This window comes from Flavobacterium sp., from assembly GCF_043778725.1.
In the GTDB taxonomy this organism is placed as follows: domain Bacteria; phylum Bacteroidota; class Bacteroidia; order Flavobacteriales; family Flavobacteriaceae; genus Flavobacterium.
The window spans coordinates 1-57,671 of the sequence record NZ_JAYWFT010000006.1 but is presented as its reverse complement, the minus strand read 5'-3'; the positions used below and the strand labels follow the sequence as shown (position 1 = coordinate 57,671).

The 57,671-nt window shown below is 32.6% G+C and carries 49 protein-coding genes and 1 pseudogene (1 of these 50 running past the window's edge); 22 read left to right on the top strand and 28 right to left on the bottom strand.

Annotated elements, in window-relative coordinates; translation table 11 throughout:
* The 10 genes from ACH2CG_RS01365 to queG form a co-directional block, all read left to right on the top strand.
* Positions 1 to 1,330: the 3' portion of a c-type cytochrome gene (locus ACH2CG_RS01365; protein WP_395061439.1), read on the top strand. 2 nt of this gene lie to the left of the window's left edge; the window shows 1,330 of its 1,332 coding nt (coding positions 3–1,332); its start codon straddles the left edge of the window (only 1 of its three bases is visible, at position 1); the stop codon is at positions 1,328 to 1,330.
* A 32-nt stretch (positions 1,331 to 1,362) separates the two neighbouring features.
* On the top strand, positions 1,363 to 4,449 hold the full coding sequence (locus tag ACH2CG_RS01360) for a TAT-variant-translocated molybdopterin oxidoreductase (protein ID WP_395061437.1): 3,087 nt from the start codon (positions 1,363 to 1,365) through the stop codon (positions 4,447 to 4,449).
* Between the two features lie 37 nt (positions 4,450 to 4,486).
* Positions 4,487 to 5,896 carry an NrfD/PsrC family molybdoenzyme membrane anchor subunit gene (nrfD, locus tag ACH2CG_RS01355; protein ID WP_395061435.1) on the top strand — a complete coding sequence of 470 codons (1,410 nt, stop codon included), beginning with the start codon at positions 4,487 to 4,489 and terminating at the stop codon, positions 5,894 to 5,896.
* 8 nt (positions 5,897 to 5,904) lie between these two features.
* A complete protein-coding gene (locus ACH2CG_RS01350) occupies positions 5,905 to 6,432 on the top strand; it encodes a DUF3341 domain-containing protein (RefSeq protein ID WP_395061433.1) in 528 nt (175 codons plus the stop codon).
* Positions 6,433 to 6,438: 6 nt separating this feature from the next.
* Positions 6,439 to 7,008, top strand: a complete 570-nt coding sequence (locus ACH2CG_RS01345) for a c-type cytochrome (RefSeq protein ID WP_395061431.1) — start codon at positions 6,439 to 6,441, stop codon at positions 7,006 to 7,008.
* A 27-nt stretch (positions 7,009 to 7,035) separates the two neighbouring features.
* Positions 7,036 to 8,538: a quinol:cytochrome C oxidoreductase gene (locus tag ACH2CG_RS01340; protein WP_395061429.1), complete on the top strand. Its 1,503-nt coding sequence runs from the start codon at positions 7,036 to 7,038 to the stop codon at positions 8,536 to 8,538.
* A 19-nt stretch (positions 8,539 to 8,557) separates the two neighbouring features.
* Positions 8,558 to 9,736 carry a cytochrome c oxidase subunit II gene (locus ACH2CG_RS01335; protein WP_395061427.1) on the top strand — a complete coding sequence of 393 codons (1,179 nt, stop codon included), beginning with the start codon at positions 8,558 to 8,560 and terminating at the stop codon, positions 9,734 to 9,736.
* 25 nt (positions 9,737 to 9,761) lie between these two features.
* Positions 9,762 to 11,567 (top strand): cbb3-type cytochrome c oxidase subunit I, encoded by a 1,806-nt coding sequence (locus ACH2CG_RS01330; protein WP_395061425.1) that lies wholly within the window; start codon positions 9,762 to 9,764, stop codon positions 11,565 to 11,567.
* A gap of 80 nt (positions 11,568 to 11,647) precedes the next feature.
* A complete protein-coding gene (gene ruvB / locus ACH2CG_RS01325) occupies positions 11,648 to 12,670 on the top strand; it encodes a Holliday junction branch migration DNA helicase RuvB (RefSeq protein ID WP_395061423.1) in 1,023 nt (340 codons plus the stop codon).
* Between the two features lie 2 nt (positions 12,671 to 12,672).
* Complete coding sequence (gene queG, locus ACH2CG_RS01320) at positions 12,673 to 13,599, top strand: tRNA epoxyqueuosine(34) reductase QueG (RefSeq protein WP_395061446.1); 927 nt, start codon at positions 12,673 to 12,675, stop codon at positions 13,597 to 13,599.
* 147 nt (positions 13,600 to 13,746) lie between these two features.
* Here the strand turns inward: queG and rpoN are convergent, their stop codons facing one another.
* The 3 genes from rpoN to ACH2CG_RS01305 all read right to left on the bottom strand — a co-directional run bounded on the left by rpoN (position 13,747) and on the right by ACH2CG_RS01305 (position 19,238).
* Positions 13,747 to 15,213: an RNA polymerase factor sigma-54 gene (rpoN, locus tag ACH2CG_RS01315; protein WP_395061421.1), complete on the bottom strand. Its 1,467-nt coding sequence runs from the start codon at positions 15,211 to 15,213 to the stop codon at positions 13,747 to 13,749.
* Between the two features lie 91 nt (positions 15,214 to 15,304).
* Entirely contained in the window at positions 15,305 to 16,741 is a 1,437-nt protein-coding gene (gene asnS, locus ACH2CG_RS01310) for an asparagine--tRNA ligase (protein ID WP_395061419.1), read from the bottom strand.
* 76 nt (positions 16,742 to 16,817) lie between these two features.
* Positions 16,818 to 19,238 carry an RND family transporter gene (locus ACH2CG_RS01305; protein ID WP_395061417.1) on the bottom strand — a complete coding sequence of 807 codons (2,421 nt, stop codon included), beginning with the start codon at positions 19,236 to 19,238 and terminating at the stop codon, positions 16,818 to 16,820.
* A 186-nt stretch (positions 19,239 to 19,424) separates the two neighbouring features.
* Between ACH2CG_RS01305 and ACH2CG_RS01300 the strand changes: the two genes are divergently transcribed.
* The gene (locus tag ACH2CG_RS01300; protein ID WP_395061415.1) at positions 19,425 to 21,689 is read left to right on the top strand and encodes a cation:proton antiporter; all 2,265 of its coding nucleotides are present in this window, start codon (positions 19,425 to 19,427) and stop codon (positions 21,687 to 21,689) included.
* Here ACH2CG_RS01300 and ACH2CG_RS01295 read toward each other — a convergent pair whose 3' ends face one another.
* From ACH2CG_RS01295 to ACH2CG_RS01280, 4 genes are all read right to left on the bottom strand, one after another.
* Positions 21,690 to 24,107: a DUF5686 family protein gene (locus tag ACH2CG_RS01295; protein ID WP_395061413.1), complete on the bottom strand. Its 2,418-nt coding sequence runs from the start codon at positions 24,105 to 24,107 to the stop codon at positions 21,690 to 21,692. It lies immediately after the preceding gene.
* A 178-nt stretch (positions 24,108 to 24,285) separates the two neighbouring features.
* Positions 24,286 to 24,846 carry a ribosome recycling factor gene (frr, locus tag ACH2CG_RS01290; RefSeq protein ID WP_395061412.1) on the bottom strand — a complete coding sequence of 187 codons (561 nt, stop codon included), beginning with the start codon at positions 24,844 to 24,846 and terminating at the stop codon, positions 24,286 to 24,288.
* A gap of 71 nt (positions 24,847 to 24,917) precedes the next feature.
* A complete protein-coding gene (gene pyrH, locus ACH2CG_RS01285; RefSeq protein ID WP_395061410.1) occupies positions 24,918 to 25,625 on the bottom strand; it encodes a UMP kinase in 708 nt (235 codons plus the stop codon).
* Between the two features lie 86 nt (positions 25,626 to 25,711).
* Positions 25,712 to 26,491, bottom strand: a complete 780-nt coding sequence (locus ACH2CG_RS01280) for a patatin-like phospholipase family protein (protein WP_395061408.1) — start codon at positions 26,489 to 26,491, stop codon at positions 25,712 to 25,714.
* A gap of 90 nt (positions 26,492 to 26,581) precedes the next feature.
* Here ACH2CG_RS01280 and ACH2CG_RS01275 point away from each other — a divergent pair, with 90 nt between their 5' ends.
* Positions 26,582 to 27,175, top strand: a complete 594-nt coding sequence (locus tag ACH2CG_RS01275; RefSeq protein WP_395061406.1) for a thioredoxin family protein — start codon at positions 26,582 to 26,584, stop codon at positions 27,173 to 27,175.
* A gap of 2 nt (positions 27,176 to 27,177) precedes the next feature.
* Here the strand turns inward: ACH2CG_RS01275 and ACH2CG_RS01270 are convergent, their stop codons facing one another.
* From ACH2CG_RS01270 to ACH2CG_RS01240, 7 genes are all read right to left on the bottom strand, one after another.
* Positions 27,178 to 27,510 carry a type II toxin-antitoxin system RelE/ParE family toxin gene (locus ACH2CG_RS01270; RefSeq protein ID WP_395061404.1) on the bottom strand — a complete coding sequence of 111 codons (333 nt, stop codon included), beginning with the start codon at positions 27,508 to 27,510 and terminating at the stop codon, positions 27,178 to 27,180.
* Complete coding sequence (locus ACH2CG_RS01265; RefSeq protein ID WP_395061402.1) at positions 27,486 to 27,650, bottom strand: hypothetical protein; 165 nt, start codon at positions 27,648 to 27,650, stop codon at positions 27,486 to 27,488. Before ACH2CG_RS01265 ends, ACH2CG_RS01270 begins: the two co-directional genes overlap by 25 nt.
* Before the next feature lie 122 nt (positions 27,651 to 27,772).
* Complete coding sequence (locus ACH2CG_RS01260) at positions 27,773 to 28,330, bottom strand: hypothetical protein (RefSeq protein ID WP_395061400.1); 558 nt, start codon at positions 28,328 to 28,330, stop codon at positions 27,773 to 27,775.
* Positions 28,327 to 29,025, bottom strand: coding sequence for a tRNA pseudouridine(55) synthase TruB (gene truB / locus ACH2CG_RS01255; protein WP_395061398.1), 699 nt, complete (start codon positions 29,023 to 29,025; stop codon positions 28,327 to 28,329). Before truB ends, ACH2CG_RS01260 begins: the two co-directional genes overlap by 4 nt.
* Positions 29,025 to 29,822, bottom strand: a complete 798-nt coding sequence (locus ACH2CG_RS01250; RefSeq protein WP_395061396.1) for an undecaprenyl-diphosphate phosphatase — start codon at positions 29,820 to 29,822, stop codon at positions 29,025 to 29,027. Before ACH2CG_RS01250 ends, truB begins: the two co-directional genes overlap by 1 nt.
* The gene (locus ACH2CG_RS01245; protein ID WP_395061394.1) at positions 29,823 to 30,059 is read right to left on the bottom strand and encodes a DUF3098 domain-containing protein; all 237 of its coding nucleotides are present in this window, start codon (positions 30,057 to 30,059) and stop codon (positions 29,823 to 29,825) included. It lies immediately after the preceding gene.
* A gap of 40 nt (positions 30,060 to 30,099) precedes the next feature.
* Positions 30,100 to 30,975 carry a cell division protein FtsX gene (locus tag ACH2CG_RS01240; protein ID WP_395061392.1) on the bottom strand — a complete coding sequence of 292 codons (876 nt, stop codon included), beginning with the start codon at positions 30,973 to 30,975 and terminating at the stop codon, positions 30,100 to 30,102.
* A gap of 309 nt (positions 30,976 to 31,284) precedes the next feature.
* On the opposite strand from ACH2CG_RS01240, the gene ACH2CG_RS01235 reads away from it, so the two are divergent.
* From ACH2CG_RS01235 to ACH2CG_RS01225, 3 genes and pseudogenes are all read left to right on the top strand, one after another.
* Positions 31,285 to 34,383, top strand: coding sequence for a leucine--tRNA ligase (locus ACH2CG_RS01235; protein ID WP_395061390.1), 3,099 nt, complete (start codon positions 31,285 to 31,287; stop codon positions 34,381 to 34,383).
* Between the two features lie 87 nt (positions 34,384 to 34,470).
* Entirely contained in the window at positions 34,471 to 35,136 is a 666-nt protein-coding gene (locus ACH2CG_RS01230) for a hypothetical protein (protein ID WP_395061388.1), read from the top strand.
* A 159-nt stretch (positions 35,137 to 35,295) separates the two neighbouring features.
* Positions 35,296 to 35,984 (top strand): annotated as a pseudogene (locus ACH2CG_RS01225) (zinc metallopeptidase).
* A 54-nt stretch (positions 35,985 to 36,038) separates the two neighbouring features.
* Here ACH2CG_RS01225 and ACH2CG_RS01220 read toward each other — a convergent pair.
* The 5 genes from ACH2CG_RS01220 to ACH2CG_RS01200 form a co-directional block, all read right to left on the bottom strand.
* Positions 36,039 to 36,317 (bottom strand): hypothetical protein, encoded by a 279-nt coding sequence (locus tag ACH2CG_RS01220; RefSeq protein ID WP_395061386.1) that lies wholly within the window; start codon positions 36,315 to 36,317, stop codon positions 36,039 to 36,041.
* A gap of 156 nt (positions 36,318 to 36,473) precedes the next feature.
* Entirely contained in the window at positions 36,474 to 36,944 is a 471-nt protein-coding gene (locus tag ACH2CG_RS01215) for an Lrp/AsnC family transcriptional regulator (RefSeq protein WP_395061384.1), read from the bottom strand.
* Positions 36,945 to 37,172: 228 nt separating this feature from the next.
* Complete coding sequence (locus tag ACH2CG_RS01210) at positions 37,173 to 38,549, bottom strand: saccharopine dehydrogenase family protein (RefSeq protein ID WP_395061382.1); 1,377 nt, start codon at positions 38,547 to 38,549, stop codon at positions 37,173 to 37,175.
* A gap of 111 nt (positions 38,550 to 38,660) precedes the next feature.
* On the bottom strand, positions 38,661 to 38,984 hold the full coding sequence (locus ACH2CG_RS01205) for a hypothetical protein (RefSeq protein ID WP_395061380.1): 324 nt from the start codon (positions 38,982 to 38,984) through the stop codon (positions 38,661 to 38,663).
* 1 nt (position 38,985) lies between these two features.
* Positions 38,986 to 39,747, bottom strand: coding sequence for a DUF3108 domain-containing protein (locus ACH2CG_RS01200; protein WP_395061378.1), 762 nt, complete (start codon positions 39,745 to 39,747; stop codon positions 38,986 to 38,988).
* A 123-nt stretch (positions 39,748 to 39,870) separates the two neighbouring features.
* Between ACH2CG_RS01200 and ACH2CG_RS01195 the strand changes: the two genes are divergently transcribed.
* Positions 39,871 to 40,257, top strand: coding sequence for a DUF423 domain-containing protein (locus ACH2CG_RS01195; RefSeq protein WP_395061377.1), 387 nt, complete (start codon positions 39,871 to 39,873; stop codon positions 40,255 to 40,257).
* A 79-nt stretch (positions 40,258 to 40,336) separates the two neighbouring features.
* Positions 40,337 to 41,962, top strand: coding sequence for a phosphoenolpyruvate carboxykinase (ATP) (gene pckA / locus ACH2CG_RS01190; protein ID WP_395061375.1), 1,626 nt, complete (start codon positions 40,337 to 40,339; stop codon positions 41,960 to 41,962).
* Between the two features lie 126 nt (positions 41,963 to 42,088).
* On the opposite strand, the gene ACH2CG_RS01185 is transcribed toward pckA, so the two are convergent.
* Together ACH2CG_RS01185 and ACH2CG_RS01180 are read right to left on the bottom strand one after the other, a co-directional pair.
* Complete coding sequence (locus tag ACH2CG_RS01185; protein ID WP_395061444.1) at positions 42,089 to 42,838, bottom strand: uroporphyrinogen-III synthase; 750 nt, start codon at positions 42,836 to 42,838, stop codon at positions 42,089 to 42,091.
* Between the two features lie 18 nt (positions 42,839 to 42,856).
* Complete coding sequence (locus tag ACH2CG_RS01180) at positions 42,857 to 43,522, bottom strand: DUF4271 domain-containing protein (RefSeq protein ID WP_395061373.1); 666 nt, start codon at positions 43,520 to 43,522, stop codon at positions 42,857 to 42,859.
* A gap of 104 nt (positions 43,523 to 43,626) precedes the next feature.
* Here ACH2CG_RS01180 and ACH2CG_RS01175 point away from each other — a divergent pair, with 104 nt between their 5' ends.
* From ACH2CG_RS01175 to ACH2CG_RS01165, 3 genes are read left to right on the top strand one after another with little or no spacing between them, the layout of a single operon-like run.
* The gene (locus ACH2CG_RS01175) at positions 43,627 to 44,352 is read left to right on the top strand and encodes a polyprenol monophosphomannose synthase (RefSeq protein WP_395061371.1); all 726 of its coding nucleotides are present in this window, start codon (positions 43,627 to 43,629) and stop codon (positions 44,350 to 44,352) included.
* 6 nt (positions 44,353 to 44,358) lie between these two features.
* Positions 44,359 to 45,699, top strand: a complete 1,341-nt coding sequence (locus tag ACH2CG_RS01170; RefSeq protein WP_395061369.1) for a dihydroorotase — start codon at positions 44,359 to 44,361, stop codon at positions 45,697 to 45,699.
* A gap of 19 nt (positions 45,700 to 45,718) precedes the next feature.
* On the top strand, positions 45,719 to 46,099 hold the full coding sequence (locus tag ACH2CG_RS01165; RefSeq protein ID WP_395061367.1) for a DUF4296 domain-containing protein: 381 nt from the start codon (positions 45,719 to 45,721) through the stop codon (positions 46,097 to 46,099).
* 1 nt (position 46,100) lies between these two features.
* On the opposite strand, the gene ACH2CG_RS01160 is transcribed toward ACH2CG_RS01165, so the two are convergent.
* On the bottom strand, positions 46,101 to 47,102 hold the full coding sequence (locus tag ACH2CG_RS01160) for an NAD-dependent epimerase/dehydratase family protein (protein WP_395061365.1): 1,002 nt from the start codon (positions 47,100 to 47,102) through the stop codon (positions 46,101 to 46,103).
* 274 nt (positions 47,103 to 47,376) lie between these two features.
* Here ACH2CG_RS01160 and tyrS point away from each other — a divergent pair, with 274 nt between their 5' ends.
* Positions 47,377 to 48,672 (top strand): tyrosine--tRNA ligase, encoded by a 1,296-nt coding sequence (tyrS, locus tag ACH2CG_RS01155; RefSeq protein ID WP_395061363.1) that lies wholly within the window; start codon positions 47,377 to 47,379, stop codon positions 48,670 to 48,672.
* A gap of 49 nt (positions 48,673 to 48,721) precedes the next feature.
* Here the strand turns inward: tyrS and ACH2CG_RS01150 are convergent, their stop codons facing one another.
* The 6 genes from ACH2CG_RS01150 to ACH2CG_RS01125 all read right to left on the bottom strand — a co-directional run bounded on the left by ACH2CG_RS01150 (position 48,722) and on the right by ACH2CG_RS01125 (position 57,033).
* A complete protein-coding gene (locus tag ACH2CG_RS01150) occupies positions 48,722 to 49,444 on the bottom strand; it encodes a hypothetical protein (RefSeq protein WP_395061361.1) in 723 nt (240 codons plus the stop codon).
* Positions 49,445 to 49,487: 43 nt separating this feature from the next.
* Positions 49,488 to 50,468 carry an acyl transferase gene (locus tag ACH2CG_RS01145; protein WP_395061359.1) on the bottom strand — a complete coding sequence of 327 codons (981 nt, stop codon included), beginning with the start codon at positions 50,466 to 50,468 and terminating at the stop codon, positions 49,488 to 49,490.
* Positions 50,469 to 50,545: 77 nt separating this feature from the next.
* The gene (locus ACH2CG_RS01140; RefSeq protein ID WP_395061357.1) at positions 50,546 to 52,315 is read right to left on the bottom strand and encodes a T9SS type A sorting domain-containing protein; all 1,770 of its coding nucleotides are present in this window, start codon (positions 52,313 to 52,315) and stop codon (positions 50,546 to 50,548) included.
* A 96-nt stretch (positions 52,316 to 52,411) separates the two neighbouring features.
* A complete protein-coding gene (locus tag ACH2CG_RS01135; protein ID WP_395061355.1) occupies positions 52,412 to 52,747 on the bottom strand; it encodes a T9SS type A sorting domain-containing protein in 336 nt (111 codons plus the stop codon).
* A gap of 109 nt (positions 52,748 to 52,856) precedes the next feature.
* Positions 52,857 to 54,041 carry a hypothetical protein gene (locus tag ACH2CG_RS01130; RefSeq protein WP_395061353.1) on the bottom strand — a complete coding sequence of 395 codons (1,185 nt, stop codon included), beginning with the start codon at positions 54,039 to 54,041 and terminating at the stop codon, positions 52,857 to 52,859.
* Positions 54,042 to 54,228: 187 nt separating this feature from the next.
* Positions 54,229 to 57,033 carry a TonB-dependent receptor domain-containing protein gene (locus ACH2CG_RS01125; RefSeq protein WP_395061351.1) on the bottom strand — a complete coding sequence of 935 codons (2,805 nt, stop codon included), beginning with the start codon at positions 57,031 to 57,033 and terminating at the stop codon, positions 54,229 to 54,231.
* 195 nt (positions 57,034 to 57,228) lie between these two features.
* On the opposite strand from ACH2CG_RS01125, the gene ACH2CG_RS01120 reads away from it, so the two are divergent.
* A partial coding sequence (locus ACH2CG_RS01120; RefSeq protein ID WP_395061349.1) for a response regulator transcription factor occupies positions 57,229 to 57,671 on the top strand: 443 nt, incomplete at its 3' end.

Genomic DNA, 57,671 nt, shown 5'->3' with positions numbered 1-57,671 from the left:
GAAAAAAGTGGGTAACCATAGTTCGATTTCTAGAATTTATTCATTTGGTTTAGCTTTAATGCTAACTATCTCAATTTCTTCATTTGCTCAAGAAACAGCTGCACCGGCTGCAACGGCTACTCCAGTCGCTGCTCCAACTGCAATGGCTCCTGCGGCAACTGCTGGAGGCGATGCGGTGAAAGGGAAAGAATTATTTAATGCAAATTGCGCAGCGTGTCACAACCTAGACAGGAAGATGACTGGTCCAGCGCTTAGAGGCGTTTCAGGACGTCACAAAAAAGATTGGTTTTATGGCTGGATTAAAAATAGTTCTGCCCTAATAAAATCTGGAGATGCGGATGCAGTAAAACTTTGGGACGAGTACAAACCAAGTGTGATGACTGCTTTTCCTCAATTATCAAACGCAGATATTGATAATATAATCGCTTACACTGATGAGGTGGAGAAAAAAGTTGATGTTGTTGCTCCAATTGATGTTAAAAGTGAAGAAGGTGGTTTGTCAAACACGGTTGTTCTTGGTGCGCTATCTCTAGTAATGTTAATGCTTGTTGTGATGTTGTTTCTTGTGAACAATGTTTTAACCAAGATTGCTAAAGCTAATGGTATTGAAAAAGCTAAGAAAGACGCTACGATGCCAATTTGGAAAGCATTCGTTAAAAATCAATTTTTGATGGTTGTTGCTTCAATAATATTTTTATTGGCAAGTGCTTTCTTTGTTTATGGATTCTTAATGCAGGTTGGTATTGATCAAGATTATGCTCCAGTGCAACCAATTCATTATTCACATAGAATTCACGCAGGTAGCAATGGTATTAATTGTAAATATTGTCACTCTTCCGCAAGAGTTAGTAAAAACGCTGGTATTCCTTCTTTGAATATTTGTATGAATTGTCATAAGAATATAGCAGAAGTTTCGGATACTACTGCAACAGCGGACCATTCAAAAGCTTTTTATGACGGTGAAATACAAAAATTGTACAAAGCAGTAGGATGGGATGGCACTAAATATACTGGTAAAACTGAGCCTGTGAAATGGGTTCGAATCCATAATCTTCCTGATTTTGCATACTTTAATCACTCACAACACGTTACGGTTGCAGGTATTGAATGTCAAAAATGTCATGGTCCAGTTCAAACCTATGAAGTGCAAAAGCAATTTGCTCCATTGACAATGGGATGGTGTATAGATTGTCACCGTAAAACAGAAGTTAAAATGGAAGGAAATGCTTACTATGATAAAATTCATAAAGAACTTTCCAAAAAATATAATGTAGACAAATTAACTGCTGCCCAAATGGGAGGTTTAGAATGCGGTAAATGTCACTATTAATCAAATTATTAAGAAGCTAATATTTATATACGATGTCATCTAACAAAAAATACTGGAAAAGTGTTGAGGAACTAAACGAAAATAGTTCTATTGTTGAGACGCTTAGAAATAATGAATTTGTTGAACAAATCCCAACGGATGAGTTCTTATCAAATGATTCGTTATCATCTTCATCAACTACTCGTCGTGATTTCTTAAAGTACGTTGGTTTTACAACTGCAGCTGCTTCGTTGGCTGCATGCGAAGGACCAGTTCACAAATCAATTCCTTATGTGGTTCAACCAGATACAATTATTCCTGGTGTAGCTGATTTTTACGCTACAACCATGTTTGATGGTTTTGATTTTGCAAATCTTTTAGTCAAAACAAGAGAAGGTCGTCCAATTAAGATTGAAAATAATACAATTCAAGGTGCAAGTTTTGCCGCAAATGCAAGAGTTCACGCTTCTGTATTGTCATTGTATGATAGTATGCGTCTAAAATCACCAAAGAAAGATTCTAAATCTTCTTCTTGGAGCACCGTGGATGCTGAAATTAAGGCTAGTTTAGCAGATGCAAAGACAACTGGAAAACAAGTAGTATTATTGACAAACACCCTAGCAAGTCCATCAACTGAAAAGTTAATTGCTGAATTCATTGCAAAAAATCCAACAGCTAAACATGTAATTTATGATTCAGTTTCTGAATCTACGGCTTTGGATGCTTTTGAAGCTGTTTATGGTGAAAGAGCTTTAGCTGATTACGATTTCTCTAAAGCTAATACAATAGTTTCTCTTGATGCTGACTTTTTAGGAGATTGGCAAGGTGGAAGCTACGATGCTGGATATGCTAAAGGAAGAGTCCCGCAAGCAGGTAAAATGTCTAAGCATTTTCAATTTGAGGCAAACATGACACTTTCTGGTGCTGCTGCTGATAAAAGAATTCCAATGTCAATTGCAAGTCAAAAAAATGCTTTAGTTAAAATTTACAATACTATTACTGGTTCTTCCGTTTCAGTTGGTAAAATTGAAAATGAGTCAGAAGTTGTAAAAGCTGCTAAACAATTAAAAGATGCTGGAACTAAAGGTTTATTAGTTTCTGGTATTCAAGATAAAAATGCACAATTATTAGTTATTGCCATCAATCAAGTTATAAAAAGTGAAGCTTTGTTAACTGCTGGTGCAAGATTAATAAGAAAAGGTTCTAACGAAAAAGTTGCTCAATTAATTGCCGATATGAAAGCTGGTTCTGTAAGAACTTTAATTATGAGCGGTGTTAATCCAGTATATACCTTAGCTAACAGTAGTGCTTTTGTTGAAGGATTGAAAAAAGTAAAAACTTCGGTAGCATTTTCTCTAAGAGAAGATGAAACTGCCGAAAAAGTTACGATTGCTGCAGCAGCACCTCACTATTTAGAATCATGGAATGATCATATGTTGACTAAAGGAACTTATTCTTTGGTTCAACCTACAATTCGTCCTTTATTTAATACAAAACAATTTCAAGAAGCTTTAATGTCTTGGAATGGTGTTGCAGGTTCTTATTACGATTACATAAAATCTAATTCTGTTGCATATACTGCAGGTACTACTTGGAATAAAGTGCTTCATGACGGATTATCTTTTTCTGGAGTAACTGCAATCGCTGGTGGAACTGCAGATTATGCAAGTGCTGCAAGTGCTTTGTCTCAGTCTAAGCCTATTCAAGGTTTTGAATTAGTATTGTACACTAAAACTGGTTTAGGTGACGGTCAACAAGCTAATAATCCCTGGTTACAAGAGTTTCCAGATCCAATTACAAGAGTTTCATGGGATAACTATATTACAGTTTCTCAAGCTGATGCAACTAAATTAGGTTTAGAAAATAAAATTGTTGCTAATGGTGGTCTTAACGGAAGTTATGTTACACTTACAGTTAACGGAACTAAATTAGAAAATGTTCCTGTAATTGTGCAACCAGGTCAAGCAGTTAATACTTTAGGTTTAGCTCTTGGTTATGGTAAAAAGGCTTCATTAAAAGAAGAAATGCAAGTTGGATTAAATGCCTATGCTTTTTATAATAATTTTAATAATGTTCAATCTGCAACTATTTCTAAAGGAAGTGGTGAACATGAGTTTGCATGTGTACAATCACAAAAAACTTTAATGGGTAGAGGCGATATTGTTAGAGAAACTACTCTTGAGATTTTCAATACGGCTAAAGATAGTAGAGAATGGAATCCCGTTCCTATGGTATCTTTAGACCACAAAGAGGTAGAGGCTACTAAAGTAGATTTATGGGAATCATTTGATCGTTCAATAGGACATCATTTTAACTTATCTATAGATTTAAATGCTTGTACTGGTTGTGGAGCATGTGTAATTGCATGTCACGCCGAAAATAATGTGCCAGTTGTTGGTAAAGATGAAGTAAGAAGAAGTCGCGATATGCACTGGTTGCGTATTGATAGATATTATTCTTCTGAAAATACTTTTGCTGGTGACAATGAGAAAAAAGAAAATTTTGACGGATTAGATTTAGTTGGTTTTATTTCTGGTAATGAAGAGACTAAAGGATCTTTAGGAGGTTTCAGAAAAATGGAGCATCCTGCGGATAATCCTCAAGTTGCATTCCAACCAGTAATGTGTCAACATTGTAATCATGCACCTTGCGAAACTGTTTGTCCAGTAGCCGCAACATCGCATGGTCGTCAAGGTCAAAATCAAATGGCTTATAACAGATGTGTTGGTACGCGTTATTGTGCTAACAACTGTCCATATAAAGTACGTCGTTTTAACTGGTTCTTGTATAACAAAAACAGCGAATTCGATTATCATATGAATGATGATTTAGGACGTATGGTTATCAACCCAGATGTTAACGTTCGTTCTCGTGGAGTAATGGAGAAATGTTCTATGTGTATTCAAATGACGCAAAAAACAATTCTTGATGCAAAACGTGACGGAAGAGAAATAAAAGACGGTGAATTCCAAACGGCTTGTTCAAACGCTTGTTCTACTGGAGCAATGAAGTTTGGAGATGTAAATGATAAAGAATCTAAAGTAACAGAATTACTTGAAGACAAAAGAATGTATCATTTATTAGAGCACGTAGGAACAAAACCTAACGTTATCTACCACGTAAAAGTTAGAAATACCTAGTTTAAAAAAGATTAATTAAGAAACAAGATAAAGGATTATGTCGTCTCACTACGAAGCACCCATTAGAAAACCATTAGTTATTGGTGATAAAAGTTATCACGATGTGACTGTCGATGTTGCCGCTCCAGTTGAAGGAAGAGCAAACAAACAATGGTGGACCGTTTTTTCAATCGCATTAGCAGCTTTCCTTTGGGGAATAGGTTGTATCGTTTATACCGTTTCTACAGGTATTGGTTCTTGGGGACTAAACAAAACTGTAGGTTGGGCTTGGGATATTACCAATTTCGTTTGGTGGGTTGGTATCGGTCACGCAGGAACATTAATTTCTGCTGTACTTTTACTTTTCCGTCAACGATGGAGAATGGCGATTAACCGTTCTGCAGAAGCAATGACCATTTTCTCGGTTGTTCAAGCAGGTTTATTTCCAATCATTCACATGGGTCGCCCATGGTTAGCTTATTGGGTAGTTCCAATTCCTAATCAGTTTGGTTCATTGTGGGTTAACTTTAATTCACCACTTCTTTGGGACGTATTTGCAATTTCTACGTATCTTTCTGTATCACTAGTCTTCTGGTGGACTGGTTTACTTCCTGATTTTGCAATGTTAAGAGATAGAGCAATAACTCCATTCAATAAAAGAGTATATTCAATATTAAGTTTTGGTTGGAGCGGAAGAGCTAAAGATTGGCAACGTTTTGAAGAAGTATCTTTAGTACTTGCAGGTTTAGCAACACCACTTGTACTTTCTGTGCATACAATTGTATCTTTTGACTTTGCCACTTCCGTAGTTCCGGGATGGCATACAACAATCTTTCCACCATACTTTGTGGCAGGAGCAGTTTTCTCAGGATTTGCAATGGTAAATACTTTACTTATTATTATGAGAAAAGTATCTAAACTAGAAGCATATATAACAGTTCAACATATTGAATTAATGAATATTGTAATTATGATTACAGGTTCTATAGTTGGTGTTGCCTATATTACAGAATTATTTGTTGCTTGGTATTCAGGTGTAGAATATGAACAATATGCTTTTTTAAATAGAGCTACTGGACCATACTGGTGGGCATATTGGTCAATGATGACATGTAATGTTTTTTCACCACAATTCATGTGGTCTAAAAAATTAAGAACTAGTATCATGTTCTCTTTTATAATTTCAATTGTTGTAAATATTGGTATGTGGTTTGAACGTTTCGTAATTATCGTAACTTCATTGCATAGAGATTATCTTCCATCTTCATGGACAATGTTCTCACCAACATTTATTGACATCGGAATTTTTACAGGAACTATTGGATTCTTCTTCGTATTATTTTTATTGTACGCTAGAACATTCCCAGTAATTGCCCAAGCAGAGGTTAAAACTATTTTGAAATCTTCTGGTGAAAATTACAAAAGAGAAAGAGAAAAACAAGAGAATAATCATTCAGATAAACATTAATATTTGTTATGAGTAGTAATAAAGTTATACACGCTATATACAATGATGATGATATTTTGATGGATGCTGTAAAGCAAACTAGAAAAGCACATCATCATATTGAAGAAGTTTTTACTCCATTTCCTGTTCACGGATTGGATAAAGCAATGGGGTTAGCACCAACAAGATTAGCAATTTGTGCATTTATTTATGGATGTATTGGTTTAACGGTTGCAACAACAATGATGGATTATATTATGATTCAAGATTGGCCTCAAGATATTGGAGGAAAACCAAGTATGAGTTATATTCAAAACATGCCAGCTTTTGTGCCGGTTATGTTTGAGATGACTGTATTTTTTGCAGCGCATTTAATGGTAATTACTTTCTACATGAGAAGTAAATTATGGCCATTTAAACAAGCTGAAAATCCGGATGTAAGAACAACAGACGATCACTTTTTGATGGAGGTAGCTGTAAATGATAACGAAGAAGAATTAACTTCTTTTTTGAAGAATACAGGTGCAGTTGAAGTTAAAGTAATTGAAAAGCACTAAAGAGACATGAAAAGTATATTTAAAATATCATTTGTATTAGCGTTAATACTATCTTTATCATCATGTAAAGACAGTAATTCACCTAACTATCAATACATGCCAAACATGTATGAGTCAGTGGCTTATGAAACTTATTCAGAGTCAAATGCATTCAATTCAATTAATGCGAAATCTGAAAATGGAAAAGAAGGGCAATTGCCTCCTGTTGGTACTATTAAAAGGGGTTATGTACCTTATGAGTATGCAAATACTCCTGAATCTTATGTGGCGGTTAAGGCAGCAAATTTAAAGTCTCCAATTGATCCAACTAAAGCAGATATGAAAAAAGCACAAGAACTCTTTGAAATATATTGTGCTATTTGTCATGGAAATGCCGGAGACGGAAAAGGTAAATTGGTTACTCAAGGTAAATTCTTAGGTGTTCCTAGTTATGCCGATAGAATAATTAACGAAGGAAGTATTAATCACGTCATTAATTTTGGTTTAAATTCGATGGGTTCTTATGCAAATCAATTAAATCAGGATGAGCGTTGGTTAGTAGCAGCTTATGTGATGAAGCTTAAAAGTGAATTATAATTGTAGAACAAACAGATTGTTATAGATATGTACACATTTTCAAAAAGTTTAAAAAACACAGCACTTGTTCTAATGATTTTAGGATTTGCAGGTATAGTGTATGGTTTTTTATCTACTCCAAATACTATTGAAGAAGTAGAAAAAATAGTAGCAGAAAGCCATCATGGTGGTCATAAAGTTGAAGCTACTGCTCACAACACACACGAGGCTGAAGCTAAGCATGAAGTTGCAGAAACTCCAGTTACTGAAAAAATTGTAGAACCTAAGACTGATTCTATATCTAATTCAGAAAAAGATACATCTAAAGTTGCATCTGCACCAGTTGTTGAAGAAAAAATTGAAAGTTCTCACAATGAAAAAGCTGTAGAAGTAACTGCCGTTGATGCAGAGAAAGAACATAAAGAACATGTAGAACATGTTTTTCATCAATTGCAAAATAAACCATGGGCTGCTTTGTATGTAGCATGTATTTTCTTTATGTTGGTTTCATTAGGTGCTTTAGCATTCTATGCAATTCAACAAGTTGCTCAAGCAGGTTGGTCTCCAGTTTTGTTTAGAGTTATGCAAGGTATAACTGCTTATTTACCTGTAGGATCAATTTTATTTTTAGTTATATTAATTGTTACCGGTACCCATGTTTTCCATTCCAACAATCTTTTTGTGTGGATGAAAGAAGGTGTTACCGAAGTAGGTAATGCAAATTATGACAAATTAATTGCAGGAAAATCTGGATATTTAAACGTTACTTTTTGGTTAATTAGAGCTATAGTTTTCTTAGCTGGATGGAACTTATACCGTTATTTATCAAGAAAAAATTGTTTGGCACAAGATGAATCCAATGATAATACTTTTTACAAAAAGAATTTTAAAATGTCAGCTGCATTCCTAGTTTTCTTTATTGTTACAGAATCTATTATGTCTTGGGATTGGTTGATGTCATTTGACCCACATTGGTTTAGTACTCTTTTTGGATGGTATGTTTTTGCAAGTTTCTTTGTAAGTGGTATCACAACAATTTCAATGGTAACATTATATTTAAAATCTAAAGGATACTTAGAAAATGTGAATTCAAGTCATATTCACGATTTATCTAAATTTATGTTTGGTATCAGTGTTTTCTGGACTTATTTATGGTTTTCACAATTTATGCTTATATGGTATGCAAATATTCCAGAAGAAGTGACTTATTTCAAATTTAGAATTGAATACTATAATTTACCATTTTTTGGTGCTGTAGTTATGAATTTTATTTTTCCAATATTGGTTTTAATAAATACAGATTTCAAACGTATTGCTCCAATTATTGTTGGTGCTGGAGTTGTAATTTTATGCGGTCACTATATAGATTTCTTTAATATGGTTATGCCAGCTACAGTTGGCGATCAATGGTTTATTGGTGCTTCAGAAATCGGTTCAGTATTATTCTTTTTAGGATTGTTTATTTATGTTGTATTCTCTGCATTAACCAAAGTGCCGCTTACACCAAAACGTAATCCATTCATTGAAGAAAGTAAACATTTTCATTATTAATATTTAAAGTAAACAACAAATGACAAGTTTATTAGTACTTCTTGTTTTAGTTTTATTATCTGTTGCATTGTGGCAACTAACTAAAATTTTTGATTTAACTCAAGTAGGTAAAACAACCAATAATTCTCAGGTTGCAGACGATAATGATAATAAAGTAAATGGTTACTTAATGTTTGCCTTTCTAGGTTTTATATACATTATTACTATTTTTTGTTTTATTAATTATGGAAAGTTTCCTTTAATGAGCAATGCAGCATCTGTTCACGGAAAAGATGTTGATCAACTAATGTGGATTTCAATGCTGCTGATTTTTGTAGTTCAAACAATTACGCAAGCGTTACTTCACTATTTTGCGTACAAGTATAGTGGAAAGAAAGGTCAAGTTGCTTCATATTTTTCTGACAACAATAAATTAGAATTCATTTGGAGTTCAATTCCTGCCATAGTTCTCGCAGTTTTGATATTTTTCGGATTGTACTCTTGGACAGATATTATGTTTGTAAATGAGAAAGAAGAGAAACCAATTGTCATTGAAATCTATGCGCAACAATTTAAATGGACTGCAAGATATTCAGGAGAAGATAATGTTTTAGGAAAAGCGAATGTTAGGTTAATCGAAGGTGTAAATACTTTAGGTGTAGATTTATCTGATCCTAATGCACAAGATGATATTGTAACTGATGAATTACATTTGCCTAAAGGTAAAAAAGTTGTTTTCAAAATCCGTTCTCAAGACGTATTGCATTCAATGTACATGCCTCATTTTAGAGCTCAAATGAATTGTGTTCCTGGTATGGTTACTCAATTTGCTTTTACTCCATCAATGACTACTACACAGATGAGAGAAACTAAAGAAATGACTGAAAAAGTTGCTAATATTAACAGAATTAGAGAAGAAAAAAGTAAAATTCTAGTTGCTGATGGTAAAACGGCTTTGGATCCCTATACTTTCGATTTTTTACTTTTATGTAATAAAATTTGTGGTGCATCTCACTATAATATGCAAATGAAAATAGTTGTAGATACTCCAGATGAATATAAGTCTTGGTTAAAAGGAAAAACAGGATTAGTTCAAACTGTTAAAACTGCTGCTGAAGATGATGCGAAAGCTAAAGCCGCTGAAGCTAATCCAGCAAAAACTGATTCTACAACAGTAAAAAAAGATTCTACTTTAGTTGCTGTAGTAAAAATCAAATAATAAAAAATATAATATATTTTATAATATGAGTCACGCACACGATAATCACGCACAAGATCATCACGATGATCATCATGAACACCACCATAAGGATACTTTCATTACTAAGTATATATTTAGTATTGACCATAAAATGATTGCCAAACAATATCTATTGACGGGAATAATAATGGGTGTTATTGGTGTTGGTATGTCTTTACTTTTTAGACTTCAATTGGCTTGGCCTGAGCAGTCTTTTAAGGTTTTTAGTTTCTTTTTAGGAGAAAAAATGGCTCCTGATGGAATCATGACAAACGAGGCATATTTATCTTTGATAACCATACATGGAACCATAATGGTGTTCTTTGTATTAACAGCTGCATTAAGTGGAACCTTTAGTAATTTATTAATACCACTTCAATTAGGCGCAAGAGATATGGCTTCGGGATTCCTTAATATGGTTTCTTATTGGTTGTTCTTTACTTCAAGTGTGATAATGGTTTCTTCATTATTTGTTGAATCTGGACCAGCATCTGCTGGTTGGACAATTTATCCACCTCTAAGTGCATTGCCTCAAGCTATTTCTGGTTCTGGTCTTGGTATGACGCTTTGGTTAGTTTCTATGGCAGTCTTTATTGCTTCCTCTTTGATGGGTTCATTAAATTATATTGTTACGGTTATTAATTTAAGAACTAAAGGAATGTCAATGACTAGAATGCCTCTTACAATTTGGGCGTTCTTTGTAACCGCTGTTATTGGAGTTATTTCTTTTCCAGTATTATTATCTGCTGCTTTATTATTAATTATGGATAGAAGTTTTGGCACTTCATTTTTCTTGTCTGACATTTATTTAGCAGGTGAAGTATTGAATTATCAAGGTGGTTCACCAGTATTATTCGAACACTTATTCTGGTTCTTAGGACATCCTGAAGTATACATCATTTTATTACCTGCATTAGGTATAACATCCGAAGTAATTGCTACAAATTCTCGTAAACCAATCTTTGGTTACAGAGCGATGATTATGTCAATTCTTGCAATTGCATTTTTATCTACAATTGTTTGGGGTCACCACATGTTTATTTCTGGGATGAATCCATTTTTAGGTTCAGTATTTACATTTACTACATTGTTAATTGCAATTCCTTCTGCTGTTAAAGCATTTAATTACATAACAACTTTATGGAAAGGAAATCTTCAACTAAATCCTGCAATGCTTTTTTCTATTGGTTTAGTTTCTACTTTTATTACTGGAGGATTAACAGGAATTATTTTAGGAGATAGTACATTAGATATTAACGTTCATGATACTTACTTTGTTGTAGCTCACTTTCACTTAGTAATGGGTATATCTGCACTTTACGGAATGTTTGCTGGTATTTATCACTGGTTTCCAAAAATGTTTGGAAGAATGTTAAATAAAACATTAGGTTATGTTCACTTTTGGGTAACCGCAATTTGCGCTTATGGTGTCTTCTTTCCAATGCACTTTATTGGTATGGCTGGTCTTCCAAGACGTTACTATACTAATACTAATTTCCCATTGTTTGACGATTTACAAAATGTTAATGTTGTTATTACAATGTTTGCTTTAATTGGTGGTGCATTTCAATTGGTGTTTTTATACAACTTCTTTTCAAGTATTTTCTACGGAAAAAGAACAGTTCAAAATCCATGGAGATCTAATACACTTGAGTGGACTGCTCCAGTTGAACATATTCACGGTAACTGGCCAGGAGAAATCCCTGAAGTTCACAGATGGCCTTACGATTATAGTAAGCCAGGTCATGATGAAGATTTCGTTCCTCAAAATGTACCGATGAAGCCAGGTGAAGAGGTTTTACATCACTAAGACATAAAATAAATATCAAAATGCCTTTCTTAATTGAGAGGCATTTTTATTTGCAACCAACTTTGTTATATATTTGTAATATGAATGAAAATTTAAATCCTACCAATTCTAATTATAATCCTGATGAGCTTGATCTAGAGAAAAAGTTAAGGCCTCTTTCATTTGACGATTTTACTGGTCAAGAACAAGTTTTAGATAATTTGAAAGTTTTTGTTGAAGCTGCTAATCAAAGAAATGAAGCTTTAGATCATACACTTTTTCATGGTCCACCCGGATTAGGAAAAACAACATTGGCCAATATTTTGGCTAGCGAACTTGGTGTTGGAATAAAAATTACTTCTGGACCAGTTCTAGATAAACCCGGAGATTTAGCAGGATTACTTACTAATTTAGAAGAACGTGATGTTTTATTTATTGATGAAATCCATCGTTTGAGCCCAATTGTAGAAGAATATTTATATTCGGCGATGGAAGATTTTAAGATTGATATCATGATTGAATCAGGTCCAAATGCAAGAACTGTTCAAATAAATCTTAGTCCATTTACTCTTGTTGGTGCAACAACTCGTTCAGGATTATTAACTGCTCCAATGAGAGCTCGTTTCGGAATTCAAAGTCGTTTGCAATATTATAATACCGAGCTACTAACTACAATAGTGCAGCGTAGTTCTGGAATTTTAAAAATGCCAATAACGATGGAAGCAGCAATAGAAATAGCTGGTAGAAGTAGAGGAACGCCAAGAATTGCCAATGCACTTTTAAGACGTGTAAGAGATTTTGCGCAAATAAAAGGAAACGGTAAAATTGATATTGAAATTGCTAGATATTCATTAAAAGCGTTACATGTTGATGCTCACGGGTTGGATGAAATGGATAATAAAATTCTTATCACAATTATAGATAAATTTAAAGGTGGTCCAGTTGGATTATCAACTCTAGCAACTGCCGTCTCAGAGAGTGCTGAAACTATTGAAGAAGTTTATGAACCATTCTTGATTCAGGAAGGATTTATTATGAGAACTCCAAGAGGTAGAGAAGTTACAGAGAAAGCCTATAAACATTTAGGAAAAATTAAAACCAATATTCAAGGAGGATTGTTTTGATTTTGATAAACAACAAAGAAAAATATACATCTCTTATAAAAGCCGAAGCAAAACGCCTCGGTTTTTTGTCTTGTGGGATATCCAAAGCTGGTTTTCTTGAGGAGGAAGCACCAAGATTAGAAAATTGGCTTAATAAAAATCATCATGGTCAAATGTATTACATGGAAAATCATTTTGATAAACGATTGAATCCGACTTTGTTGGTTGATGATGCCAAAAGTGTTATTTCATTACTATTGAATTATTATCCATCAGAAGCACAAAATACAGAAAGTTATAAAATTTCTAAATATGCCTACGGTCAAGATTATCATTTTGTAATTAAAGAAAAATTAAAAGAATTATTATTTACAATTCAAACTGAAATTGGAGAAGTTTCGGGCAGAGCATTTGTAGATTCTGCACCAGTTTTAGACAAAGCTTGGGCTGCAAAAAGTGGTTTGGGTTGGATAGGGAAAAATAGTAATTTAATTACCCAAAAAGTAGGTTCGTTTTACTTTATTGCTGAATTGATTGTAGATTTAGAATTAGATTATGACTTCGCAACAACAGATCATTGCGGAACTTGCACCGCTTGTATTGATTCTTGCCCAACAGAAGCAATCGTTTCGCCTTATGTTGTAGATGGAAGCAAATGCATCTCTTATTATACTATTGAATTGAAAGATAATTTACCATTAGAAATTAAAGGAAAGTTAGATGATTGGGCATTTGGCTGTGATGTTTGCCAAGACGTTTGTCCGTGGAATAAATTTTCTAAACCGCACAGCGAACCTTTATTTAATGCCAATCCTGATCTTTTGTCTTTCTCTAAAAAAGATTGGGACGAAATTACAGATGATACCTTTAGACAAGTTTTTAAAAATTCAGCAGTAAAAAGAACTAAACTTGAAGGTTTTAAGCGAAATATTGAGTTTTTAAAAAGTTGATGGATTGTCTGTTGTTTTTTACCTCATTTCTTTACAAGAGACAAAACCTTTTTAGCCCTGATAGCAATGAAAATAAAAAAACTTCCAGTGTTGGACATGCCCCAAAAAGTTAGACACTATTTGGGGCATTTTTTATGGAAAGAAAAATTAAATCTTCTTTCTCATTCGTGCCACAGGAATGTCTAGTTGTTCACGATATTTTGCAATAGTTCGTCTCGCAATTGGATAGCCTTTTTCTTTTAGAATTTCAGCCAATTGATCGTCTGGAAGCGGTTTGCTTTTATCTTCGTCTTCTATAGTATTTTGAAGAATTTTCTTGATTTCTAGCGTTGAAACGTCTTCGCCTTGATCATTTTTCATTGCTTCTGAGAAGAATTCCTTAATCAATTTTGTGCCATATGGCGTGTCAACATATTTGCTGTTTGCCACACGAGAAACGGTTGAAATGTCTAGACCAACCATGTCTGCAATGTCCTTTAGAATCATTGGTTTCATTGAGGTTTCTTCGCCGTCAAGGAAAAATTCTTCTTGAAAATGCATGATGGCGTTCATGGTTACAAAAAGGGTTTCTTGACGTTGTTTGATTGCGTCGATAAACCATTTGGCCGAATCCAATTTTTGTTTGATAAACTGAACGGCATCTTTTTGTGAACCCGATTTGTCACGAGAATCTTTATAGGTTTGCATCATTTCTTGGTAGTCTTTAGAAACGTGCAGCGATGGAGCATTTCTGCCATTTAAGGTCAGTTCGAGCTCGCCATCGTTGATTCTTATGGCGAAATCTGGAATTATGTTTTCGGTAACTTTGTTGTTTCCGGTAAAAGAACCTCCAGGTTTTGGGTTTAATTTTTCTATTTCGTGAATTGCTTTTTTGAGCTGATCTTGCGAAATACTGTATTTTTGAAGTAACTTATCGTAATGTTTTTTGGTAAACGCTTCAAATTGATTTTCGACAATATCAATTGCCATAGCAACATATTCTGTTGGCGTTTTGTGCTTTAATTGCAATAGTAAACATTCTTGTAAGTCGCGCGCACCAACACCTGAAGGTTCTAGTTCGTGAATTACGTGCAGCATGCGTTCTACATTTTTCTCATCGGTGTAAATGCCTTGAGTAAATGCCATGTCGTCTACAATATCCTGAATTGTTCTTCGAATGTAACCCATATCATCAATGCTTCCAACCAAGAATTCTGCAATTTCTCTGTCGGTATCATTCAGTATAAAAGTGTTTAACTGATTGATTAAATCTTGGTGAAAACTTACTGGTGATGCATAAGGATTTTCGCGATCGTCATCGTCGTCGCTAAAATTGTTGGCTTGCAGTTTGTAATCTGGAATTTCGTCGTTGCTTAAATATTCGTCAACATTGATATCATCGGCTTCAATATTGTCGCTTCCTTCATAATCGTCGTATTCGTCGTTGTTGTCGAATTCATCTTTTTCAAAAACCTCTTCCTCATCTTTACCAGTTTCCAATGCTGGATTCTCGTTCATTTCTTCCAACAAACGTTGCTCAAAAGCCAGCGTCGGCAATTGAATCAACTTCATCAACTGAATTTGTTGAGGAGATAATTTTTGAGATAATTTGAATTGTAAGTTTTGTTTTAACATTTTTATTTTGGTTTAAAGGTTTAAGAGTTTAAGGGTTTAAATGTGTTTGGATTAAACAACTTTAAACAATTTTAAACAACATTAAACTTTTTTAAAACTCTGCGTTTTGTGGTGTTCTTGGAAACGGAATTACGTCACGGATATTAGTCATTCCTGTTACGAAAAGCACCAATCTTTCAAATCCTAATCCGAAACCTGAGTGAACTGCGCTTCCAAATCTTCGGGTGTCTAAATACCACCAAAGTTCTTCTTCGTCAATTCCTAGTGCTTTCATTTTTTCTACTAGTACATCAAAACGCTCTTCTCTTTGTGAACCTCCAACAATTTCTCCAATTCCTGGGAAAAGAATATCCATGGCGCGAACTGTTTTTCCGTCTTCGTTCAAACGCATGTAAAACGCTTTAATATTTGCAGGATAATCAAATAAAATTACCGGACATTTAAAGTGTTTTTCAACTAAATATCTTTCGTGTTCGCTTTGCAAATCTGCACCCCATTCGTTGATGATATAGTTGAATTTTTTCTTTTTGTTTGGAGTTGAATCTCTTAAAATATCAATAGCTTCGGTATAAGAAACACGTTTGAAATTGTTTTCTAAAACCAAATTTAATTTGTCTAACAAAGCCATTTCGCTACGTTCAGCTTGCGGTTTAGATTTTTCTTCTTCCAACAAACGCGCTTCTAAGAATTTTAAATCTTCTGGACATTTATCCATCGTATATTTAATTACGTATTGAATAAAATCCTCTGCCAAATCCATATTGTCGTTCAAATCATTGAAAGCTACTTCTGGTTCAATCATCCAAAATTCAGCCAAGTGACGTGAAGTATTAGAATTTTCAGCTCTAAAAGTTGGTCCGAAAGTATAAATTTGACCCAATGCCATTGCATAAGTTTCGCCTTCTAATTGTCCAGAAACGGTTAAGTTGGTTTCTTTTCCGAAGAAATCTTCTTTATAATTTACTTTTCCATCTTCTGTTCTTGGAGTATTGTCAAATGGCAAAGCGGTAACTTTAAACATTTCTCCAGCACCTTCAGCATCGGAACCTGTGATGATTGGCGTGTTTACATATACAAACCCTTTTTCTTGAAAATAACTGTGTACTGCAAATGAAAGAACTGAACGAACTCTCATAATTGCACCAAACATATTTGTTCGTGGACGTAAATGTGCGTTTTCGCGAAGGAAATCTAAACTTGGTTTGTTCTTAGGTTGTATTGGAAATTTCTCAGCATCACAATCGCCAAGAATTTCTAACTTAGAAACCTGTATTTCATATTTTTGTCCAGCACCTTTACTTTCTACCAATTCTCCTGTAACAGAAATTGCTGCTCCAGTTGTAATTCTTTTTAAAGTTTCTTCTGGTGTGTTTTCAAAATCTATTACACATTGAATATTGTTAATAGTTGAACCGTCGTTCAATGCTATAAATTGATTGTTTCTAAAAGTTCTTACCCAACCTTTTGCATTTATTTCATGCAGCGTTTTAGTGCTGTTTAATAAGTCCTTAACTTTTGTATGTTTCATTTCTTGTTTAAAATTTAGCCCTTCGACTTGCGCTCTGGGTGACAGTTTATCTTAAATATCCTTGTGCAAATATAAATTATTTATTTTTCTTTTCTAATTTGTCCAACTCTTCGTCGGAATGTTCTAGAATATCAATTGTTGGTTCTAAGAATTCTTGCTCGTTTGCCAATGTTTTATTTAATGTTAAGACCAATGCTGGTAACAAAACCAAGTTAGCCAACATTCCAAAACAAAGTGTTATTGATACCAATCCGCCAAGTGCAACTGTACCGCCAAAGCTAGAAAGCATAAATACAGAAAACCCAAAAAACAATACTATCGATGTGTAAAACATGCTAATTCCGGCATCGTTGAAGGTTGCAAATACTGATTTTTTTATCTTCCAATCATTTCGAGCAAGTTCCAATCGGTATTGTGCTAAAAACCGTAAAGTGTCGTCTACAGATAGCCCAAAGGCAATTCCGAATACTAATAATGTAGATGGTTTTAATGGAATTCCCAAAAAGCCCATGATTCCAGCAGTCATTATTAACGGCAATAAATTTGGAATTATTGCTACCAAAACCATCTTAAACGAACGAAACATTATGGCTACCAAACCACCAGTTAATAAAAATGCGAAAAGTAAGGATGATAAAAGATTGTCAAGCAAATATTTTGTGCCTTTTTGAAAAACAGATGCTTTACCAGTAATGATAACTTCATATTTAGGTTCTGGAAAAAGTTTGTTAATTTTTCGACGCAATTGCGCTTCTACGTCTTCCATTTTATCGCCATTTTCATCTTTGATAAACGTTGTCATTCTTGCAATACTTCCGTCATTACTCAAATAACTTTTAAGCTGATTGTCTTTTGAATTTTTAAAAGTATTTTTAATGTATGGCAATAAAAAAGTTTCTTCTTGCGACGATGGAATTGCATAAAATTCTGGATTTCCATTGTAATAAGCTTGTGTGAAACTTTTGGCAACATTGACTATTGATAACGGTTTAGAAAGTTCTGGAATTTCGTTTATTGTTTCTTCCAGTTCTTCCATTCTTTTTAAGTTGGTAAGTTTCATGGCACCATTTTTCTTTTTGGTGTCAATCATTATTTCTAGTGGCATTACACCGCTAAATTCTTTTTCAAAGAATCGAATGTCATCAAAGAATTCAGTTTTCTTTGGCATATCTTCAATGATACTTCCCGACATTTTAATTTCGTAAATACCAATAATTCCGAAAACTAAAAAAATTACTGAAGTTACATAAACGCCAAATCGATTGTATTTTACAGTATTGATTATCCACTTGAAAAAAGTGGTCAACGAGTCGCGTTCTAAGTGCCCAAGATGTCGTGAATTAGGTGGCGGAATGTAACTAAAAAAAATAGGAATTATCAACAAACTCAGCAAGTAAATTGCTAAAATATTAAGCGTTGTTACTACTCCAAATTCTTTTAGTAGTATGTTATTAGTTACTATAAAAGTTGCAAAACCTACGGCAGTTGTAATGTTGGTCATTAAAGTTGCAGTTCCGGTTTTGGTAATAACGCGTTGTAACGATTTGGCTTTGTTAGAATGTTTGTGGTATTCTTGATGGTATTTATTGATAAAAAATATGCAATTCGGAATTCCAATTACAATAACCAATGTTGGTACTAATGCTGTAAGAACAGTGATTTCGTAACCCATTGCCCCCATAATTCCAAACGACCACATTACGCCAATAATTACAACAATCATTGAAACCATTGTTGCTCTAAACGAACGGAAAAAAAAGAAAAATATAAGCGATGTAATCAATAATGCTGCACCAATAAACAACCCAATTTCATCAATAATTGTTTTGGCATTTAGGGTTCTTATGTATGGCATTCCTGAAACGTGCGGTTTTATTCCGGTTTCTTCATAGAATTTATTGACTTCTGGAATGAATTTATTTAAGATATATTCTTTTCTTGCTGTGGTATTTACAATTTTTTTATCAATGTAAATTGCCGATCTTACAGCTTGTGTATTTTTGTTAAAAAGTAATCCTTCGTAAAAAGGAAAATTTGTAAAAAAATCTGTCTTTAAAGAAGTTAAATACTTTTGGTTGTTAATTTTACTTGGATTAACAAATGGTTTTAATTGAAAGGTTTTAAGCGAATCATTTTTAACTAATTTCTGAAGATTATCAACCGAAATAACTAAAGTTACTTCTTTATCACTTTTAAATTTCTCCATCATTTCGCTCCAAGCTTTGAATACTTTAGGAGTAAATAATTTATGGTCTTTGGTTGCAATAACAATTAGATTTCCTTCTTCGCCAAAGTTTTTTAGAAATTTATCGTAATCAACATTTACTTTATCGTCTGCCGGAATAAGGTTTGCTTCAGTTTTAGTAAACCTAACATTTTTCCATTGCAATGCAAAAAGAACAGTAATTGCGACAACTCCTAGTAATAAAACAACTCTGTTTCTAAGGATAACTCGCGCTATAAATTCCCAGAAACCAATACCTAACATCTTTTTCATATGACCTAAAATGGGATGCAAAGGTAATCAAAACCGCTCAATTCAAAAGAACTTCACCGTATCTTTTGTATAGAAATTTAGCTATTTTGTTCTAATCTAAAATTCATATTAAAATTACAGTGTTTTTATAGTTTTTGATGCAATTTTTCTCATATTTGTAATGCTAAAAAAAACGTTGATTTAAGAATGAAAAATATCAAAAATGCTTTGTTTTATATTGCTGTAACTGGCGGATTTACAGCTTTGATTTTTTGGATTGTTTCTAAAGGAAAACTTTTGCAAACTAGCGATGTAGTTTCTCCTAGCTCTAAAGCAACTTATTTCAGTCAGTTTATAGATTCGCTAACTCATAATTTAAAACATCCGCTTGCTATACTTTTACTCCAAATTATAACCATAATTATTGTGGCAAGATTATTTGGATGGTTGTTTAGAAAAATAGGACAACCCTCTGTAATAGGTGAAATTATTGCTGGAATTTTTCTTGGACCATCGGTTGTTGGAATGTATTTTCCAGAATATTCAGGTTTGCTTTTTCCAACAGAATCTCTTGGAAATCTTCAATTTCTTAGTCAAATAGGGTTGATATTGTTCATGTTTGTTATTGGTATGGAGTTGGATTTGAAGGTTTTAAAAAATAAAGCCAACGATGCTGTTGTAATAAGTCATGCCAGCATAGTTTTTCCGTTTGCACTTGGAATAGGATTGTCTTACTTTGTTTACAATCAATTTGCTCCTAAAGGTGTTGAGTTTTTATCGTTTAGTTTATTTATGGGAATTGCCATGAGTATTACTGCATTTCCTGTTTTGGCACGAATTGTTCAAGAACGAGGTATTCATAAAACCAAGCTTGGTGCAATTGTAATTACTTGTGCTGCAGCCGATGATATTACAGCTTGGTGTATTCTTGCCGCTGTAATTGCCATTGTAAAAGCAGGAACTTTTGCTAGTTCTATGTATGTTATTATGTTGGCTTTGGTTTATGTCTTAGCCATGCTTTTTATAGTAAAACCGTTTTTGAAAAAAGTAGGTGATTTGTATGCAACTCGTGATAATTTAAGCAAACCAGTAGTTGCAATATTTTTGTTGACGCTAATTATATCTTCTTATTTATCTGAAGTTATTGGTATTCATGCTTTATTCGGAGCTTTTTTAACTGGTGCAATTATGCCCGATATTTCTAAAATTAGAAACATTATCATAGAAAAAGTTGAAGATGTTGCCTTAATATTATTGCTTCCATTGTTTTTTGTTTTTACAGGTTTAAGAACGCAAATAGGATTGATTAATGATCCTTATTTATGGAAAATCACTGGATTTATAATTCTTGTTGCTGTCGTAGGAAAGTTTTTAGGGAGTACTTTGGCAGCAAAATTTGTAGGTCAGAATTGGCGCGACAGCTTAACAATTGGTGCGTTAATGAACACTCGTGGATTGATGGAATTGGTTGTATTGAATATAGGATATGATTTAGGCGTTTTATCTACAGAAATTTTTACAATGATGGTCATTATGGCTTTGGTCACGACTTTTATGACTGGTCCAGCAATAGATTTGATAAACTATATTTTTAAGCGAAAAGAAGTAATAATTCCGAAGGAAATTAGCAACAGCACTTTTAAAGTTTTAATTTCTTTTGGAAACAACGAAAAGGGAAAATCACTACTTAGATTGGCCAATAGTTTTGTTAAAAAGCAAAAGGAAAATACTAATGTAACTGCTTTGCACATGTCTTTATCAGATGAAATGCATGCTTACAATTTAGAAGAATATGAGCAAGAAACATTTCAACCTATACTTGCAGAATCTAAAGTTCTTGACCAAGAAATCACAACTATTTTTAAAGCAACGGTAGATATAGAAACGGATATTGCCGATATTGCTACTAGAGGCGATTTTGATTTGGTTTTGGTAGGTTTAGGAAAATCAATTTTTGAAGGAACGTTATTAGGAAAAGTACTCGGATTTACAACGAGAATTATAAATCCAGATCGATTGCTGGATAAATTTACCGGTAAAGAAGGACTTTTTCAAAACTCACCTTTTGACGATAGAACGCGATTGATTATTTCTAAAAGTAAAACGCCACTAGGAATATTAATCGATAAAGAATTGACAGAATTGACAGAAGTTTTTGTGCCAATTTTTTCTGTAGAAGATGCTTTTCTTATTGAATATGCTGAGAAATTAGTGTATAATAGCAATTCTAAAGTTACCGTTTTAGATATTGATGAACAAGTAAAAAACAACCAAGATATTGAATTGGCAATACAAACATTATCTCAAAATTATCCCGAAAACATTGCTATACTTACAGAAAACAAAATGAAAGCCGGATTTCTTGCCAAACAAGATTTAATGATGATATCACTAGAAAGTTGGAAGAAATTAGTAGATTCTCAAAGTGTTTGGTTGAGTACAGTGCCTTCGGTTTTGATTATTAAACCTTAATTAAAATCCTAAATTCAAAACATAACTCAACTTCAAAGCAAAATTGTCTTCAAATTTAGGTAATGCATTTGGACCATATCTAACGAAGAAAGTCAACCCAAATCCTTTAAAAATTTGATTGGCCTCGACACCGCTTTCAAAAAAACCTCTTTCTAAAGTTTTATATTGAAATCCAATTTGTTGTTCTGGTTTGTCCAAATTTCCCCAAGCCATTCTTGTTACTACAGAAATTAAAGGTTTAATTTTATATGCAATTTTCACTTTATTAAATGTGTGTTTTACATGAAAAGAAACATATTTGCTTGAGAAAAATTCATTGAAAAACATGGTTTCAAAACTGTTTTTACCTGCAAAAGTAATACGCTTAAATAATGTTTCTCTGTTTAAATTATTTGGCGCAATACTGTATAAATGAGTTAATGGAACATCGCCAAAGGCAAATCCGCTTTGTAAAATAAACGACGTATTTTGACCTGATAAATACGGAATTTCGTGTGTTATTTTAAAGTCAATTTTGGTAAAATCAAAATCACTTCCTAAAACGTTGTCAAATGATTTTGTAACTTGTAAGGCAAATTTTGGAAACCTTTTTTCAATTTCAATTCTTCCCGAAGCCGTTTGCATGTAACCACTAAAAGGATTCCATTGAATTGAAAATTGCGCCGTTGTTAAGTTGAAATTCTTATAATAATTTTCTTTTGCAAAAAAAGTATAGTCAAAAAGAGGTAGAATTTCACTTCTAGAAATGCCAAAATAAATATCTGTTTTAGGAATATATTTACTTTCTATAAAAAAAGAAGCAGCTTTATTACTATAAAAAGTTGAAATATTAATTGGTCTAGGATCATATATTTTAAAACGACGCGCCTGTGTTGCAAACTGAATTTGACCAATCTCACTCAAATCATCGTTGTAAGACGCGCTTATCCATGTATTGGTTTCTTTTTCAAGCAAATAAGAAGGAGTGATGCCATATTTTAATTTATCATCTTTAAATCCGTAGGCGCCAAAGAAACTTACTTTATATTTTTCAGACAATTTATTGTTAGTAATACCGCCAATTCCTAGTCTAAAACCTTCATAATTATTATATTTTATAATTGATTTTAAATCGATATCTACATAACTTACAGGTAAATAGCCGTTGAATATTTTCTTGCCTAAAAATATTTTTTGTTCAATATTTTCTGCAACCGCAAGACTATCTAAGTTGGTGTAAGTTCGAATTTTTCTAACGTCGAGCGTGTCTTTTTTCAAAGATTTCCAATAAGAATCGGGTTTAGACATGCTGGCTTCTGGAACATCAATTTTTATGCTTGGTGTTTTAAAAGAAACTAACTCGTTAATTTTTATATCATAAGGAGTTGATTCTAGTTTTAGATACATTTGGTCGGAAGCATCTTTTTGCAATCCTTCCAGACTAGAGTTAAATTTGATTGTTCCGCCAAGAACTTTCAAATCTTCGCTGTTATTTCCTTTTACAACAATAAATTTTCTTTTCTCTGGAAACCACAATTTATGTTCTTTCATGAAGTTGAAAGTATAAGTTGCATTGATGTTGATGATTCCATAAATCCTATAAAATGCTTTTGCTATGGCAAAATTCTCTGCATCGACAAAAAGTAAACCTCTCAATTTATCCGAATTCAATTTTTTTGGTTGAAAATAAATACGATAAACGGTTCTGTTTTGAATTTTTACAGTGTCAATAATTTTAAAAACAAATAATTTTCGTCCGTAACTAGAAATTGGATTTCTAATGGGAATTTCTAAAATCTCTAAACTATTGTCGTACAATGAATAGGAAACTAAATTTAAACCTAAATATTCATATAGCGGTTTTTTGAAACCTGCCATTCTAGAAGCTAGAATTGTTTCTTTGGTTCCGTCGTTGTTGTGTTGTAATAAATTTACTTTTTCGGTTTGGTAGATGTGCTGTTTTTCGACTAATTTTTTGAATTTATAATTGGTAGAATCCAATTGAATTTTAGTTTTTCCAAACAGTGATTTTTTATAAATAGTATCAATTTTTCCAGAAATAGAATCGGGATTTGCTGATACTAATAAATGTTCGTAATTTTTGTATTCAAATGTGTTTAAGGCTTTTTCTGGTTGATTTTTTGGCTTATTTTCAATAACTTTTTTGATAATTAAATTTACTTGATTTTCAGAATAAATCTCCTGTTCTTTTAAGGTGTTGTTCGTCACCATTTTTACCAAAATATATTTCGCGCCAACAGTTTGATAATAGGTTTTGTCATAATAACCTTTGTAAGAAAACACAATAGGCTTGTTGTCGTCTTTTATATCAATAGTAAATTTTCCTTCCCAATCGGAAGCAATTGTTTTGTTATTGTAGGTTATTTTAGCAAAAGCAATTGGCACAGTAGAATCAAAATCAATTACTTGACCTTTCATCGTTTTTTGGGAAATTGCAAAATTGCAAAAAAGAAGTAGTAGAAAAACACAAAAATTTTTCATTAAAATGATTTGTTTTAACTTGTGTAAAAAAATTTCTACAAAAGTAGCAATAAAAAAATCCGTCTCGCCTAATTTTAGTTAGACAACACGGATTTTAATATAGATTTAACGAAAATTATACTTTCATTATTTCGGCTTCTTTGTGAACCAAAGTTTCTTCTACCTTTTTAATGAAATTATCTGTCATTTTTTGAACTGTTTCTTCTGCTGTTTTACAAACATCTTCTGATGTTCCGTCTTTTTCTAATTTCTTAATGTCAGAATTAGCATCTTTCCTGTGATTACGAACACTAATTTTAGCGTCTTCAGCTTCTGACTTTGCTTGTTTTACCAAATCTCTTCGACGTTCTTCCGTCAATGGCGGAACGCTAATGATGATTAAATCTCCATTATTCATTGGGTTAAAGCCAAGATTGGCGATCATAATTGCTTTCTCTATAGGTTGCAACATGCTTTTTTCATAGGGCTGAATTGTAATCGTTCTTGCGTCGGGTACATTTACGTTAGCAATTTGAGAAAGTGGTGTTTGTGAACCATAATAATCTACAAAAACACTTCCAAGCATTTGCGGAGATGCTTTTCCTGCACGAATATTTAAAAATGATTTCTCTAGGTGTTCAATAGAACCAGACATTGCTTCTTTTGTGCTGTCTAAAATAAATTCAATTTCTTCCATTTTATTTGAGTTTTTCAGTTGTATTCACAGCTTTCAGTTTTTAATTGTGACTGTAAACTGGTTACTGATTGCTATATATTAACTACTGTTCCTACGTTTTCGCCTTCGCAAATTTTAAGTAAATTACCTTTTTTGTTCATATCAAAAACTACGATTGGCAATTTATTTTCTTGACTTAATGTGAATGCTGTTGAGTCCATTACATTTAATCCTTTTTTGATAACATCTTCAAATGAAATGTAATCAAATTTAGTAGCTGTTGCATCTTTTTCGGGATCGGCTGTATAAATACCGTCAACTCTTGTACCTTTTAAAATTACATCAGCATGCACTTCAACACCACGCAAAACGGCTGCTGTATCGGTTGTAAAATAAGGATTTCCAGTTCCGGCTCCAAAAATAACAATTCTACCTTTTTCTAAATGTCTAACAGCTCTTCTTTTTATGTAAGGTTCAGCAATAGCTTCAATTTTTAAGGCAGTTTGCAATCTTGTTAGCATTCCTTTGTCTTCTAGTGCGCCTTGCAATGCCATTCCGTTAATAACGGTTGCTAACATTCCCATATAATCGCCTTGCACTCTGTCCATTCCATTACTTGCGCCAGCAACACCTCTAAAAATATTTCCACCACCAATAACAATCGCAATTTCGACACCTTTTTCATGAATTTGCTTAATTTGATCAGCATATTCGGCTAGTGTTTTTGGATCAATTCCGTATTGTCGTTCACCCATTAATGCTTCACCACTTAATTTTAAAAGAATTCTTTTGTATTTCATTCGTAGTTGTTTATTTTGAAAAAGGTTGTGTTTTTGAATTGCAAATATAGTTATTATATATTTTTATGAAATAGCGAATTTAAAAATTATGTTTCTAATGCTTCAAATGACTTTTTTGCTGCTTGATATCCAATTTCAAAAATCTTATCCATTTTTATTTTATTGGTTTCAAATGTGCTAAAGTTTGTTAATTCTTCGGGTTCAATTACCCAATCGCAATTGTTAAATTTTTGAAAGTTTGAATTTGCCGACAGTAAATCGAATGCTCTAGTAGTTACAGCCTTTATAGAATTTAAATCTTTAGCTTCTATTTTTTGAATAGGACTCACATATACACCAATGATGTTTTCGCATCTTCCCTGTAAAATATCTGATGGAAAATGATTTAAAATTCCGCCATCGCTATATAAATTCCCATTAATTAGATAGGGCGAAATTACTCCGGGAACAGCTGATGAAGCTAAAACAGCATCAACAATTTTTGTAGAATTATTGAAGATTTTCAGCTTTCCTTTTACCATATCTGTTGCAGTAATGTGCATTGGAATTTTTAAATCACTCATTTTAGCATCTTTAAAAATATCTTCAAAATAGCTTTTAAAGGAATCACAATCAATAATACCAGCTTTTTTCAATGTAAAATGTTTCCAATGAAAAAAGTAAATTGATTTAAAAAAGGTAAGAATTTCTTCGGGAGTTTTTCCCCAAGCGTATAATGCGCCAACAATTGCACCAGCACTCGAACCTGCAATTTGCGATGGTTTAATATTTTGTTCTTCTAGAAATTTTATTGCACCAGCATGAGCCAATCCTTTAGAACCACCACCAGATAATGCAAATCCTATTGACTTTGAATGTAAATCCATTACTTTTTTGTTATGATAACGCTTGTGTGTAATTATTGTTACAAATGATGTGTAAAAATAAAACTAATTTTGCAAAATAAAATAGTAGTTATGAACTCAATTATAGAAAAAAGTTTAGTTTCTAGTTTTTCTTATCAAGAATATAGAAATCACGTTACTTTATTAGCAAATGATGCTAAAACGACTGGTCATGAACAAACAGAAGCTTTAATAAATTACACAAAATTAAACGAAGCAAGATTAAATAGGTTGGATAAAACGATGCAAGTTGCTAATGATGTAAAACTTTTTTTAAATAAGCTAGAAAAAGAATATTACTGGTTGGTGCTTTCTGAAAGTTGGTGTGGTGATGCCGCTCAAATTTTACCCATACTAAATAAGATGGCACAAGCAAGCGATAAAATAGATTTAAGAATTGTGCTTCGAGATGACAATCAAGAGTTGATGAATTTATTTTTAACCAACGGTACGCGCTCCATTCCGAAAGTAATAATTATTGATAAAACTACTAATGAAGTTATTAATGATTTTGGACCTCGACCAGAAGAAGCAAGGAGATTAATAGTAAATTATAAAGCAAAACATGGAATTGTAGATGAAACTGCCAAAATTGAATTGCAAAAATGGTATTTGAATGACAAAGGAATTTCAACTCAAAGAGAAATTATTGCGTTGATGAAATAGGGTTAGACTTTTACTTTTCTAACTTGTTTTATTATTCGTGGAGAACGACTTCCGTGAAAAGCTCTTAAAACTTCAGTTTTATTAGCTCTAATTCTATAAATTATTAAGTAAGAACCTAGAATTATATTTCTGTAAATTTTGGTTTTTGTTTCTAGATGACGGCATTCTGGATTGACTAAATAATTTGTTTCTAAATCACGAACAATTATTTTAAGATCTTCATAAAAAATGAGTGCTGCCCTTTCTCCAAATGTGACTTCACCATATTCATAAATATTTTGAATATCAGCAAAATAAAAATCTGATCGAACTACTTCTTTCTTTGCAACCTCCATTCATTAAATTTTTGGTCAAACTCTTTTTCTGTCATAAATTCTCCTTTTTCCGCTTCCTTGATTAGAGAAACAAAATCTTCTTGAGACATTGGCTTACCTGGAGTTGCAAGGTTTTTTGTTTTTTTATTTGCTGTTTTCATGAAAAATGAAATTTAATAGGAAAGTAAAAGTAAGAAATAAATGGATAGAAAAATTTAATGAACAGAAATTTTAACCAAATTGATTTTAGATGATTTGTTTTTAACTTAATAAAAATTCTAAACTAGAAAGTACGCAATGCAATTCCTAAACTAAAACTCGAAACCGATTCGAAATTTTTTACCTTAATATCATAATTTGATAGTTCTGCAAAGAGTATTAAATCAGCATCTGTTTCAATTCCCAAACTTATTTTTTTGTACGCTCCAGATAGATTTCCTCGTCCAAGTGCAAATCCTTTTCCATAGCCAACTTGTGATGTTAGGCGTAAATTATTGCCCACAGATGTACTTAGTCCAAGGTTGGCAAAAATAGGAATTGCTACAAGTTTTTCAGTAGCTTTCCAATCAATTCCTGTATGTAAACTCAGTCCAATCCAGCGATTTTCTTGAATTCCATATCCAATTTTAGCATTTATTCCGTCGGGAACAAACCAGTTTTTATTGGTATTTTCTTGGCTATTGACATAGGTTTCGTTACGATTTGGATTGCCTTTAAACGGAATTGAAACATCAAATTGAGTGAAAAAACGACTATTTTTAGAGTTAGTGTTTTCGTTTTCTTGACCAAAAATTAAAGAATTCACAAACAAAATAAGTGCAATTAATAAAGTTTTTTTCATAAAATTTCTTCTGTTTCTTTCTCAAAATCATCTGGAGTTATGGCATTGTCAACAGTATAATCTCCAATTTTAGTTCGTCGCAAAGCCGATAAATGGCCTCCAGATTGAAGTGCAATTCCAAAATCATAGGCTAACGAACGGATGTAAGTTCCTTTGCTGCAAGTAACACGAAAATCAATTTCGGGCAAGGCAATTCTAGTAATTTCAAACTCGTGAATGGTGGTTTTTCTAAAAGCAATTTCAACTTCTTCACCAGCACGCGCATGTTCATAAAGTCTTTTTCCGTCTTTTTTTATTGCTGAAAAAACAGGTGGTTTTTGGTCTATTTCACCAAGAAATTGTTTTGTTGTTTCAAGTAGTAAGGCTTCTGTGATGTGGTCTGTTGGAAAAGTTTTATCAACTTCGGTTTCAAGATCGTAACTTGGTGTTGTTGCTCCAACAGTTATTGTACCAGTATATTCTTTGGCTTGCGCCTGAATTTCGGTAATTCTTTTAGTAAATTTTCCTGTGCAAATAATTAATAAACCAGTTGCTAAAGGATCTAAAGTTCCGGCATGACCAATTTTAAATTTTTTTGGCAAATCGTATTTTCGCTTCAAAATGTATTTCAATTTATTCACCGCCTGAAATGAACTCCATTTCAAAGGTTTGTCAATTAGAATAATTTGACCTTCTAGATAGTCTTCGGCTGTCATTAGATTATGTCTAATTTTTGAATGAAAAAGTGAATTAATAGCAGTGCAATTCCAACTATAATTCTATAATATCCAAACAGTTTAAATCCGTTTTTACTTAGAAAACCAATGAAACTTTTAATAGCAATAAGAGCAACTATAAATCCAACAACATTACCAATTATTAAAAAATTTATTTGGTCGTGGGTCAATACAAAACCATCTTTATAATAGTCGTAACATTTTTTAACTGTTGCGCCCAACATTGTAGGGACAGCTAAAAAAAATGAAAATTCTGCCGCAGTTGTTCTTGATAATTTTTGTGACATACCACCAACAATACTTGCGCCGCTTCTTGAAACACCAGGAATCATTGCCAAACATTGAAAAAATCCAATCTTGAAAGCTGTTAAATAAGATATTTCTTGGTTGGTAGTAACTTCGGTTTTTATAGAAAACCAATCGTCTACTTTTAATAAAATGATTCCGCCAAGTAAAAGGGAAATGGCAACAGTAAATGGGTTTTCTAATAAAGCATCAATTTTTTTACTAAAAAGCAATCCAAAAACTACTGCAGGAATAAAAGCTACTAGTAATTTAAAATAGAAATCGAAACTTTGAAAAAATCTTTTAAAGTATAAAACCACAACCGAAAGTATTGTTCCGAGTTGGATTACAATTGTGAAAAGTTTGGTAAAATCATCATGAGCAATTCCAAAAAATGAACTTGCAATAATCATATGTCCAGTTGAAGAAACAGGAAGAAATTCAGTAATTCCTTCTATAATTGCAAGGACAATTGCTTGTAAATAATCCATTTATTTCGACTTCTTAAAGATTGAATAAATAGCAATTCCAAAACCAATTAAAACTACGGTTGGTGCTAATCTTATTCTTCTAAAACTAAATACATCTTCATTAAATACTTTTGGATTGTCGCTTCCGCCACCAGACATTAATATAAATCCTAGTGCTATGACACCAATTGCAATTAATAAAAATTTATAATTTACTTTGTCAAAAAGAAATTCTGTTGTTTGTTCGTTATTTTTCATAAATTCTATCTGTTATCTATTCGTCTATTATCTGTATTTTCTAATAAAGATCGTCTGTTCTTAAATTTAAAAAGCGTTGTGTGGCAAAGTGAGTGCTTATCCAAGTTATTAAAACGCCAAGAACCAAAACGCCTAATAATACTATAATTGTTAATGGAATGTCTTTAAGAATATCTAATCCTGGATAATTTATAGACACATAAGTCAATACACCAAGTAATGCTAAAACTGCTAAAACCGAACCTATAAATCCTAAAATAATACTTTTTCTAACAAATGGTTTTCTAATAAAAGCTTTAGTTGCACCAACCATTTGCATTGTTTTTATGATAAATCTATTGGCATAAATAGAAAGACGCATCGAACTGTTGATTAATAAAACCGAGATAAAAGCAAATACTCCGCTGATGATTAAAATCCACATACTTATGGTTTTTACGTTGTCATTTACTAACGTAATTAATTGCTTGTCATAAACCACATCGGCAACCATTGTGTTTTTACGAATTTCACTTTCTACTTTAGAAAAACCTGGATTGGTAACATAATCTGCTTTTAAGTGAATGTCATAAGAGTTTTGTAACGGATTTACACCCAAAAACTGCATAAAATCTTCGCCAATAACCTCTTTGTGCTGTTTGGCAGCAACTTCCTTAGAAACATATTTGAAGTCTTTAGCAAACTTGCCTGCTTTCATTTCTGCTTCAAATGCTTTAAAAATCGTATCGTTAGCTTCATTTTTAAAGAAAACCGTCATTACAATATCTTCTTTAAAATTGTCTGATAATCTTCTAGAATTGATGATAAAAAGTCCAAGTAATCCCAGTAAAAACAATACTAGAAATACACTCAAAACAACCGAAAAATAGGAAGAAATCAATCTGCGTTTCTGAAACTTATCAAAATTTGATGCCATAAGTACTAAATTAAGCGGTAAAAATAATAAACAATTTCTTTATTCATAGTTTATAACGTTTAAAGTTTTGACTTTAGTACAATAAATGTAAATTTGTGACCGATTAGCGTAGACATTAACTTTCGATTAACTTTCAAGCTTTTAAGTAAAAAAAATAACAAAGTAAATTCTTACAAGTAAATGTGTTTTAAAAACGATAATTTTGTAATAAATTAAAATAAAACTAGGTTACTAGGATTTTAGTCAAACTTGAACTCTTTATTTAGAATCTCAGTAACTCATAATCTTAGCGACTCAGAAACTTAAAATATGAAATACCATCACGAAAAAATCGAAGCCAAGTGGCAAAAATATTGGGCAGAACACCAAACTTTTGCTGCAGCAAATCATTCGGATAAACCAAAATATTATGTTTTAGATATGTTTCCTTATCCATCAGGAGCAGGTTTGCACGTTGGTCATCCGTTAGGATATATTGCTTCAGATATTGTTGCCCGATTCAAACGTCACAAAGGTTTTAACGTTTTGCATCCGCAAGGTTATGATTCTTTTGGATTACCTGCAGAGCAATATGCTATTCAAACTGGGCAACATCCAGACACAACCACCAAAGAAAATATTGCGCGTTATCGTGAGCAACTAGATAAAATTGGATTTTCATTCGATTGGAGTAGAGAAGTGCGCACGTCAAATGCCGATTATTACAAACATACACAATGGATTTTTATTCAGTTGTTCAATTCATGGTACAATAAAAAAACAGACCAAGCCGAAGATATTTCGACCTTGATTACCATTTTTGAAATGGCAGGAAATTCTACAGTTCAAGCTGTTTGTGACGATAATATCGAAATATTCTTCCCTTCAGATTGGAAGTTTTACTCAGAAGAGAAAAAACAACAAATACTATTGCAATACCGATTGACTTATTTGGCAGAAACCGAAGTAAATTGGTGTACAGCGTTAGGAACAGTTTTAGCCAACGACGAAATTGTAAACGGTGTTTCAGAACGTGGCGGACATCCTGTTATTCGTAAAAAAATGACGCAATGGTCCATGCGAATTTCTGCTTATGCCGAACGATTATTGCAAGGTTTAAACGATATTGATTGGAGTGAAAGTATCAAAGAATCACAACGAAACTGGATAGGAAAAAGTATTGGAGCAACAGTAAGGTTTCGAGTTCCGAGTTCCGAGTTTCAAGTTGACGGCACATTAAACCCAAAACCCGAAACCCAAAACTCACAACTTTTTATCGAAGTGTTCACAACGCGTCCTGATACAATTTTTGGTGTGACTTTCATGACTTTAGCACCAGAACATGACTTGGTCTCGCAAATTACAACGCCAGAACAAAAAGCTGTGGTTGATGCTTATGTTGAAGCAACAGCAAAACGTTCAGAAAGAGAACGAATGGCCGATGTAAAAACCATTTCTGGAGTTTTCACTGGTGCGTTTGCCGAACATCCATTTACTAAAGAACCAATTCCGGTTTGGATTGGCGATTACGTTTTGGCTGGTTATGGAACAGGTGCAGTGATGGCAGTTCCGTGTGGTGACGAAAGAGATTATGCTTTTGCAAATTTCTTTAAAGGTCAAAATGGTATGCCTGAAATTAAAAATATTTTCAATAAAGATATTTCTGAAGCGGCTTATGGTGAGAAAAGCGGCTTCGAATTGGTAAACTCTGATTTCCTTAACGGATTAGATTACAAAGAAGGAACAAAAAATAGCATCGAAGCATTAGAAAAAATCCATCAAGGAAAAGGCAAAACCAATTACCGTTTGCGTGATGCGGTTTTCTCTCGTCAAAGATATTGGGGTGAACCATTTCCGGTGTATTATGTAAATGGATTGCCACAAATGATTGATGCCAAACATTTGCCAATTGTGTTGCCAGAAGTTGAAAAATATCTACCAACCGAAGACGGACAACCGCCATTAGGAAACGCAACTAATTGGGCTTGGGATAGTGAAAAGTTGCGAGTTACGAGTTGCGAGTTGATTGATAATGTGACTGTTTTTCCTTTAGAATTGAATACCATGCCAGGTTGGGCAGGAAGTTCGTGGTATTGGATGCGTTATATGGATGCACACAACGAAAACGAATTTGCAAGTAAAGAAGCATTAAACTATTGGCAAAACGTAGATTTATATATTGGAGGAAGCGAACACGCAACAGGACATTTATTGTATTCTCGTTTTTGGAATAAATTTCTAAAAGATAGAGGCTACGCGCCAACCGAAGAACCCTTCAAGAAATTGATCAATCAAGGAATGATTTTAGGAATGAGTGCGTTAGCTTATAGGTTAGAGTTATCTACTCATGTTTTTGGAAGTTTTGAAAGAGGAGATAGAACAAGTCTTGAATATATTGATAAAATAAAGAATGTTTTAAGTTCTATACTTGTTTCTAAAAGAATTGTTGAGGAGAATAATTTAGAAGAGTTGGATTTAATTATTAAAAATGAATACTCAAATCTAATTTTTAATGATAGACTTAAGAAAACTATAGATGAATTAAAAACAAATGATTCAAGAATAATAAACATAGGAGTTAATATTGTCAACATAAGTAAAATTCATGTCGATTTATCAGTAATAAATGACATCACAAACGAGTTAAACATCGAAGCATTCAAAAATCATCCGTTATATTCTGATTATAAAGACGCCGAATTCATTTTAGAAAACGGTAAATACATTGTTGGTCGCGAAGTAGAAAAAATGTCAAAATCAAAATACAATGTAGTTAATCCAGATGATGTTTGTAATGATTATGGTGCGGATACGTTGCGTTTGTATGAAATGTTTTTGGGTCCGTTGGAACAAGCAAAACCTTGGAATACTGCCGGAATTACAGGCGTTTCAGGTTTCTTGAAAAAACTGTGGCGTTTGTACTTTGATGAAAATACAGGTTTGAATGTTTCTAACGACGAACCAACAGCTGAAATGTACAAATCATTGCACAAAACCATTAAGAAAGTTACCGAAGATATCGAGAATTTCTCATTCAATACTTCAGTTTCGCAGTTTATGATTTGCGTGAATGAATTGGCTACATTAAAATGCAACCACAGAAAAATTCTAGAACCTTTGGCAATTCTAGTATCACCTTATGCGCCGCATATTGCTGAGGAATTATGGTCGCAATTGGGTCATCAAGGTTCGGTTTCTACAGTTGATTTTCCTGTTTGTGAAGAAAAATACTTGGTAGAATCGGAGAAAGAATATCCAGTTTCGTTCAACGGAAAAATGCGTTTTACGATTAAATTGTCTTTAGATTTAACGGTTCCGCAAATACAAGAAATTGTACTCGCAGACGAACGCACCATCAAGCAATTGGACGGAAAAACACCTAATAAAGTAATCATCGTTCCAGGAAAAGTGATTAATTTAGTAGGATAAATAAAACAGATTTACAATAAAAATCCAAATATTGAGTTTTCTCTTGATATTTGGATTTTTCTATTTTTAACCTTACAATTTTAACCAATGAAAAAAATTAGCACATTATTTCTATTAACTATTTCGGCAATTAGTTTTGGTCAAGTCAAAGATTCTGTGGCTTCCAAAAAAGTTAAAACTGATCTCTATGTAGGTTTTGGCGCTCAGGTTCAAGACGATTTAAACATAAATAAAAACTTAAGATTTAAAAATCTACCCGAAGTTCAAAAAGTTATTTCTGAATTTGTCGTTGGAATGAATGTCTTCGGTGAAAAATTTTCAGGTGCAGGCGAATTTGGATTTATGTATTCCAATCCAGAGAAAAATGGAAGTAAGAATAAATATTATGCTTTTAATTCACGTTTAAAATTTCATTACAATCTAATCAATGAAGAAAAAATTGCGTTTACTAGCGGCATAAATATTGCTTCAACAGCAAGCACTTTAGATGTTTATTCTTCTTCAAATACAATAGATTTAAACGATTTGGAACCCAATAATAATAGCGGACATTTGAATCTTAGAAATCAAATGTATTATGCTGGCCCATCACTATCGGTGTATTTGTTTAGAAAATCATTTCCAATTCAAATTAATGCAGCCTACGAAATTGGCTTTACAAGAGGAAGATGGAAATCTGATTTTGGATCGGTTTTGAATACCGTTAACGAAAGCGGAAAAAATCGTTTTGTTTTTGGAATTACCTTATTATAAGAAGTTTGATTATTAATTCGGAGAAAACCTTGTGAGAAATTGCAAGGTTTTTTTGTGGTATTACATTGACGAAATGTCAGTTTTTTGCGTTTTAAAATATAAAAACAGAATTTGGCTTATAATTTGATGCTTGTATTATAATTTAAAATCTAAACAATTATGTATTTTATATTAATAGGTGTTATTGCATTATTCAGTTGGTTAATTAGTTCAAGACTAAAGAGCAAATTTGAACAATATTCAAAAATCTCATTACGCAACGGAATGTCTGGTGCAGAAATAGCAGAAAAAATGCTTGCAGATAACGGAATTCGTGATGTAAAAGTTATTTCTACGCCAGGACAATTAACCGATCATTACAATCCTGCTGATAAAACAGTTAATCTAAGTGAGGCAGTTTATAACCAACGAAATGCGGCTGCGGCTGCCGTTGCTGCTCACGAATGTGGTCACGCTGTGCAACATGCACAAGCTTATCAATGGTTGACAATGCGATCTAAAATGGTTCCAGTTGTAAATGTTTCTTCAAGTATGTCACAATGGTTAATTATTGGTGGATTGATGCTTGGAATTGCTTCTAAAGGAACATCAATCGGATTTTATGTTGCTGTTGCGGGTCTAATTTTAATGGCAATTGCCACACTATTCAGTTTTATTACTTTACCTGTCGAATATGATGCTAGCAATAGAGCTTTGGCTTGGTTAAAAAATAAAAATATGTTGAAGAAGAATATGCTGGAGCAGAAGATGCTTTAAAATGGGCTGCAAGAACTTATGTAGTCGCTGCTCTTGGAGCTTTGGCATCATTGCTATATTGGGCTTTCCAAGTTTTTGGAAGAAGAAATTAAAGAATATAATTCTATGTAGAAAAACCGTTTTATTTTTAAATAAAACGGTTTTTTTTATTGTTTAGCAGTAGTTAAAATTATAAAAATTGACAACCAAACTACACCATGAATTGTAATGCATTTAATATAGTTTTTGCCTCCAAACAGCTGACGAATTAAGTGAACCATAAAGTAAACCAAACTAATAGGTATGAAAATATACAATAAAACAATACCAATATTAGGAGATTTACTGTCGCCTGGAAATAATTCGAAACATATTCCTGCAATTAATATATAAATTATATAAAATGCGAGTGTTACGCTTTCTTTTGAAAATTTGTTGAGGTTCATTTTTTTATTTTAATATTTTTGTCATTTTGATTTTTCGGAAGAAATTACATTAAGAAAATTGCTTTATGAGATTTCTATTGTGTTGAAATAACAAGTTTCAGATTTAATTTAATTTTTTTTATTCTAATCTGTCACCCTGAGCGCAGTCGAAGGGTTTTATAGTTGAATTTGTCGTTCTATTTGTTGTTCTAAAGAGATGAAGGTTTCTGTTCTTGAAACGCCATCAATGGGTTGGATTTTCTTGTTTAATAATTGCATCAAATGTTCGTTATCGCGACAGATAATTTTAATTAAAATACTCCAATTTCCTGTGGTGTAATGGCATTCTAAAACTTCGGGAATTTTTTTTAATTCTTTAACTGCTTCCGAATTGCTTGCGGCTTTCTCTAGATAAACGCCTATAAAAGCCATAGTTTTGTAACCTAAAACTTTGTTGTTTACAATAAATTTAGAACCCGAAATTACGCCAGCATCTTCTAGTTTTTTCAATCGTTGGTGAATAGCTGCGCCAGAAATTCCTATTTTATTTGCGATTTGTAAAATGGGTTTTCGGGCATCTTCCATTAAATCACGAAGGATTTCTTTGTCTATTCCGTCAATTTCTATTTGTAACTGATTTATTTTCATAGGTAATGAATTTAAAGCAAAAGTAGAAAATTTGTTTTATATTGTAATTAAATTGCGTTAAATAAGGCGTTATAAAATAGAATTTGTTTAAAATTTTGAATTTTACAAAAATGAAAAACTTTTTAGCCCTGATGCAAGGGAAAAACCTCGTCTTTTTTTTGGCGAGTTTTGGAAAGGCAGCAGGAATAAGGAAACCCAAAAAGCGCAAAACATTCGCTCCAAAAAAACTTAATTTGTTGTTGCTAATTTATCAGGATTATACCCAACGTAAGGCATTTCTGTTTCTTTGAAAATAACGCCAAATTCTTCTAACTCTTTCAAGATTGGAAGGTAAACTTCTTCACGAATTGGCAATTGTACGCCTGGAGTTTTTATATTTCCGTTTAAGATTTGTAATGTTGCCATTGCTACAGGTAGTCCAACGGTTTTTGCCATAGCAGTATAGGTTTGGTCGTCGCCAATACAAACCATTTTAGAATCTATTTGGTGTTGCTCGCCATGAAGTTCGTAGCCAAATTTGTGGTACATTACAATCATGTCTTTGTCGTGTGGTTGTAGTGTCCAAGAATCGTTAAGAATACGTTCTAGAATTTGTGCTGGAGTTGCATTTTTTAGTCCAACTATTTTAGTGGGATTGAATAAATCTAGCTCTAGAAGTTTGTCCCACATGATGTCATCTTGCTCTATATTTAATGCCATACGCATTTTAATTTCGACTGAATCTGTTGGATGAAATGGCAAAAACGAATTGACAAAATCACGGTAACTCATGGTTTCTGAATTTTCCATAACATAGGCATCGTCTGTCATGCCAAGTTGTACAAACATGTTCCAAGCTTTAGAAAATCCAACTCTTCTAATGGTTCCACGATATAAAGTAAGTACATCGTCAAGACCATAAACGCTTCGGTATTTTAGAGAATCGCGGTTGGCATAACCTTCAAATTTTCCGTAACCTTCTACGCCTAAAAATTCGGTTCTTCTAAATAATTTGTGATACGGAATGTATTTGTATTTTCCTTCCTGAATAAATTTTGCCGCGCCGCCTTGTCCTGCTAAAACTACGTTTCTTGGTGCCCAAGTGAATTTGTAATTCCAAAGATTGTTGTCGCTTTCTGGAGCTACTAATCCGCCACAAAAAGATTCAAATAAAATCATTTTTCCGCCTTTGTCACGAATTTCATCAATAACTTTCATGGCGCTCATGTGGTCAATTCCTGGATCGAGCCCAATTTCATTCATGAAAATTAAGTTGTTTTCTTTGGCTGCAGCATCCAATTCTTGCATCGCGTCTGAAACGTAAGAAGCAGTTACCATGTGTTTTTTAAATGTGACACAATCTTTTGCTACGTCAATATGCATGTGCGCAGGCAACATAGAAATTACGATATTGGCTTTTTGAATTTCGGAATTTCGTTGCAGTTCGTTATGGATGTCCAATTGAATTGCAGTAGCATTAGGATGATTATTGGTTTTTCTTTGGGCTAATTCTAGTGATAAATCACCAATTGTTACATGAAGATTTTGTTCGTCAGATTTGTTTAATAAGTATTGAATCAATGAAGAAGCCGAACGTCCAGCACCAATAATCAAGATATTTCTCATGAGTTTGTTTGTAAAATAGGCTGCAAAGCTATATAAATTTCAATAAAAAAATTCCAATTTCCACGTTAATATTTGGAAATTGGAATTTTACTATTTAGAAACTGTTCTTGTTTATTCTAATCCTTCAAGTTCTTCCAAATCTTTTTTGGCTTCTTGCTTGGTTTCTATTTTTTCTTGTTCAAATTTAGTGTCAACGGCAACTTCATCTTTGACTAGGAAGGTTTTTCCTACTACAACCAAGCCACAAATATAAGCGATTATAAAAAGTCGTTTTGGCAACTTTCGTTCTTCAATTGTAGATTTCTTGAAAGCGATAAATATAAAAAGTAGTGCTAAACCAATTGGTGCCAATGCCAAAGTATCTAACGGAAGTGCCGAAAAAATAACACTTACAACGGTGAAAATAATTGCTAAAATTAAAAAAGTCTTTCTCATATTAAATGCCAGTTGCTGAAGTTAATTTTAATTCGCCAGTTCCAACAGGAATACTAAATTTCATTAAAACAGGAACTTTTTTAGTATCGGCAGTTAAGTAAATTAAGTTTTTATCTTTTCCTTTTAAAACATCAGTTTTTGCGCCAATAGAAAGTTTGTAGCAACTTTTAGATCCTAAGTTTCCGGCAGAAACAGTTTCTAATCCTAATAATTTGATGGTAACAGGAATTTGTTTTTCGTCAAAAACTATTGTGAATGATTGTGCTTGTCCCGTTTTCATTTTGGCCAAATCCATAGTTCTCAATTTGTACATTACAGAAACTACATCTTGCGTTGAACCGCCAATTGTAAATGTTTTAGTGGTTTCGGGCTTGTTTCTTTTTTTTGCTGTGCTTGTTACCGAGTTTCCTTTAAAAACATATTTTTCTTTTTTGGTCCATCCGCCTTCGTCAATGCTTCTTTTGTATAAGCTAGGTTTTAAAGTGATTGGATCAACATAAGATTCATATAAATCTCTAATTTTAAAAAACTTATCCCATTTTGCATAGGTTGCCAATTCGCAATTCAAATGTAAATATGAGTTTTTAGAAGTCGAGACGATGTCTGTTGATAAAGTAACTTGTGCCAATTGCGTCATTAAACCGCTCATATTGTAGGAACCAGCAAAAACTAATTTTTCACCAGATGGAATTGCAACATTGTTTTCGGTTTTAAAAGAACAGAAAATTAAAACAGTGGCTACGATAAATAAAATCTTTTTCATGTCTAAAAATTAAGGTGCAAATATAAAAGTTTAAAATTGTTAATGTCAAAAAGAAAACATAAAAGTCCTTTCTCAATTGATACATAACAGATAAATTTGTATAAAATTATATCAAAAGTAAAAATGGACAAAAAAATTCTTTCAACAGCAGGTTTTTTCGGAATGACAGCAATTGTTTTAGGAGCATTTGGCGCGCATGCTTTAAAAAAAGTATTAACAATAGATCAATTAGCAACTTTTGAAACTGGTGTAAAATACCAAATGTATCATGCCTTATTTTTGTTGTTTTTAGGATTAAATGCACATTTATCACATAAGATTAAGAAAACAATTTTGATTTTAACAATTTTGGGTGTAATTCTGTTTTCGGGATCAATTTATTTGTTGGCTACAAATAGTTTGACATCTTTTGATTTTAAGGTCATAGGATTTGTTACTCCTATAGGTGGATTACTATTAATAGTGGCTTGGAGCGTTTTAATGATACATTTCTTAAAGAAAAAAGCATAATTTTTTAATTAACTACAACGTTGTAATAATTAATTTTTACCTTTGCAGTCTAATTATTATTGCAACAAATTAATTTTCTATGGAGAATACTGCCCATTTTACGAAATCGATTTCGTTAGAAAAATACGGAATCAAAAATGTTCAAGAAATTATTTACAATCCATCATTTGAATTTTTATATAATGAAGAATTAAATCCGAGTTTAGAAGGCTATGAAAGAGGTCAACTTACCGAACTTGGAGCTGTAAATGTAATGACAGGTGAATTTACAGGACGATCGCCAAAAGATAAATATATTGTTAAAGATAGTGTTACTGAAAATACCATTTGGTGGAATTCTGACAAGGCAGTAAACGATAACAAACCACTTTCGCAAACCACTTGGAATGCTTTAAAAGAAAATACAGTTAACCAACTTTCCGGAAAAAGATTATTTGTTGTTGATGCTTTTTGCGGAGCTAACGAAAACACACGATTAAAAGTACGCTTCATTATGGAAGTGGCTTGGCAAGCACATTTTGTGAAAAATATGTTCATTCGTCCAACAGAAGAAGAACTTGAAAATTTTGGTGAGCCCGATTTTATTGTAATGAATGGCTCAAAAACAGAATTCAAAGATTTTGCAGCGCACGATTTAAATTCAGAAGTTTACGTAGCTTTCAATTTAACCGAGAAAATCCAATTAATTGGAGGCACTTGGTATGGTGGCGAAATGAAGAAAGGATTGTTCTCTATGATGAATTATTATTTGCCATTACAAGGAATTGCTTCTATGCATTGTTCGGCAAATAAAGGAAAAGATGGTGATGTTGCTGTTTTCTTTGGATTATCTGGAACTGGAAAAACTACACTTTCTACCGATCCAAAACGCGAATTAATTGGCGATGACGAACATGGTTGGGATAACGACGGTGTTTTCAATTTTGAAGGCGGATGTTATGCAAAAACCATTGATTTAAGTAAAGAAAACGAACCGGATATTTTTGGTGCAATTACCAAAGATGCGTTACTAGAAAACGTAACAGTTGATGCCAACGGAAAAATAGATTTTAAAGATGGTTCTGTAACTCAAAACACGCGCGTTTCTTATCCAATAAATCACATACATAATATTGTAAAACCAGTTTCTAAAGCTGGTCATGCAACTAAAGTTATTTTCTTAACAGCAGATGCATTTGGAGTAATGCCGCCAGTTTCTAAATTAACTCCAGAACAAACCAAATATTATTTCCTTTCTGGTTTCACGGCTAAATTAGCTGGAACAGAACGCGGAGTAACCGAGCCACAACCAACTTTTTCTGCTTGCTTCGGAAAAGCATTTTTATCACTTCATCCCACAAAATATGGTGAAGAATTGGTAAAAAAGATGGAGCAACACAACGCCACAGCTTATATGGTTAATACTGGTTGGAACGGATCAGGCAAACGTATTTCTATAAAAGATACGCGCGCTATTATTGATGCAATTCTTGATGGTTCTATCGAAAAAGCCGAAACTAAAACTATTCCAACATTCAATTTTGTAGTTCCTACGGCTTTGCATGATGTGAATCCGGCGATTTTAGATCCAAGAGATACGTATGAAAATGTAACCGAATGGAATACAAAAGCTACCGATTTAGCATCAAGATTTATTAAGAATTTCGTTCAATATACCGATAATTCAGAAGGTCAGAATTTAGTAAATGCTGGTCCACAATTATAAAAGAATAACAAACAAACTAGACCTAAACAAGAGGAGAAAGTTCGGCAGAGATGCCGGACTTTTTTTAAATAAAAAATTCCCAAATTCTTATTGAATTTGGGAATTTTAGTGTTGTATTTTTATTTCTTATTTTCCTTTATTAGCTTCGGCTACATAGCGTTCTAAAGCCATTGTCATAGAAGGAGTTTCGGGAGTTGGCGCTAGAATATCAATTCGTAATCCGTGTTCCAAGGCTTCTTTTTGAGTTGTGCTTCCAAAAACAGCTATTCTAGTATCATTTTGCTTAAAATCTGGAAAGTTTTTAAACAAAGATTTTATTCCAGTAGGGCTAAAAAATGCAAGAACATCATAATAAACATCGGCTAAATCAGATAAATCACTCATTACTGTCTTGTAAAAAACAGCTGGTGCCCAATTTATTTTTAAATTGTTTAAAGTAATTGGTGCATCTGCATTTAATTGATCTGATGCTGGTAACAAGAATTTTTCGTCTTTGTATTTTTTGAAAAGTGTAGTCATGTCAGCAAAATCTTTTTGACCAACATAAATCTTACGTTTTCTATACACAACATATTTTTGCAGATAAAAAGCAATGGCTTCCGATTGACAGAAATATCGTAAATCTTCGGGCACTTTATATCGCATTTCTTCAGCTACTCTAAAGAAGTGGTCTACAGCATTTCTACTGGTTAAAATGATTGCGGTAAAGTTGTTTAAGTCAATTTTTTGAGCTCTAACATCTTTTGCGCTTACGCCTTCTACATGAATAAAAGAACGAAAATCAATCTTTACCTTGTGTTTTTGTTGTAAATCAAAATAAGGTGAATTCTCTACTTTGGGCTCTGGTTGTGACACCAAAATCGTTCTTACTTTCAAATTTGACATGTTTAAGCTCTAATTTTTTGTAATCAAATAATATATGAAATAATAGGGCGCTATTTCAAGTGCGCAAAGATACAAAATAAAATAAAACAACTTACCAAATACTAAATTTTGATAATTTTTCAAAGAAATAAGATAAGTAAGTATGTTTATTATTAATAATATAGAAATTATGATGATAATGAGAGAATTTGTTGCGTAATTATCATAAAATAGAATTATAGAAAACGGCAACAATAGTAATCCTAAGTAGGTTCTAAAGGTAACTTTCTGTAAATTAAATTGCTCGATGATTTCTTCAATGCCAAAAGTGGCTGCAATTATTTTTTCGACAAGAAATTTACACAAGATAAAAACCGTCAATAAGGTAAATATTCGAGTGAATAATATCCAATCATTTTTTTCGCCATAATCAAAATGTGATAAGACTAATTGAATAAAAAAGGAAAATGAAATGATGTTAACTACAAACAAAAGTACATTAAATCCGCTCATTAAATGGCTGCTTTCTCTATATATTTTGGTGTATTTGTCTGAAATTAACAAGCGTATGTAGTCATTAAATCTATTTTCAAATGCCGTTTTTGCTACAACAATAAGTATCAATGCAAAAACAAAAATTAAGGTTGCCCAATCTTTGCTTTCTATATTTCTAAGATGTAATTGAAGTGCTATCATTGGGTGCAAAATTACTAAATTTTATTTGTTGATTAGTATTATAATATTATTAAGATTATGAAGTTATAAAATGAGTATTTTTGCACAAACTTTTATAGATAAATATGAACTGTGGTATTGTAATTATTCCTACGTATAACGAAATTGAGAACATTGAAAGCATTGTGAGAGCTGTATTTTCTTTGCATAAACCGTTTCATGTGTTAATTGTAGACGATAATTCGCCAGATAAAACAGCCAATAAAGTAAAAGAACTTCAAAAAGAGTTTTCCAATTCCCTTTTTCTAGAGCAAAGAGAGAAGAAAGCAGGATTGGGAACAGCTTATGTTCACGGATTTAAATGGGCTTTGGCGCGTGAGTATCAGTTTGTTTTTGAAATGGATGCCGACTTCTCGCACAACCCACATGATTTAGAAAAATTATACGATGCTTGTCATTTTGGTGGTGCCGATTTAGCCATTGGATCACGATATGTAACTGGAGTAAATGTTGTAAACTGGCCACTAAGTAGGGTTTTATTATCCTATTTTGCTTCGGTTTATGTTAGAATGATTACCGGAATGAAAATTATGGATGCCACAGCAGGATTCATTTGCTATGGCAGAACGGTTCTTGAAAACATCAACTTAGATAAAATAAAATTTATTGGGTATGCCTTTCAAATTGAGATGAAATATAGAGCTTTTGCTAAAAACTATGCCATTCAAGAAGTACCAGTAATTTTTACCGATAGAACCAAAGGACAATCTAAAATGAGCGGATCAATTATTAAAGAAGCCATTTTTGGAGTTTTGTCTTTGCGAATCAAAAAGTTTTTTAACAGATTATAAAATACTATGAATACGTTTTTAATTAAGAATGCAAAGATTGTAAATGAAGGAGCCATTTTTGAAGGCGATGTTCTTATTGAAGGCGAATTTATAACAGAAATTGCCCAAAGTATTAGCCATAAAAGTTCCAATTGCAAGGTTATTGATGCCGAAGGAAATTATTTAATTCCGGGTGCAATTGATGATCAAGTACATTTTCGTGAACCAGGTTTGACACACAAAGGAACTATTGCATCAGAAAGCAGAGCTGCTGTTGCTGGCGGAATCACATCTTTTATTGAACAACCAAATACGGTTCCGAATGCTGTAACTCAAGAACTTTTAGAAGAAAAATACCAAATTGCATCACAAACTTCCTATGCCAATTATTCTTTTATGATGGGCGGAACGAATGATAACTTGGAAGAAATTTTAAAAACAAATTCGAAAAATGTTGCCGGAATAAAATTATTTTTGGGTTCATCAACAGGAAATATGTTGGTTGATAATCCAGAAACGTTAGAAAAAATATTTTCATCGACCAAAATGCTTATTGCAGTGCATTGTGAAGATGAAGCTACAATAAAAACCAATTTAGAAAAATATAAAGCCGAATATGGAGAAGATATTCCAGTAACGGCGCATCATTTAATAAGAAGTGAAGAAGCTTGTTATTTATCTTCATCTAAAGCGATTGCTCTAGCTAAAAAAACAGGTGCAAGATTGCATGTTTTTCATCTTTCTACGGCTAAGGAAATGGAATTGTTTACCAATAAAATCCCGTTAGAAGAAAAAATGATCACTGCCGAAGTATGCGTGCACCACCTTTGGTTTACCAATGAAGACTATAAAACCAAAGGAAATTTCATTAAATGGAATCCAGCAGTGAAAACGGCTACAGACAGAGATGCACTCTGGAAAGCCTTGCTTGATGATACTATTGATGTTATTGCGACCGATCATGCGCCACATACTCTTGAAGAAAAATCTCAAAAATATTTAAACGCTCCTTCTGGCGGACCATTAGTTCAGCATGCTGTGGTGGCTTTGTTTGAAGCTTTTCATCAAGGTAAAATTTCTGTAGAGAAAATCGTTGAAAAAATGTGTCACAATCCAGCAAAGATTTTTAAAATTGAAAAACGAGGATTTATAAAAGAAGGATTTTATGCCGATTTGGTAATTGTTGATCCAGCTAAACCATGGAGTGTGAGTAAAGATAATATTTTATACAAATGTGGTTGGTCACCGTTTGAAGGAACTAATTTTAAATCTAGAATTTCGCATACTTTTGTAAACGGACAATTGGTTTATGAAAATGCCAAAGTGAAAGAAATTAAAGCAGGAAAACGATTGCTTTTTGACCGATAAAATTTTATATACCGATAAAATGAAAAAAATAATAGTGTTACTTTTTATTGCAATTGCTTTTTTTGTGTCTAGTTGTAAAAAGGATTTGGTAGAAAAACCCAAGAATCTTATAGACAAAGATAAGATGGAAAATATAATTTATGACTTGGCTATTCTTGAAGCTGCCAAATCGCAAACTATGGGAATGCAAACTAATTACCCGAAACCTACAGATTTTTTAAAAAGTAAATATAAAGTTGATAGCCTTACTTTTGCAAAAAGCACACAATATTATGCTTCTGATATAAAAGAATACAAAAAAATGTACGATAGAATTAAAGAACGATTGAAAGCAGACAGTAAGAAAAATAATGGTGGAAAAGAGGAAACTTTAAATCCTGATGCTGGAGTTGTTAAGTAATTTAATTTTTAAAATGTAGTAACATAGTATCTAAATAATTTTCTATTTCTTGAAAATTATAGTTTAAATAGGATTTTATTTTTTCATTAGATATTAAATCTTTGTTTAGTATAGATTGCGTTGCGTGTTTAGAAATCTTTCTTTTGGTTCTAAATATGGAAGAAATTAACCAATCCAATCGCCATGCAATTGCTAAAAGCCATGGTTTAGCTTCAATTCTAGGTTTGCTAGCTTTTATCTTATTGGCAATTGTAAAAATGATTTTTTTATAAGTAATATTTTCAGAAATTACTATAAAACGTTCTCCGCTACAATCGGACTTCATTAAAGTGGTCATTATTTTTACAACATCTATTACAGAAACATATGCTGAATTTCCATTGGTATAAAATGGAAATCCTTTTTTAATTGAAGTAAAAAAAGCACCACTTCCTTGATTGAAAAATCCGGGTCCAAAAATTATTCCTGGGTTTACAATTACAACAGGTAATCCTTCTTGAAAACCGCGCCACACTTCCATCTCGGCGCCATATTTAGAAATTGCATAATCGCTGTGTAGAATTTCTGGATTCCATTCGCTTGTTTCGGAAATGACTTTTTCGTTTTGAGCCAAATCTCCTAATGCAGCAATAGAACTAACGTGGCAAAGTTTTTTGATGTTTTTGGCGATGCAAAAGTTTACAATATTGGCTGTGCCTTCAATGTTTACTTTTCTTAGTTGGTCTTCGTCGTTTGGGTTAAATGAAATACTTGCTGCACAATGGTAGACGTAATCAATGTTTTGAAATGCAATTTCTAACGATGGAACGTCTAGAATATCGGCTTGAACCCATTCTATTTTAGAGAATAAATGGGATTTTTTATACAAATCAAAAAGTAATTTTGTTTTTGTAATGTAATTCGAATTTCTATATAGAGCACGAACTTTCGTTTCGTCATTTTCTATTAAATGAAGAAGTAAATGTGCACCAACTAATCCTGTTCCGCCTGTGACTAATACCATTTTGTAAAGATAGGGTTTAAGAAATAAGTTTAAAAGTTTAATGGTTTAAAAGTTTAAAAGGTTGTAGTTTGAAATTGTTTTTTTAGGTAAGACAAAAACTGTTTAGCCCTGATTGAAACGGTAGCTCGCGATTTTTTTTCGCGACTACAAGTGTAAAGCAGGAATTGCCATTGCTGAGAATGCCCAAGCGATTCGCTTCTAAATATTGAAATTTAATTTTGAAATTGTCATTGCCACTGACTTTCGTTATATTTGCGCAAATTATAATTGTACGATGAGGAATTTAGTAGAAGAATTGCAATGGCGCGGATTGGTTCATGATATTATGCCTGGAACTGAGGAGCAACTTTTAAAAGAAATGACAACGACATACATTGGGTTTGACCCAACAAGTGATTCGTTGCATATTGGAAGTTTGGTGCCAATTATTTTATTGGTTCATTTAGAGCAATTTGGACATAAACCTATTGCTCTTGTTGGTGGCGCAACTGGTATGATTGGTGATCCTTCTGGAAAAAGTGACGAAAGAAACTTGCTAGACGAAGCTACTTTAGAGAAAAATGTTGCTGGAATAAAAGCTGTTTTATCTCGATTTTTAGATTTTAATTCGAAGGAAGCAAATGCACCAATTTTAGTAAATAACTACGATTGGATGAAGGATTTTTCGTTTATAAATTTTGCTCGCGATGTTGGTAAACGCATCACGGTGAACTATATGATGGCAAAAGATTCGGTAAAAAAGCGTCTTTCTGCCGAAGGTGACGGAATGAGTTTTACTGAGTTTACGTATCAATTAATTCAAGGTTATGATTTTCATCATTTGTATAAAGCGCACAACTGTTTGTTGCAAATGGGCGGAAGCGACCAATGGGGAAATATTACCACTGGAACTGAATTAGTGCGAAGAATGAATGGTGATGGCGCAAAGGCTTATGCAATGACTTGTCCGTTAATTACTAAAGCTGATGGTTCTAAATTTGGAAAAAGTGAAGGCGGAAATGTGTGGTTGACGGCTGATAAAACTTCGGTTTATAAATTTTATCAATTTTGGTTGAATACTACTGATGTTGATGCTGAGAAATATATTAAAATATTTACTTTTTTAGATAAAGCTACCATTGACGGCTTAATTGCAGAGCATAATGAAATGCCACATTTGAGAGTTTTACAAAAACGATTGGCAGAAGAAGTTACAACATTTGTACACGGAAGTGAACAATTAGAGAAAGCTGTAGAAGCATCGAAAGTGCTTTTTGGAAATCCAACGATGGAAGATTTAAAACAACTTGACGAAGCTACTTTTCTAGAAGTTTTTGAAGGTGTGCCACAAGCAGAAATTGCAATTGCTGCTGTAGAAATTGGAATTGCTATTGTAGATGTTTTAAATGAAAAATCAGGTTTTTTTAAATCTAATGGTGAAGCTAGAAGGGCTTTGACTGCGAATTCTATTTCGGTAAATAAGACTAAAGTTACTGAGGAATTTGTATTGTCGTTGAAAGATTTAATAAACAATGAATTTGTATTGTTACAAAGCGGAAAGAAAAATTATTTTGTTTTGAGAGTCGTTTAAAATAAAAAAAGCGAATAGTATATTGAGACGCATTTAGGTGCGTCTTTTTTTATTCTTTAAAGTTGATTTCCATTTTGTTGGATGTAAATCGTCCTTCAATAAAATTCTCATCCTTCTTAATTTTTGAAAGTTCTTCGGGTGAAAGTGAATTTATGCGATTTGATTTGTCTAAAAATAAGGAAAGTTCAATCTCGAATTTGTCTTTTTCATCTAGATAAAATTCTTTATCGTCTATTTTATAATAGCGTTCTTTATTCCAACTTGTTGTTATTTCAAATTCTTTAGTCTCGTTAGGATTTAGTTTTACAATAGATTGGATTAGTTTTTGGTTTCTGTAAATCCACATATCATCAGTACTTTTTCCGCCATTTTTTTTATAGTCTTCAATTGTTTTTTCGTATTCTGTATTAAATTTATCTGTTAAATCTTCTATTATTTTTTTTCTTTTTTCGGAATCTGTTTCTGCTTCAAATCCTTCTTGTTCTGCGTATATTTTTTCGTAAAATGGACCGTCAACATCTTCAAAAACTCCGTTTTGATATATTTTATATACAGGAAACAATGTCATAGAACTTGCAGAATGTGCTATTAATGTTTTTGGCATCAAGAAAAAAGAAATTTCTTTATTTGTCAAATTCTTAATATGGTATTTAATGGTGAATTTTCTCTTTTTTAAAGATAAATCTGTAGTAGAAATTGAATTTATTTTTATTTCAATTTGTGCAGATACTGAAAAAGTGAATAAGAATACAAGGAAGTAAAGTAGTCGCATAAACAAGGATTGAATTAATAGTAACGAATATAATTCAAAAAAATTATAGTACCATCAAGTTGCATCCACGAATATCAGAATTATCGAATCTTCCTAAAACTTCAAAAGAGTTGTTGGGGTATTTTTTGCCTAAATCTTGGGTTGCAATAAAAGAGCAGGAATTGATATTAGCCAAATCAATGACATTTATTCCGCCAGTTTTTCCAGTTTCTATATATGATAAAGCATCTTCTGTGTCTCGAATTAAAATTGACATCCAACTGGGACATTCAAAAATTCCGTTTCCTAATGAATAAGCTTGCGATAACAATTCGGTCATTCCATATTCAGAATGAATACTAGAAACGCCAAAACCATTGCATAGTAATTGGTGCAATTCTTCTCGGATAATTTCTTTGCGTTTGCCTTTCATTCCGCCAGTTTCCATAATGATGGTGTTTTTTAATTGAAATTTTTGTTGTTCAATTAAATCCAATAAAGCATAAGTAACGCCTATTAAAATAACATTTTGACCTGAGGCGTCTAATTCGACTAACTTAGCTATTAGTTCGTCATAATTGTTCAAATAAAAGCCACTGTTTTCGTTATTAGAAAGCTCAATCAAATCTTTCACCATATAGATTAAAGACGAACCAGTGCGTTCTAGATAGGATGGAAGTAAGGCTAAAACTGCATAGTTTTCTATGTTTCCATAAAATTCTGAAAAAGCATTTCTATAGCTCTCTTCGTATAGTGTAACATCTGTAATAAGATGTTTGCTGGTAATCATTCCTGTTGTTCCGCTACTTGTAAAAGTTTCTTGAATAGGTTCAGTAGAAGATAGAACCTCATGACTTTTAAAAAACTGAATGGGTAAAAAAGGAATTTGGTGTAATGATTTTACCCTTCCTTTTTCGATATTTAATAACTCACAAAATTCACGGTACACTTTATTATTTTCGTATTGAAAACGAAAAACTTTCAAAGCTATTTTTTCAAATTGCTTTTGACTTGATATTGTGAATAGGTCTTGTGAGGTGATCAATGATTTTTTTTACAAAAGTAATGAAAATAAAAAAGCTCCAACGTTAATTGGAGCTTTCTGTTATAATAAAAAATTAATTATTCAATAACTAATTTTCTTGTAGCAGTTTTACCTTCTTCAGTAATTTTCACTAGGTAAATTCCACCTTTTATACTTGCAACATTAATTTCGTTTGAAGTAGATGTTGTGTTTAAAACTTGTTTGCCCATTACGTCAAAAATTGTTACAGTTTTTTCAGCGTTAGCAGAAGTTTCAATAAATAAAGTTCCGTTAGAAACTGGATTAGGATATACTTTTAATCCTGAAATTGTATTTTGATTTACTGATAATAATTGGGCAGTTGTCGTTGCAATTCTTAACTCGTCCACAGTTATAGATGGAGTTGTAGTAGTTGTTCCTTGTCTTAACAAGAATCCTCCTAAAGTTGAGATTGCAGCAGTTGGTGTATCAGTTAAATTTGGTGTTGTTGCAGCAGTAAAGCTAGCTAAAACTGGATTGAACCAAGCTTTTAAAGTGTTTCCAGTAAAATCATACCCTAAAACTACCAAAACAACATCTCCTACATTGAAAAGAGTTGGGTCGTAATTTGTAGTAGAAGTTCCAGAAGTTAATCCTAATTGATATTGTGTAGCGGTTTTTTTGATAAACAATCTACTTTTAAAATTAGATGAAACTCCATCAGTTAAAACTACGAAATAATCTTGATTTCCATCAGTTGTAACATTAGCATAGTCAGTAACTTTGATTAAAAATGAAGCAAATAAATTTCCATCAGTTGAAGTAGTTGCTGTAAATGGTGTATGACATTCTTTACCATCACCTCCTAAAGAAACAGAATTTCCTGAAGAAGTAAGGCCTGTGTATGATAAATTTCCTGTTACAACACTAATGTCATCACCAGTATTTGCGTTAGACCATCTCTGAGAAGATCCTAATGTATTGCCGACAGTATAATTGAAAGGTTCGTTTAAAGGTAAAGTATTAACTGGTTTACATTCAGGAGAATTTAAATTAGCAGAATATGAACAAACACCACTAACAACATTTAATGTTAATGCAGTTCCTTCAGAAATACCAGAAATAACTATGTTTCCGGCAGCAACTGTTGCAGGATTATCACCACCAACTGTTCCAGAAGAAGGAGTTATAGTGTAAGAACCAGTTCCGCCACCAGTGTAAGGTATTGTTGCAGTGTAAGTATCTGTGCCAAATGTTACAGCATCACAAAGAGATGTAGGAGTACTTAAAACTAATGTACATGCAGCGTTATAAAAGTAAACTTTCAAATCATCAATTCTAAATTGTGTTGAATTTGGTGTTGCAACAGTTGATGGTTGAGTAAATCTTAAAGACAAAGTAGTTGTTGATGGAATTTGACCACCACCAATTGTTACTAAATTCCATGTAGTAGTTGTATTGTTTGTAAAAGTAATTGGCGACCAGTTAGTGCCACCATCAGTACTTTTTTCTAAAATCAATTGACTAGTAGTTGCGGAAGTTAAATAACCAAAAGACAATTGTAAGTTAGCTGAAGTGTATGCTGATGTATTTATGCCATCAACTTGGAAAAAATGACCAACATTAGTTGTTTGCGATAAAAAGACATTTCCATTTCCTGAAACTCCTGTGTAGCCAGAAGAAACCGAAGTTACTCTTAAACTAGTAGCGCCTGTTGTTCCGCTGTAAACTATTGGAGAAGAATTTTGAAATGTTGCAGGAGCAGTTCCTGTAATGTAATTAGCAACCGTCGTATTTCCAGTAGGAGTTCCGAAATTTTCAGTGTAGATAGTCTGTCCAAAAGTAAAAGCAGTAACTACCAAAAACAATAAAGAGTAAAGTTTTTTCATTTTTTTTAAATAAAATTTTAGACGACAAAGATAATGACTATTTTAATAAATAAAAATAATCAAAGTAAAAAAATAGTTAACAATACAGATATTTAACTATCTGACAATTAATTTTCTAGTAGCACTTGTGTTGCCTTCCTCTATTTTGATGATGTAAACACCAGGAGAAAGAGATGCAATGTTTAGTTCTCTAGTAGTTAAAACAGTTTGTAGTACCTTTTTCCCTAGTACGTCAAATATGGTAATTTGCTTGTCTTCATTAGATTTAGAAGAAATATAAATCTTACCATTACTAACTGGGTTAGGATAAAAGTTTAGACCTTCAATAGTGTTTTCTTGCACTTTTGATTGTTGTTTTCCGTCTTGTGCGAAGGCACTTGTGGTGCAAAGGCAAAGGAAAAAAAGTATTGTATAAAAGTAATTTTTTGTCATGAGTACAATTTGGTTAAAACAAATGTATAAATATTATTTCAAATACAATGCCAAAAACAAAAAAATCCCTCTAATTTGAGGGATTTTTAACACTATATAAGAACTTTCTTTATTGAAGAAGATTTACACCACCAACTGTTGACCATGCTCCAGTTGTTAAGTTAGCACCAGTTGTTGTTGTGCTAGTTGTAAATTGTCCAGTTGGGAACGCTACAGAGATTGCAGCAGTTGCTCCAACAGGAGTGACTTGTGTAGTATTTGTTATTTTAACGTTTGTTAATTTAATTTTAGAAGCGTTAACTTGATCTGTATTAGTCGTAACATCTTGAATTTTAACAGCTGCACCTTGATAAACTACAGACGCTTCAGTATAATTTCCGTATCCATCAATTACTACATTACTAAAATCTCCATTTCCTTCTTTTTTAAATTGGAACGCATCTACTTGAACATCTCCAGCAACTTCAGGAGTACATCCAGAAGCTCTTTTTAGAGTTATGTCTGTAACTTTAGGCCAAAATGCATTGTTGTTATTAGAACACTCTATTTCCATACCAAAGTTTCCTTTGTTTACTTGATATCCGTACCAGTTTGAGTTGTTTTGACCTTGCCATCCATCTTGCCAGTCAAAAGCATCATCATAGTTTCCGTAAGAAATTGCATTTGTCATGCTTACAGTTCCACCAAAGAATTCGTAACCATCATCAGCACCTTTGTAAGAAACTAAGTGGTCTAAAGTTGTACCAGAACCGCAAGAATAGAATGTAAATCCATTATTTTCTTTAGTTCCGTCTGCTAATTTTGCACCAGCATATTCCACTCTAACATATTTCAATGAACCACCGTTGTGGGTAGCATTTGTTCCACCATATGGTAATGCATTTCCATCTTCAGAAGTTGAAGTTGTAACACCACCAATTGCTTTTATTGGAGCATCTCCATATACTATAATTCCACCCCAAGAACCAGGAATACCAGATTTCTCTGTAAAAACTACTGGTTGAGATGCAGTACCGTTTACATTTAATTTACCTCCGTTTACTACTACTAAAGCATTATCTCCTGTTGTTTTGTCACAAGTAATTGTAGATCCAGCGTCAAAAGTAACTGTTACTCCTGAGTTTATTTTTACAATTCCTTTTAAAGTGTAAGTTCCTAAAGGATAAGTTTTGTCTGCAGTTATTGGTCCTGTAATTTCTCCTGTAACCACTGTTGCAGTTGTTTCGTCGTCACTGCTTGTACATCCTGTAAAGATTGAAGCTAAAAGTGCTACTCCTAAAATAAGTTTTTTCATGTTTATTGTGTTGTTTAATTTCTGATACAAATTTATGTGCTTCTGTTTTTTTTGTGGTTATCTAAACATTATAATAGCGTTATTATAAGTAGATAAAAAAGTAAAATTATTGTTAAGAAGTAGTCTTGTTATTAACATAAAAAAAGCTGCCATGTAAAGGCAGCTTTTTATTCTTTAGTTAAAAAAATTAGAATGTGTATCCTAGATTGATAGAGAAACCAACTCCTTTTTTAAAATCATTAATGATATTAGAATTTTCTATTATTGCTGATGTACCATTGTTGCCAAGTTCAAATTTTCTATTTGGATTTAATAAATTGTCGGCAGAGAATTTCATGTCAAAATGCTCAGATAATTTACTGCTCCATACAAAGTCTAGTTGTTGTACAGGTAATTCATAAATATGATCTAAACCTCCAGTTCCAACTGCATAAATTCTTTTTCCAAAAACAGAATATACAAATGAAGCTGTGTTACTCCAAGTTTTGCTAAAATTGAATTGATATTTTATATCTGAATTTAGCAACCATCTTGATGCTCCTTGTAAATCTCTTGATTTATGTGTTTCAATAGAATTAGTTATACTTCCGTCAGGATTAACAGTTATTGGTTTTACTTCTACCGTAGTTTTCATTAATGAAGTATTAAATCCTAATGAAAAGTCTTTAAGGTTTTTACTTATTCTTTCAAAGTCAAAAATAAATTCAACTTCGGCACCATAAAGTTTTGCGTTATCAGAATTTAAATAGGTTGTAATAGTTGCGTTAGCTGCATTAGCTACGAAAGTTCTTTCGATAGGATTTTTAATATCTTTCCCAAATATTCCAACAGTAAACATTTCTTTATTACTTGGGAATAATTCATATTTTAGATCAACATTATAATTATCAGAATTTGTTAAAAAAGGATTTCCTTTAGTAGAAGTTCCATCAGCATTGATGTATTCTATAGGATAAGCTTCCATTATAACTGGTTTAGTATAAGTTTTTCCTGCTGCAAAACGTAAGTTTGCTTTTTCAGTCACAGCATATTTTGCATTTAGTGAAGGTAATAAATAAAAGTTGTTGTACACTAATTTTTTGTAAGGAGCATCAAAGCTTCCTTGTTCTCTATATTTAGTTTCGCGTTCAGTGTTTTCAGCTCTAACACCTCCATTTACTTCCCATTTATCATTAAATTTAAATAAAAGATTTGCATATCCTGAGTTAGATTGTTCGTTAAGTTTTGCTTTATAATTAGCATTAGAACTTTCTCTAAAACTGAAAGCATTTTGGCTTAAATAATCATTTAATTGAGCATCTACACCATTAGTTGGAATTGTAAAACTATTTGGTGCAAAGTTGTTTATAGGAGTAATAAATCTATATGATGATTGCATCAAGGAAGCACTTCCATTATAGCCAATTGCCAATTTGTTTTTCTTTTCTTCACCTCCAAATTTCAAACTGTATTCTGCCATTCCAGATAAATAGATGTCACTATTGATATCCAAATATTGCTTAATGAAATTATTACCAGCAATAGATGTTATAATATTGTCACCACTTGGAGTTCCAGAGAAGAATTTTCTGTCTGGTTGTTGGTACGATGTTTTAGCAAATGAACCTCCAAATTTAAAATTCTGATCTTTATTTGATGTTAATGCAATTTCACCAAGTAATTGTGTGTTAAAATAATCAGATTGGTCCAATTGGTTTGTTCTAATTAATGTCACATTATTGTTGGCAGTTAAATCTGCATATCCTAATTGATCTTTAATTAAATTTTCTGTAGTTCTTAAGTAAAAATTATTCCAAGACAATTTCATTCTTCCAAAGGTATAATTTAAACCCAATAAAGAAGAAAGCGATGTTTTGTATCTGTATTCACTGCTGTTAAAATCATTTCTATAAACGTATCCCGATGGGTTATTATTGAAATTTCTTTCTACGCCGTTTCTATAACTGTAGTTATTATCAAAATTTAATGATAGTAAGTATGACAATTTAGAATTGTTTTTGAATGAAAATTTTTCTGAATGTAAAAAACCAATACTTGTATTTAAAGGACTTTTTATTTCTGAAACATCAAATCCGCTTTTAAAAGAAGAAAGTGCTTGATCTGGTGTAAAAGTATAACTAGCAGGTTTTCCTCCCAATAATGATGGTAGTGATCTATCGTTTCCTGTTAGCCCAAAAAATCCTTTAGAATTGTCAGCATCTTTTGAAATTAAAAACGATCTTAAGTTGTTATTGGTAGTAAAACTTGTTCCTATATTTATTTTAGTAACACTTTTATTTCCTTTAGAAGTAGATGTTGCAATATTAAAAGTACCGCCTGCAAAATCTCCATAAATATTTGGATTGAAGGTTTTGTAAACATCAATTACACCAACAATGTCTGTAGGAAATAAATCCAATGGAATTATTTTTTTAAACGGATTGTTAGTCGGAGCTGCCAAATCATTAATTAATAAGTTGTTGTAACGATCTTCTAATCCTCTTACAAATAATCCTCTTGAACCTACTTTTGTGATTCCGGTAATTTTTGTCAATCCTTCTTCTACATCGCTTACTCCTTTTCTAGACATTTCTTGAGCACCAATACTTTGTTTTATCTCGACAGCCTTTTTTTGTTCTAGTAACAATGCTGTTTCCTTTTCTCTATTAGAGGTGCGTTGAATAACTACATCCTCAAGTTTGTATGCGCCAGATCCTAAAGCTTTATTAACAGTTAAGGTTTCGTTTGCAACAACCGTTACAGGAATTTCTACAGATTCATAACCTACAAAACTTAACACTAATACGTGATTTCCTGGCTCAACTTTTAATGAATATTTACCTTTGTCATCTGTTGTAGCTCCTGTACTTGTTCCTTTTATTACAGCATTTGCAAATTGAATAGGCGTATTATTCATATCTTTATCGGTAATTACACCAGTAATTGTCCCTTTGTTTTGAGCAAATGATAATGCACTAATAAGTAATGTTATAAAAATTAATCTAAATTTCATTTTGTGTGTGTCGTTAAAATTCTGTGCAAAGAACGTATTGCTTTGTAAAGTTCAAGTTACTCACAATTTATGTTTAGGTTTAGTAATCATTACCTAAATGTTAACACATTAAATTACTGTTAACTCATTTTAAAGCCGGCATGATAAGCGATAAAGTGCTATATTTACATTCGCAAACAACGAAATAGTTGCATTATGAAGAAAAAAGACATTAAGATTTTATTGGTTGATGATGAGCAAGATATCCTAGAAATTGTAGGCTATAATTTGTCACAAGAAGGATTTAAAATTGTTACTGCATCCAATGGTAAAGAAGCTATTGCAATGGCCAAAAAAGAGCGTCCGCAATTAATTATAATGGATGTTATGATGCCCGAAATGGACGGAATGGAAGCTTGTGAAAATATTAGAAAAATTCCCGAATTGAGTAACACAATAATTACTTTTTTAACTGCAAGAAGTGAAGATTATTCTCAAGTTGCAGGATTTGATGCCGGTGCAGACGATTATATTGCAAAACCAATTAAACCAAAATTATTGGTAAGTAAGGTAAAGGCATTGTTAAGAAGGCTTAAAGACGATTCTGGATCGAGCGAAAACCTTAACGTTGGCGGAATTGAAATTAATCGTGAAGAATA

Excerpts from the sequence above, each read along its gene's own strand:
- ACH2CG_RS01360 (WP_395061437.1), top strand. The coding sequence starts at position 1,363 with ATGTCATCTAACAAAAAATACTGGAAAAGTGTTGAGGAACTAAACGAA.
- nrfD (WP_395061435.1), top strand. The coding sequence starts at position 4,487 with ATGTCGTCTCACTACGAAGCACCCATTAGAAAACCATTAGTTATTGGT.
- ACH2CG_RS01350 (WP_395061433.1), top strand. The coding sequence starts at position 5,905 with ATGAGTAGTAATAAAGTTATACACGCTATATACAATGATGATGATATT.
- ACH2CG_RS01345 (WP_395061431.1), top strand. The coding sequence starts at position 6,439 with ATGAAAAGTATATTTAAAATATCATTTGTATTAGCGTTAATACTATCT.
- ACH2CG_RS01340 (WP_395061429.1), top strand. The coding sequence starts at position 7,036 with ATGTACACATTTTCAAAAAGTTTAAAAAACACAGCACTTGTTCTAATG.
- ACH2CG_RS01335 (WP_395061427.1), top strand. The coding sequence starts at position 8,558 with ATGACAAGTTTATTAGTACTTCTTGTTTTAGTTTTATTATCTGTTGCA.
- ACH2CG_RS01330 (WP_395061425.1), top strand. The coding sequence starts at position 9,762 with ATGAGTCACGCACACGATAATCACGCACAAGATCATCACGATGATCAT.
- ruvB (WP_395061423.1), top strand. The coding sequence starts at position 11,648 with ATGAATGAAAATTTAAATCCTACCAATTCTAATTATAATCCTGATGAG.
- rpoN (WP_395061421.1), bottom strand. The coding sequence starts at position 15,213 with ATGTTAAAACAAAACTTACAATTCAAATTATCTCAAAAATTATCTCCT.
- asnS (WP_395061419.1), bottom strand. The coding sequence starts at position 16,741 with ATGAAACATACAAAAGTTAAGGACTTATTAAACAGCACTAAAACGCTG.
- ACH2CG_RS01305 (WP_395061417.1), bottom strand. The coding sequence starts at position 19,238 with ATGAAAAAGATGTTAGGTATTGGTTTCTGGGAATTTATAGCGCGAGTT.
- ACH2CG_RS01300 (WP_395061415.1), top strand. The coding sequence starts at position 19,425 with ATGAAAAATATCAAAAATGCTTTGTTTTATATTGCTGTAACTGGCGGA.
- ACH2CG_RS01295 (WP_395061413.1), bottom strand. The coding sequence starts at position 24,107 with ATGAAAGGTCAAGTAATTGATTTTGATTCTACTGTGCCAATTGCTTTT.
- frr (WP_395061412.1), bottom strand. The coding sequence starts at position 24,846 with ATGGAAGAAATTGAATTTATTTTAGACAGCACAAAAGAAGCAATGTCT.
- pyrH (WP_395061410.1), bottom strand. The coding sequence starts at position 25,625 with ATGAAATACAAAAGAATTCTTTTAAAATTAAGTGGTGAAGCATTAATG.
- ACH2CG_RS01280 (WP_395061408.1), bottom strand. The coding sequence starts at position 26,491 with ATGGATTTACATTCAAAGTCAATAGGATTTGCATTATCTGGTGGTGGT.
- ACH2CG_RS01275 (WP_395061406.1), top strand. The coding sequence starts at position 26,582 with ATGAACTCAATTATAGAAAAAAGTTTAGTTTCTAGTTTTTCTTATCAA.
- ACH2CG_RS01270 (WP_395061404.1), bottom strand. The coding sequence starts at position 27,510 with ATGGAGGTTGCAAAGAAAGAAGTAGTTCGATCAGATTTTTATTTTGCT.
- ACH2CG_RS01265 (WP_395061402.1), bottom strand. The coding sequence starts at position 27,650 with ATGAAAACAGCAAATAAAAAAACAAAAAACCTTGCAACTCCAGGTAAG.
- ACH2CG_RS01260 (WP_395061400.1), bottom strand. The coding sequence starts at position 28,330 with ATGAAAAAAACTTTATTAATTGCACTTATTTTGTTTGTGAATTCTTTA.
- truB (WP_395061398.1), bottom strand. The coding sequence starts at position 29,025 with ATGACAGCCGAAGACTATCTAGAAGGTCAAATTATTCTAATTGACAAA.
- ACH2CG_RS01250 (WP_395061396.1), bottom strand. The coding sequence starts at position 29,822 with ATGGATTATTTACAAGCAATTGTCCTTGCAATTATAGAAGGAATTACT.
- ACH2CG_RS01245 (WP_395061394.1), bottom strand. The coding sequence starts at position 30,059 with ATGAAAAATAACGAACAAACAACAGAATTTCTTTTTGACAAAGTAAAT.
- ACH2CG_RS01240 (WP_395061392.1), bottom strand. The coding sequence starts at position 30,975 with ATGGCATCAAATTTTGATAAGTTTCAGAAACGCAGATTGATTTCTTCC.
- ACH2CG_RS01235 (WP_395061390.1), top strand. The coding sequence starts at position 31,285 with ATGAAATACCATCACGAAAAAATCGAAGCCAAGTGGCAAAAATATTGG.
- ACH2CG_RS01230 (WP_395061388.1), top strand. The coding sequence starts at position 34,471 with ATGAAAAAAATTAGCACATTATTTCTATTAACTATTTCGGCAATTAGT.
- ACH2CG_RS01220 (WP_395061386.1), bottom strand. The coding sequence starts at position 36,317 with ATGAACCTCAACAAATTTTCAAAAGAAAGCGTAACACTCGCATTTTAT.
- ACH2CG_RS01215 (WP_395061384.1), bottom strand. The coding sequence starts at position 36,944 with ATGAAAATAAATCAGTTACAAATAGAAATTGACGGAATAGACAAAGAA.
- ACH2CG_RS01210 (WP_395061382.1), bottom strand. The coding sequence starts at position 38,549 with ATGAGAAATATCTTGATTATTGGTGCTGGACGTTCGGCTTCTTCATTG.
- ACH2CG_RS01205 (WP_395061380.1), bottom strand. The coding sequence starts at position 38,984 with ATGAGAAAGACTTTTTTAATTTTAGCAATTATTTTCACCGTTGTAAGT.
- ACH2CG_RS01200 (WP_395061378.1), bottom strand. The coding sequence starts at position 39,747 with ATGAAAAAGATTTTATTTATCGTAGCCACTGTTTTAATTTTCTGTTCT.
- ACH2CG_RS01195 (WP_395061377.1), top strand. The coding sequence starts at position 39,871 with ATGGACAAAAAAATTCTTTCAACAGCAGGTTTTTTCGGAATGACAGCA.
- pckA (WP_395061375.1), top strand. The coding sequence starts at position 40,337 with ATGGAGAATACTGCCCATTTTACGAAATCGATTTCGTTAGAAAAATAC.
- ACH2CG_RS01180 (WP_395061373.1), bottom strand. The coding sequence starts at position 43,522 with ATGATAGCACTTCAATTACATCTTAGAAATATAGAAAGCAAAGATTGG.
- ACH2CG_RS01175 (WP_395061371.1), top strand. The coding sequence starts at position 43,627 with ATGAACTGTGGTATTGTAATTATTCCTACGTATAACGAAATTGAGAAC.
- ACH2CG_RS01170 (WP_395061369.1), top strand. The coding sequence starts at position 44,359 with ATGAATACGTTTTTAATTAAGAATGCAAAGATTGTAAATGAAGGAGCC.
- ACH2CG_RS01165 (WP_395061367.1), top strand. The coding sequence starts at position 45,719 with ATGAAAAAAATAATAGTGTTACTTTTTATTGCAATTGCTTTTTTTGTG.
- ACH2CG_RS01160 (WP_395061365.1), bottom strand. The coding sequence starts at position 47,102 with ATGGTATTAGTCACAGGCGGAACAGGATTAGTTGGTGCACATTTACTT.
- tyrS (WP_395061363.1), top strand. The coding sequence starts at position 47,377 with ATGAGGAATTTAGTAGAAGAATTGCAATGGCGCGGATTGGTTCATGAT.
- ACH2CG_RS01150 (WP_395061361.1), bottom strand. The coding sequence starts at position 49,444 with ATGCGACTACTTTACTTCCTTGTATTCTTATTCACTTTTTCAGTATCT.
- ACH2CG_RS01140 (WP_395061357.1), bottom strand. The coding sequence starts at position 52,315 with ATGAAAAAACTTTACTCTTTATTGTTTTTGGTAGTTACTGCTTTTACT.
- ACH2CG_RS01135 (WP_395061355.1), bottom strand. The coding sequence starts at position 52,747 with ATGACAAAAAATTACTTTTATACAATACTTTTTTTCCTTTGCCTTTGC.
- ACH2CG_RS01130 (WP_395061353.1), bottom strand. The coding sequence starts at position 54,041 with ATGAAAAAACTTATTTTAGGAGTAGCACTTTTAGCTTCAATCTTTACA.
- ACH2CG_RS01125 (WP_395061351.1), bottom strand. The coding sequence starts at position 57,033 with ATGAAATTTAGATTAATTTTTATAACATTACTTATTAGTGCATTATCA.